Source organism: Corynebacterium minutissimum (assembly GCF_000805675.1).
Taxonomy (GTDB): domain Bacteria; phylum Actinomycetota; class Actinomycetes; order Mycobacteriales; family Mycobacteriaceae; genus Corynebacterium; species Corynebacterium minutissimum.
The window spans coordinates 56008-113678 of the sequence record NZ_JSEF01000005.1; the positions used below are offsets into that span (position 1 = coordinate 56008).

The following is a 57671-nucleotide window of genomic DNA, read 5'->3' on the forward strand; positions in this document are numbered from 1 at the left end:
TCACATTGGCGTGGCGGGAACAGAACGGGCACTCGAAGTCGGAGAACTCTGAAATCACCACGGGGGCATCCACCGCACCAATGGCGAAAGGATCATCCTCCTTCTTGCGGTGCACCGACGTGATATCCCCGGACTTGGTGTCACCGCCGGGGCCGAACGTCATCGGGTCGCCCATCCCGTCGGAGAATTTCGTGCCGGGGGTGGCCTTGGAGGCGTCGGCAGCCAGGTCTTCATTGGAGTCCGTAGGGGCGGCGCTGGTCTGTACCTGCTCAGCGCCCTGTGCTGCGTTATCCTTTCCTGCATTGCGCTCACCCAGCAGGAAGCCAATGACGACCACCAAGAGAAGGATGACCACCAGCATTCCCCACACGATGGGGCTGACCGTGGACAGGGCTGACTTGCGGGAGGATGAGGACTCGCGTGAATTCGGCATGCCGTTACCTTAACCGCTACGCGCCGCCGTGCCAGAGTAGGGGTGAAATTAATTAGTTGGGACGGCCCTCGTCGGCAGCTGTGAGAAGGTAGTGGCCGTAGCCAGACTTCAGGAGAGGCTGAGCCAGCGCGGTAAGCGCTGCGGCGTCGATGAAACCTTCTGCAAACGCGGCTACTTCTGGCGAGCCGATGACTGTTCCGGTGCGCTTTTGCATGACTTCCACGTACGCGGAAGCCTCGCTCATCGAGTCCACCGTTCCGGTATCCAGCCACACGTCACCGCGCTGCATGCGTTTGACTCGGAGCCGTCCGCGGCGCAAGTATTCCTCGTTGACTGCGGTGATCTCTAATTCCCCGCGCGCGCTGGGCTTAATGCCTTTCGCGATCTCCACCACCGAGTTGTCATAGAAGTACAACCCCACCACAGCGTGATTGGATTTTGGGGTGGCGGGCTTTTCTTCAATGGAGAGGGCTTGGCCGGTCTCGTCGAAATCGACGACGCCATAGCGCTGTGGGTCGGAGACCTCGTAGGCAAAGATGATGCCGCCTTCGGGGCGGCGGCACTCATTAAGTGCAGTGGAGAAGCCGTGGCCTTCGAAGATGTTGTCACCCAAGACGAGTGCCACGTCGTCATCAGCGATGAAGTCTTCCGCAATGAGGAAGGCCTGGGCCAAGCCTTCTGGGCGCGGCTGGACCGCATAGTGGAGCATGAGGCCCAGCTGGGAGCCATCACCCAACAGGCGCTTGAAGGCGTCCTGGTCCTCCGGGGTGGTGATGATGAGGATCTCCCGGATACCGGCCTGAATCAGGGTGGTCAGAGGATAGTAGACCATCGGCTTGTCGTAAATGGGCATGAGCTGCTTCGAGATGCCCTTGGTGATGGGGTAGAGGCGCGTGCCGGAACCGCCAGCGAGGATGATGCCCTTCATGAGGTTTAAGCTTAACGGAGGAGGGCCCAGCGCTGGGGTGCGGCGGCGCGGGCTGGGGGAACATAACACTTAACTTCCCACTTAACATAACACGTGGGAAGTTAAGTGTTATGTTGAGTGTTATGCTGGGTAAAGTCCCAGGTAGAGGGCCAAAGCGGCCCGCCAATTCATCGGTGTGAAGCCGGTGGCTTCAATCTTGGATAAATCGAAAGTAGACTCCTTCGGGCGGGGAGCCTCGGGTCCAGCAATCTCGCGGTATTGCTCGGTGCTCACCGGCGTGACATCGGCGGGGTCCTGGCCCACGCCGGTGAAGACGGCCATGGCAATCTCATCGCGGCCCACGACGTCACCGGAGTTGGAGATGTTGTAGACGCCGTACGCGGCTTCGGTCTTGAGCAGGTGAATGATGCCCTTGGCCAGGTCCTCGGCAAAGGTGGGGCGCCCGCGTTGATCGTGGATGACGGAGGGCTTTACTCCCTTATTTGCCAGCGAGCGCATCGTGGACATGAAGTTGGCGCCATCACCGAAGACCCACGATGTGCGGATGACATAGTGGCGCGGAGCGGTTTGCGCGGCGGTATCGCCCGCGGCTTTCGATGCCCCGTAGGCCGAGAGAGGCGAGGGCAGCTCATCTTCGGAGTGCACCTCTTGAGCACCATCAAAGATGTAGTCGCTGGAGACGTGCACCAAGGTGAGATTGTTTTCCGCGGCAATGCGCGCGAGCTTCGCTGGCGCATCGGCGTTGACTGCCCAGGCCGCGGCGCGATCCTCTTCCGCGCCGTTGACGTCGTTATAAGCCGCGCAGTTGATGATGGCGGAATACTGCTTCCACGCGCGGGCAGGTGGGGTGGTGATGTCGAAGTCCTCGTGCCCGCAGAACTCCACCTGGCCCAGACCAGCGGAGGGCAGGAACTTCTGCAGTGCGCGGCCCAGCTGCCCGTTGGCGCCGGTGACGAGGATGCGGCGAGGGGGCATGGGGGAGACGTCGCCAAGCGCGGCGTGGTCCCTGTCCTTATCGGAAATCTCCGTCGGTTCCAGCGGCCAGTCCACCATGTCGAGGTTGACGCAGGTGTACTCCGCATCCGGGGACCAGTGGTCATTGACCAGGTAGGAGTAGGCGCAGGCCTCCAGCGCCTGGAATCCGTTGGCCACCCCACGCGGGACGAACACGGCCGTGTCGGGGCCAATCTCGTGGGTCACCAGCTGGCCAAAGGTGGCCGAGCCCTCGCGCAGATCGCACCATGCGCCGAACACCCGGCCAGACGCCACGGAGACGAACTTATCCCAGGGCTCCGCATGTAGGCCGCGCGTGACACCTTTCTCCGCATTGAAGGAGACGTTATTTTGCACCGGCTGGAAATCCGGCAGACCCGCTGCCACCATCTTTTCGCGCTGCCAGTTCTCCTTGAACCAGCCACGGTTATCGCCGTGGACGTCGAGTTGAACAATGAGCAGGCCCTCAATGGCCGTTGTCTGCACCTTCATGATTGTTCTTTACTGTCCTTGCTTGGCGTAGTTGGCTTCGACTTCTTCCTTGCCCGCGCGCCACCAGTCCTCGTTAGCGCGGTACCACTCGATGGTGGCGGCGAGGCCCTCCCGCAGGTCCGTATAGCGCGGGGTCCAGCCCAGTTCGCGGCGCAGCTTACTGGCGTCCATGGCGTAGCGCTGGTCATGGCCCGGGCGGTCCGCCACGTGGATGTAGTTCGCTCGGTCGCCGTCAGTAGCCCCCATGAGCTCACAAATCATCTCGATGACCTGGCGGTTATTGGTATCCTCCTGGTCGGCGCCGATGTTATACGTCTCACCAATCTGCCCGCGGTCCAAGATGGCGAGTACGGCCTCGTTGTGGTCATCCACGTGAATCCAATCCCGCACCTGCTCGCCGGTGCCATAAAGCTTGGCCGGCTGGCCCAGGAGCAGATTAGTGATCTGCCGCGGGATGAATTTCTCAATGTGCTGGTAAGGGCCGTAATTATTGGAGCAATTCGAAATAGTTGCCCGCAGCCCAAAGCTGCGTACCCATGCGCGCACCAAGTGATCCGAGCCGGCCTTCGTGGCCGAATAGGGCGAGGAAGGGTTATAGGGAGTTTCCTCGGTGAAGTAGGTATCCGCGCCAATCTCTAGGTCCCCGAAGACCTCATCGGTAGAGACGTGGTGGAAGCGCACATCGTGGCGGCGGCAAGCCTCCAGCAGCACGAAGGTGCCCATCACGTTGGTGTGGAGGAAGGGCGAAGGATCCCGCAATGAGTTGTCATTGTGAGACTCGGCGGCGAAATGGACCACGACATCAGCGTGGGCCACGAGCTTGTCGACGACCCCCTCATCCGCCACATCGCCCACCACAAGCGTGGCATCCACGCCGGCGAGGTTGGCGCGGTTGCCCGCGTAGGTGAGCTTATCGAGGACGGTAATCTTCACCTCTGGCCGCTGCTGGGCGACGAGTCTGACGAAGTTTGCCCCAATAAAACCGGCGCCGCCGGTCACAAGCATTCTGCGCATGGTGCTCAAGTGTAGGGCATGGCGGCGCAGTTTTAAGCCGGGAACTTAGGCAGCGCCTCGTGGTTGAGCCACTCATCCAGAAGAGCATCCACAGCAGCGGGATCAACAGCCACCGCACGCAGACGGCTGATGAGGTCCTCCGGGGTCACCGTCGAATGCTGTGCGGCGGAGAGGTACTCACGAACCGTGAGGAAGAAGATCTCATCACCCAACAGCCGACGCAGCGCATGGACGGTCAGCGCGCCGCGCTTATAGACGCGGTCATCAAACATGTCGCGCGTGCCCGGGTCACTCAGAACAATGTCTTGCCGCTTGCGGGCCAACACCTGGTAATGCGAACGTGCAGAGTCATGCGCCGGGCGGCCATGGGCATGCTCGCGCCACAGCCACTCGCTGTAGCAGGCAAAGCCCTCATTGAGCCAAATATCCTTCCACTCACGCAGACCTACGGAGTTGCCGAACCACTGGTGGGAAAGCTCATGAGCGATGAGGCGCTCGAAGACGTGATCACCTTTGACGTGGTTGGATCCGAAGATGGACAGGCCTTGGGCCTCCAGCGGGATTTCCAGCTCATCATCGGTGATGACAACCTGGTAGTCGGGGAAGGGATACTCGCCAAAGAGACCGGAGAAGAAGTCCAGCATCTCCTGCTGCTGAGCAAACTCATCCAGCACCAGCTGCTTCAGGCGGGCTGGGGCCCAAGCGCGGACGCTGCGGCCGAGGGTGATTTCCATGTACTCGCCTACCTGCACTGTGGCGAGGTAGGTCGCCATCGGGTGCGTCACGCGGTAGTGCCAGCGCGTCATGGAACCACCCGAACGGCGGCGGGAGACCAGCGTGCCGTTGGAGATCACGATGAAAGGATCATCCGCGGTGATGCGGATATCGAAGGTGGCCTTTTCACCAGGGGTGTCATCACACGGGAACCAGCTCGGCGCGCCGTTAGGCTGGCTTGCGACGAGCGAGCCGGAATCAGTCTCCTCCCACCCAATCTCGCCCCACGGCGTGCGCAGCGGGCGCGGCGAGCCGCCGTAGCGGATATGCAACTCGAATTCTTGGTCTTCCGTGATGGTGTCCGCAAAACTCAAGCGCAGCTTTCCGGCGGACAAGCGGTGGCGGGCCACGCGCGGGGCATTTTTCGCGGTAACGCGGCGAGCAACCATGGCTCCACCGAGATCCAACGTGAGCTTATCCAGCTCTTCCAATGCGCGGATATGCAGTACCGCGGTGCCTTGGAGCATGTTGGGCTCCACGCGGTAGGTCAGGTCCAAATCATAATGGGTAACCTCAAACCCGACGTTGAAGTCCACTCCCGTATAGCTATCCCGAGTGTGCGCGGCGGTTCCGTGAGCGGCGGTGATATGCGAAAGGGCGGTGGAGAGCAGCTTCATAATGCCGCTATCCTACCGTCCTTATCCCGCAAGACCGAAAAGCTTGGGGTTCTACGTGAAGGCCTCCACAGAAAGTTTAGGAGTTGAAGGCCGCCTCAAACGTAGGCCAGGACTTCTCCAGATCATCAGTCCAACCCGGCCAAGAGTGGGTACCAACATTGCGGAAGTTGTAGGTGGCCGGAATGTTCTGCTTATCCAGCTTCGCCTTGAGCATGTGGGTGCAGTGGTTGACGCCGGCCTCAATGACGCCACCCTCAACCTGCAGCTGGGCGGAGCCAACGAAGGCAGCTGCCGGGTTGTAGCCCTTGCTAATCCAGTAGGACGGGGTGTCCTTCTCACCGGCCAGGCCGCTGGCGGAGGAAATGTACAGGTCGGTTCCGCGCAGCTTCTCCGAGTTCATGAGGGCATCGTTGTAGCGGTTGTACGGCGAGCCCATCGGGCCCCACATCTGCTCCGGCTGTGCACCGCCACGGTTGACGGTCACGCGCAGGAACTCGTACTCCAGCGGGTAGGCAGTCGCGGCACACCCGGCGAAGGAACCCGCAGCATCATAGAAACCCGGGTTGTGCTGCGCCAGCAGCAGCGAGGACGTGGCGGACATGGACATGCCGGCGATGGCGCGCTTGTTGTTCGCGTTGAGGCGCTGCTCCAGCGGTCCCGGAAGTTCCTTGGTCAGGAAGGTTTCCCACTTCTGTGGGCCCTTGAGGTACTTGCCGTTCGGGTCTTCCTGCCAGTCGGTGTAGTAGGAGAACGCGCCTGACTGTGGGATAACCACATTGACGTCCTTGTCCGCGTAAAAGTCCACCACATTAGAGTTGGCCAGCCAGTCCGTGTCCTGCTCGGCAGAGCCAGCGCCGTTGAGCAGGTAGATGGTGGGGCGGTCCGGGTTCTTCGCTGGAATAACGGCCAGCGGAATAACGCGGCCGTTCATGGACGGCGACGTGGCCTGCAGCTTCAGCAGGCGCGGATCATCCTTGTAGCGGTCGTACCACTTCTGGCCCTCTACCTCGGGAGTAGGCTCCAGGTCCGACACGGTGGACAGTGCGGCATCACCTGCAACCTCCTGCGGCTTTAGGGTGGCAGCACCCGCAACGGGGCTGACCAGCGCGGCTGCGGTGAGCGCGCCGACGGCGAGAAGAGAGCTAAGACGCTTCATGGGGATCCTTATTCGACAATTGTTATGGCGAGTTGAGCTTACTGCTCAGTGGCTTCAGGGTCGACCTTCGGGGCTGTATCAGAGTCGACCGGCAAGGAGTCAGCGGGGGCAGCAGGGTCTGCCTCTGCCTTAGCCTTGTCCGTATTCTGCTTATCGGCATCATCCGCCTTGGCGTTAGCGTCCGACTCAACGTCAGCATTCTCGACGGCATCTGCCTCAGCCTCAGATTCAGTCGCAGCGTCCTTGTCAGCTGGTGCATTCAACGCGCTGTCCGACGTCCCGCCGCTTACCGGCTCCACCGGAAGATCGAAAGCACGGGCAAAGGTAGGCCACGAGGAGTTGATGTCATCGAGCCAGCCCGGCCACGAGTGCGTACCGGTCTCACGGAAGTTGAAGTCCGCGTCGACGCCTTCGCGGTTGAGCTTTGCCCGCAGGTCGTGGGTACACGCGTTCATAGCTGCCTCGATGACGCCACCTTCAATCACCAGAGTCGAGGAAGACTTGAAGGCCTGGGCGGAGCCCAAACGGTCAATCTTGGAAGAACCCATGTCGGTTGCGCCGGCGAGGCCAGAGTTAGCAGAGACATAGACCTGGGAATTGCCCATGTTGTTCTTCGTGGCGTTGATGAGGCCATCGTTGTAGCGGTTGTAATCCCCACCCTTCGGGCCCCACATCTGCGTGGTGCTTCCGCCACCGCGGTTCACGGTGAGCTGCGAGTAGAAATTGGGCAGCGGGGTCGAGGTTGCCGCACAGCCAGAGTAGGAGCCGATGGCGTCGTAGAAATTCGGGTTGTGCTGAGCCAGCACCAGCGAAGACGTAGCGGACATGGACATGCCGGCGATGCCACGCTTGCCGTTAGCGTTGATGTGCTCCTCCAGCGGTCCCGGAAGCTCCTTGGTCAGGAAGGTTTCCCACTTCTGCGGGCCTTTAAGGTAGCCGCGGTTTGGTGAGGTAATCCAGTCGGTGTAGTAGGAGAAGGCACCTGCCTGTGGGATAACGACGTTGACGTTGCGGTCACCGTAGTAGTCATCCAGATCCTGGATTCCATCCTTGTTCGGATCCAGGTCTTGGCCAGCCGTAGACACCAACCAGTCCATACCCTGTTCGGCGCCACCAGCACCGTTGAGCAAGTAGAGGGTAGGGCGGGAGGAATCGAACGTTCCGTCCGGAGTGACGACAGCCAGCGGCACCTGGCGGTCCATGGCAGGCGCAGTAGCGTTGAGCGCCTTGACGTTCTGGCGGTAATCGGCGTACTTCAAGATGAAGCCCAACCACTGCTTTTCGTCTGGAATTTTGTTGATGTTGACGTCCTCAAACTTCACATTCTTTCCGATGGAAGCTTCATACTCCTCGCGGGAAGGAACTGGCTGACCGGCGTCATTTTTGGGGAGGTACTCCTCAATTTCGCCGTAGACATCGAGTTCAGAAATGGTGGACGGCGTTGCCTCCCCACGAATCTGCTCCGGAGTGACGTCGGATGCGCTGGCGATAGGGGAGGACACGGCGCCGAGGGCAAGGGCTGAGGCCGCTGCCAGCGTCGTGAGAGAGCGCGCGAACTTCATAGGGTCTCGCTTTCTAAGTGATGAGCGGAATGTAGGGCAAGTCTAAAAGATGCTCTGGATATCCCCTTCAACAATCTGCAACTGCGCAGGCAGAAAGGTAAATCCGCACCCTCAAGATGAGGGTAACGAGTTTAAACTTACCAAGTTATTGAAGTTATTGGTGGTATTGAAGTTAAAACCGTGTCATAATCTTCACGCGCACTGTCACGCGTCATGTAACGCCGCGGGCGTCTCATTCGCTAGAGGTGCTAGATGCTGTGACTACGTCCGCGGTGCCGCCGCGCTGCGGAACCTAGCCGCATGAGACTCCCTTACGCCAATAGAAAGCAGAACAATGAACTTCTTTGACACCATCCTCGTCACCATCAACCAGGTGCTGGGCCAGTTTGTCCACTCCGGTTCTTCCACGTCCTCGAAGGCCGCACTGGACTGGGGCCTCTACTAAGGAGCGCCGCGCAGCGCCAGCCCTCACCCATATTTCACGTGGTGAGGGCTTTTCCGATCCGACTTTCCCCACGGGTGGGGTTAAAGCCGACGTAGGGGCTAGGCCCTGCGATACCTCTTGCCCTTCATGACCGCGTCGTCGTTCACGTCACCCCACACATCGTGGGGGTGGTGAGACATCAGGCACAAAGTTCCGTATTCTGTAGGGCGTGACTAATGAACATTTTGACGTTGTAGTACTCGGCGCGGGCCCCGGCGGCTACGTGTCCGCCATCCGCGCTGCCCAGCTGGGCAAGAAGGTTGCTGTTATTGAGAAGCAGTACTGGGGCGGTGTCTGCCTCAACGTGGGCTGCATCCCCTCCAAGGCGCTGCTCAAGAACGCAGAGGTTGCGCACACCTTTAATCACGAGGCCAAGGCCTTCGGTATCTCCGGCGATGTCTCCTTCGATTTCGGCGTAGCGCACAAGCGCTCCCGTAAGGTTTCTGAGGGCATCGTCAAGGGCGTGCACTACCTGATGAAGAAGAACAAGATTACGGAGATTAATGGCCTCGGCTCCTTCAAGGACGCTAAGACCATTGAGATCACCGAAGGTGATGACAAGGGTAAGACCGTTACCTTTGATAACTGCATCATCGCCACGGGTTCCGTCGTTCGCTCCCTCCCGGGCGTGGAAATTGGCGGCAACATCGTGTCCTTCGAGGAGCAGATTCTTAACGACGACGCTCCGGACTCCATGGTGATTGTCGGCGCTGGTGCCATTGGCATGGAGTTTGCCTACGTTCTGGCCAACTACGGCGTGGACGTGACCATCGTGGAGTTCATGGACCGCGTTCTACCGAACGAGGACAAGGATGTTTCCAAGGCCATTGCCAAGGAATACAAGAAGCTCGGCGTGAAGCTCCTGACGGGCTACAAGACCACCGCAATCAAGGACAACGGCGACAACGTCACCGTTGAGGTGGAGTCCAAGGACGGTTCCAAGACCGATACCCTCACCGTGGATCGCTGCATGGTCTCCATCGGCTTCGCTCCGCGCACCGAAGGTTTCGGCTTGGAGAACACCGGCGTTGAGCTCACTGAGCGCGGCGCTATTGCTATCGACGACTACATGCGCACCAACGTTGATGGCATCTACGCCATCGGTGACGTCACCGCGAAGCTGCAGCTCGCCCACGTGGCTGAGGCGCAGGGCGTTGTCGCTGCCGAAGTTATCGCCGGCGCTGAGACGCAGCTGCTTGGTGATTACATGAACATGCCGCGCGCTACCTTCTGCAACCCGCAGGTTGCCTCCTTCGGCTACACCGAAGAGCAGGCGCGTGAGAAGTTCGCTGACCGTGACATCAAGGTTGCCACCTTCCCGTTCTCCGCTAACGGTAAGGCAGCGGGCCTCAACGAGACTGCTGGATTTGTGAAGCTCATTGCCGATGGTGAGTTTGGTGAACTCATTGGCGGCCACATGGTTGGCTCCAACGTGTCTGAGCTGCTTCCGGAGCTGACCCTGGCGCAGCGCTTCGACCTCACCGCTGAGGAAATCGGACGCAACGTCCACACCCACCCGACTCTCTCTGAGGCCATGAAGGAAGCTGCCGAGGGCATCGGCGGCCATATGATCAACCTCTAAAAGAGCGGTCAATCTTCCGGTCAGCGCGTCTAGCCTGGGCTGAGCCACCCGGCTCAGACGAGGCGGCGCTGGCGGGGGTCAGGCAACGCACAAACTCCCCCTCATCCCGATAGGAATCGGAGGTGAGAGGGAGTTTGTTGTTATGTCGCTGTGGTGCCGAAGCACCTCAGCGTGTCCTTCTTACTTGAAGAGGTTTGCGGACAGGGCAAACGGTGCGCTCACAACGGTGATGACGAGTCCGTAAAGCTGCTTGAACAAGCTGTTTCCAACGCTGCTCATAATAAAAATCCTTTCTGGAAGTGTTTAACGGTTCGCAGACCACTATAGACGCTTTACGGTGTCAAGATCGGCGAGGTTTTACTGTGAAAAGCTTTAAAAACATGTGATCTAGCTGAAATGGGACGAATAGTGATAACGATGTGTGCAGGTCACGCGGATAAGTTGTAGGGATCGCCTGCCGTTCAGTGTGCGCCATCCAAAAACGGTCAGGTGGAGAGTCCTCCCCAGCCCTTTTTATTCTTCCTGGTTTACGGTGTAAAGTATGACCATTTTAATTCGGGGTTGGCGCATGGGGATATGCGGAATTACCGCTTCCTAGCTAATAGGGGGCAACAGCGGAACGGTGAGCGTCGATAACCAGATCCTTATTGATTGCCGGGAAGGCGCGCTGGGCACAATTCTGTCGGGGGCAGGTGCGGCAGCCGGCGCCAATCGGGGTGGCAGCGGATAGATCCTCGAGATTGAGCCCCTCGGCATAGACGGTGCGATCGGCATGACGGGCTTCGCAGCCCAGGCCAATGGCAAACAGCTTGTTGGTATCGCCAAAGCGGCCTTGCGGGTAACTCACCGTCCGGGAAATCCATAGATAGTTACGGCCATCCGGCATCTGTGCCAGCTGACGGGAAATGGTGTTGGGGCGCGAGAAAGACTCATAGACGTTCCACAGGGGGCACGTGCCGCCGGAGTTGGAAAAGTGTACGCCCGTGGCGGACTGCCGCTTGGACATGTTGCCTGCGCGGTCCACTCGCACGAAGGTAAACGGAATTCCACGCTCGTTGGGGCGCTGGAGAGTAGAGAGGCGTGAGGCAACAGTTTCGTAACCCACGCCGAATACATTGCACAGGTACTCCACGTCGTAGCCGGACTGCTCCGCTTCAGTATGGATAAGGCCATATGGCAATAGTGTTGCGGCGGCGAAGTAGTTGGCGATACCGCGCTTGGCTAGGTTGATTGAAGCATCTGAAGTAAACGGTTCTTCATCTACGAGGCTGTCAATGAGAGAACTGGCTTCGAGAAAGCCAAGCTCGGCGGCCATGCGGAAAGCGCGTTGGCCCACACTAAGGCGACTAGCCAGACGGAATGTGCCGGTTTCGCTATCGAAGCGGTGCAGGGTGCCATCCATGCGGTCAGTAGTGATGATCTCTACGCCGTGCTGGGAGGCGAGCCTATCCCCGAGAGCCTTCTCAATATCGCGAATGTGGAAAGGCGCTACGCCAAGCTCGCTGGCCACACCTTCGGCATGGATGTCCAGCTCGTCCAGGTAATTCTGACGGGCGTAGAAGAAGTCACGCACTTCGTCGTGAGGCATTGACAGGGCTTGGCTGCCATCTGAGCGGCGTGAATCTGTTGCGAGCGAGAGCTTGTCACGGATATTGCGGTAGCGCCGGTGGATATCGACGAGCGTGCGAGCAACAGTGGGGTGGTTGTACACCAGCTCGGAGAGTTCCTGAAGTTCGACGGGGGAGGGGCAAATCTCCTGATCTTGAACGACATCCTGAATCTCTGCGAGTAGCCGCGAGTCATCATCACGAGAGAAGAAGGTGGCGTCGACGCCAAATACTTCAGTGATGCGGAGAAGAACCGGCACGGTAAGGGGGCGTACATCGTGCTCGATCTGGTTTACATAGCTTGCGGAAAGCCCCAGCGTAGCGGCGAGGGAGGCTTGGCTGAGATCGCGTTCGCGGCGCAGCTGGCGAAGGCGTGAACCTACGTATGTCTTACTCATGTGAGCTAGGTTACCTATTGCCTTTCAGTCATAACAATAGTTTTGCAAATAATGTGTGAAGTATTTTAACTCCGCTGCGAAGCGGGGGTATTCACGGGGAGTAAGAGCTTTAGTGCAGGTATGCATCTCATGCGAAAGTTTGACACCTAAAGGGGTGAGTTCGTCACTCACATCACACGCTGTGAGCAAAGTCTCACGGGCGAAATATTTACGCAATGGCAATATTGCGTAAAAGGGAGTGATCAAGGTAAAGCGGCATAACCACATGCGTAACTTAGGTGATCCATACCTCAAGTATTTTCTGCGGGTGGAGCGAGTGTGGGTAGGCGGCGCCATCTGGCGGGGATTTAACTAGTGGCCAGCGCGAAGTCCTGCGTAAGGTAAGGACGACTATGGAGGTGTCATGTCTGTAAAAAATCCTGACCGTGAAGCCCTCGCTCACGGCCGCATTACTAATGAAACGATTCGTCCTAAGCCGGGAATTCCGTCCTGGGCTTTGAAACTGACGATGGCTATTACCGGCCTGTTCTTTGCCCTCTTCGTAGTGGGCCACATGGCTGGAAACCTGAAGCTGTACCTGCCGGCTCATGACGGCGAGGAAGCTCTCGATGCCTACGGTGCATTCCTGCGCAGTATGGGTGATCCGCTTATTCCGAGCGGCCACCTTCTGTGGATTATCCGCATCGTGCTGCTGGCCTGCGTTATCGCCCACATCTACGGCGCCTTCGCCCTGACGGCTCGCTCCAAGGCAGCTCGTGGCAAGTTCAAGCGCACCAACCTCATGGGTGGCCTGGACTCCTTCGCCACCAAGACCATGCTGGTTACTGGCGTTGTGCTGCTTCTCTTCATCGTCTTCCACATCCTGGATCTGACTATGGGTGTGCAGCCGGTGGCCCCGGAGGCTTTCGTCCACGGCGCGGTCAAGGCCAACATGATTGCTACCTTCTCGCGCTGGCCGGTGACCATCATCTATGTCGTTGCTATGCTCTGCCTCTTCCTGCACCTCACCCACGGTATTCGCCTTGCTGCGTCTGACCTGGGCATCACTGGCGCTAAGTGGCGCGAGGTCTTTGTCATCCTGGCGTACGTCGTTCCGGCCGTTGTGTGCCTGGCGAACATCGTTATGCCGTTGTCCGTCGCCCTGGGCTGGGTCAGCTAAAGGAGTTTTGAACCCATGACTAACGCGAATCCCGTGTCTGCCGCGAACGCAAACGAGAATGCGAACGCGAACACTGATCTGAAGCGCGAGCACCCTAACTTCTCGCACCCGCAGTCCGTCGTCCCGGGCGTCAAGCCGGGCCGCATCCTGGAGTCCCACGAGCCGCACGGCGTCCCGATGAAGGACATGTGGAGCTACCAAAAGGACCACATGGAGCTCGTCTCCCCGCTGAACCGCCGCAAGTTCGAAATCATCGTTGTGGGTACCGGCCTGGCTGCTGGTTCCGCTGCGGCTGCGCTGGGCGAGCTGGGCTACAAGGTAAAGGTCTTCACCTACCACGATTCCCCACGTCGTGCGCACTCCATTGCTGCGCAGGGTGGTGTGAACTCGTCCCGCCACAAGAAGGTGGATAACGACTCCGCTTACCGCCACACCAAGGACACCGTGAAGGGCGGCGACTACCGCTGCCGTGAGTCCGACTGCTGGCGCTTGGCCACCGAGTCCATCCGCGTCATCGACCACATGAACGCCATCGGCGCTCCGTTCGCTCGCGAGTACGGCGGCACCCTGGCTACCCGTTCCTTCGGTGGTGTTCAGGTCTCCCGTACCTACTACACCCGTGGCCAAACAGGCCAGCAGCTGCAGCTGTCCACCACTTCTGCGCTCTACCGCCAGATTGGTCTGGGCAACGTGGAGCTTTTTGCTCACCACGACCTGCAGGACATCATTACCTACAACGACGGCGGCAAGAAGCGTGCCGGCGGTATCGTGACCCGCAACCTCATTACTGGCGAGCTCAAGGCCTTCACCGGCCACGCAGTTATCCTCGGTACCGGTGGTTACGGCAACGTGTACCACATGTCCACGCTGGCCAAGAACTCCAACGCTGGCGCCATGATGCGCGCCTACGAGAACGGTGCATACCTGGCCTCCCCGGCGTTCATCCAGTTCCACCCGACTGGCCTGCCGGTCAACTCCGAGTGGCAGTCCAAAACCATCCTCATGTCCGAGTCCCTGCGTAACGACGGCCGTATCTGGTCTCCGATTAAGGAGAAGGATGACCGTCCGGCTAATGAGATTCCGGAAGAGGAGCGCGACTACTTCCTGGAGCGCCGCTACCCGGCCTTCGGTAACCTCGTCCCGCGTGACGTGGCATCCCGTGCTATCTCCCAGCAGATCAACAAGGGCCTGGGTGTTGGGCCGCTGCACAACTCGGTGTACCTGGACTTCCGCGACGCTATTGAGCGTTTGGGCAAGGACAAGATTCGTGAGCGCTACTCCAACCTCATCGAAATGTACGAAGAGGCCATTGGTGAGTCTGCGTACGAGACGCCGATGCGTATTGCTCCGACCTGCCACTTCACCATGGGTGGTCTGTGGACCGACTTCAACGAGATGACCACCATCGACGGCCTCTTCGCCGCCGGTGAGTGTTCCTGGACCTACCACGGCGCCAACCGTCTGGGTGCTAACTCGCTGCTGTCTGCTTCCGTCGACGGCTGGTTCACCCTGCCGTTCACCATCCCGAACTACCTGGCTGACCACCTCGGTGAGGAGAAGCTGGCCGAGGACTCCGCGGAAGCAGCAGAGACTGTCGCTCGTGCACAGGCTCGCATTGAGCGTCTCACGACGGTCAGTGGTGACAACCCGCATGGTCCGGCTTACTACCACCGCCAGCTCGGTGACATCCTGTACTGGGGATGCGGCGTTTCCCGCAACGTCGAGGACCTCAAGGTCGCCATCGAGAAGATCCGCGCTCTGCGCGAGGACTTCTGGGCCAACGTCCGTATCCCGGGTGACGTTAACGACATGAACCAGGTCCTCGAGTACGGCCTTCGTGTGGCTGACTACATCGACCTGGGTGAGCTCATGTGTGTTGACGCCCTCGACCGCGATGAGTCCTGTGGTGCTCACTACCGCGAGGACCACCTCACCGAGGATGGCGAGGCTGAACGTGACGACGAGAACTGGTGCTTCGTTTCCGCATGGGAGCCGGGCGCTGCTGAGGGCGAGTTCATCCGCCACGCTGAGCCGCTGTACTTTGATTCGATCCCGCTGATGACAAGGAACTACAAGTAATGAAACTGACACTTGAGATCTGGCGTCAAGCCGGACCGACGCAAGAAGGTAAGTTCGAGACCGTACAGGTTGACGACGCCGCCGAGCAGATGTCCGTCCTGGAGCTGCTCGACCACGTCAATGAAGGCCTCATTGAGGCTGGCAAGGAGCCGTTCGCATTCGCATCTGACTGCCGTGAGGGCATCTGTGGTACCTGTGGCCTTCTGGTCAATGGTCGCCCGCACGGCCCGGGCCAGAACACCCCGGCCTGCCAGCAGCGCATGTTCCAATTCAAGGATGGCGACACCATCAAGCTGGAGCCTTTCCGCTCCGCTGCCTACCCGGTAATCAAGGACATGATCGTGGACCGCTCCAAGCTGGACCACGTCATGGAGCAGGGCGGCTACGTGTCCATGGATGCGGGTACCGCTCCGGACGCTGACACCCTGCACATCAACCACGAGACCTCTGAGTACGCGCTGGATCACGCTGCCTGCATCGGCTGTGGTGCCTGCGTGGCATCCTGCCCGAACGGTGCTGCCCACCTGTTTACCGGCGCCAAGCTGGTTCACCTCTCCCTCATGCCGCTGGGCAAGGAAGAGCGTGGCCGCCGTGCACGCAACATGGTGGACGATCTGGAGCAGAACTTCGGCCACTGCTCGCTCTACGGTGAGTGTGCCGACGTGTGCCCGGCTGGCGTCCCGCTGACCGCTGTGTCCGCAGTTACCCGCGAACGTGCACGGGCTGCTTTCCGCGGCAAGGACGACTAAGCTATAGTCATTCACAGGATTAACAGGAACGAGAGAAAGTTTCAGCCATGAGCGACCTCAACCCGGCAGTAGCTGATCACCACAGCGAGACCTACCCGGAGTTCTCCGGTAAGATTCAGGACTCCTACATCGAGGGTTACGACCCCGTGTCCTACGGTGCACCGCACTCTTCTCTGCTGCGTACCTCCACGTGGGTAGGCATGGGCCTGATTCTCTCGCTCCTGCCGGCAGCTGGCATCCTCATCTGGGGCCTCGGCACCTGGCAGTACCCGCAGGGCATCGCCGGCGCTGACTACCAGATCAACATCATCGTGGGTGCTATCTCCCTCGTCGTCATCGCAGTCCTCGCAGTTGGCGCCGTCCACTTCGGTCGCCGCTACTACCGCGAGTACCGCAAGGAAACCGGCCGCATCAACTAGGCACCTCCTAGGACGTTGAGCGCCTAAGTTTCTGTACTGCCGCCACAACCCCCACCTCCACACAAACACATGGGAGACCATGTGAGGAGGTGGGGGTTGCTGGCGTTTCGGGCTAGGTGTGCGGGAGGGGATTTACAAAGAAGAAGGCAGGGAGCTGGGCGCTTGGCGACGTCAAAAGTTGCAATAAGCTTCGATCGATCACACCGTGCTGTTAACCGTACGCACTAAAGAGAAGTATCTTCGTGCTGCTTCCTCTTATCATTTTTGGATCCTACTAATGCAACCATGAAAAGAATGGCAGATGCCGCCACCTGGGTTCCCGTTACCCATAGAAAATTCGTTAGGTTGATAACACCGAACGCGAGGAACCCTGCTGCAACTACTACGATTCCGAGGGGAATTAGGGATCGAGACATTGGGACGTGCATTTTATTTGCTCCTACACTGGCCCCGGCAAGCTTTGTGGTTGATCTTGAACAGGCATAACATTCTCTTTATGGGCTTTGCATTGAAGTCTATTGGCCCTTTCCGCGCACGTCAAGGGATAAGAAGAAATGTACAAAAGTCGGCATCGCTTATTTCTAGAATGATTTCGAAAATGTGTACCGAGCAAGATCAACGCGTACTTCGCGACTTGTTGTATGGCAGGCTAGATGATTTAACTTCCCTAATTCAGTGCGCCCTTATTACCCACTAATGTTGACCAATGGAATCGAAGCTAGCCTTCGCCCCATTCCTCTTTACTGCTAAGACCCCAAGGAGACCACCCATGACGCACCGCGCAGACGCCGGGCTTGAGCCGGCGCAGGAAACGTCGGCGTCGCAGACGTCGTTTGTGCCGCAGCCAGGAAACCAGGAGGCGCGCCGGGCGGACCTGCGCCGCTGGAAGGCGATTGCGCTGTCCTTCCTAATTGGTGCGGCGGTGATCTTTTTGGGGTGCTCGTGGTGGCAGGCGTCGGCAAGCGGGGCTCCCGTCTGGGTGGGGTACGTGCGCGCGGCGGCGGAGGCCGGCATGGTCGGTGGACTGGCGGACTGGTTTGCCGTGACCGCGCTGTTCCGCCGGCCGATGGGCCTACCCATCCCGCACACCGCGCTCATCCCCAACAATAAAGACCGCGTGGGTGATGCGCTCAAGGACTTCGTGGAGGAGAACTTCCTCACCGCGGACGCGCTCAGCGCCAAGGTGCGGGAGGCAGAGATACCGCTGTGGCTGGCGCGCCAGGGCGTGGAGCCCGGCAAGGCCGAAGAGGTTTCCGCATGGATTGGGCAACGTGCGGCCAGTGTCGTATCGGATTTGGATGCGGCGGAGGCGGAGCACTTCATTAAGACCCAAGTGATGGACCGTCTGGCAGAACCCGAGTGGGGCCCGCCGCTGGGTAGGCTGCTGGAAGGCTACATTGCGGACGGCAAGGCGCGGCCGCTGGAGGATGACCTCATCGAGTGGGCACACGGCAAGATTCTTGGCATGGAGTCCACAGTGGTCACGGCCATTGATGAGCGCATGCCCGGCTGGGCGCCGCGCTTTGCCCGCGAGATGGTGGGGGAGAAGGTCTATGCCGAGCTCGTGGAGTTCGCTGATGAGGTCCGCCGCAACGGCAACCACGAAGCCCGCCTAGCCATTCGCCGCAATCTGTCTAAGCTGGCTTCGGACCTGCAGTGGGATGAGGACATGCGCGCACGCGTGGAAGGCATTAAGCAGGAGATGCTGGCCTCCGAGCAGGCGCAAAAGGCACCGGCGGCGATGTGGGCGACGGTCTCCTCCACGCTCATTGAGCAACTCACCGACCCGGAGTCCTTCCTGCGCCAGAAGATCACCGCCAAGGTGAAGGAGTTGGCGCACCGCCTGTTGGAGGATTCCGAGTTCCTGGCCCAAGCCAACGAGCTTGTGGACAAGGCCGCGCGCTATGCCGTGGAGAAATTTGCGCCGGAGATTATCGCGATTATTCCGGAAACCATCAAGCGCTGGGACGCAGAAGAGGCCTCCCAGAATATTGAGCTCATGGTGGGCAAGGACCTGCAGTTCATCCGCCTCAACGGCACGGTTGTGGGTGCACTAGCCGGACTGGTTATCTACACTGTTAATCACCTGCTTTTTGGTATCTAACAAGGAGTTATGACCATGTCCGTATTTGACTCAATCAAGAACGCCGGCAGCTCTGCTTTTGATGTGGCCAAAGACTTCGGCGGCCGCTTTAAGGAAGAACGCCAGCGCCAAGCACAAAGTGCGCAGGCAGACCGTATTGCCCGCGCGGCTGATGCCTCAGGCATGGGTGATGGCACTGCGAAGGAAGAATCTTTTATTGACCGCGTAACCTCCACTGCGAAGGACTTGGGCGAATCGGTCTCCTCCGCCGCACGGGAGACCCGTAAGTCGGAGTCTTTTGAAAAAGCCCGTGAGGATTTCAACACCGCCTTCAACGAGACCCGTGACGGCGTGCAGGGAGCCATCAACAACGCCAAGGATCAGCGCGCTGAGCGCCCTGGGACGCAGGAGCCGCAGGGCCCGCGTAATCCGTACGCCCCGAAGCAGAACGACAACATTATTGACGGCGAAATCGTCGACGAGAACTAATTAATGCACACTTTTCTTGACATCATTGCGTGGATACCGCACTACATTTTCATGGCGGTGTCCCTCTTTGCCCTCATCGGTGCCGTCTTGGCGGCCTTGACGCGGGAGGATGCCTTCCGCGCCGGTGACCGCCAGAACAAGTGGGTATGGGTAGCCCTTTTGGGAGGATCGGCGCTGCTCATGAACTTGCCGTTGCCCTTTGTTAGCTGGATTGGCGCGATCATCACCGGCGTGTACTGGTTCGATGTGCGCCCACAGCTTAAGGCCATCATCAACGGCGATTACTCCTACTAATGCGCAGCCTTCTTCAGGCCTCCTTTGAGGAGGTACGTGCACAGTCGCCCGGCCAGCGCGTGGTTGTCTCGCCGCATCATGTCATGGCGGCCGCGGAGGCCGAGCACATCATTTCAGTTGCCGGCTATCCCAGTGGGCGCCATCACTCCTTGGTCAAGGCCGCAGAGGCGCGGTTGGCCGTGCAATCAGGTGCCGCGGAGGTGTGGGTTGCGGTGGATGCACTGCTTGGTGATACCACCGCGCTCCTCTCCGAGCTCGTCACCCTCCGCGAGGCTTGCCCGCTGCCGGTGCGCCTAGGCCTGATTCTTCCCGCGGATCCAGCCCTGTCCTTTAAGGACCTTGCGCGAACCGCTGAGCAGGCGGGGTATCAGTGCCTCGTCGTGTCAGACGACGACACCTTGCCGGAACTCGACACCCAGCTGCCCATCGAGCGCTTCTGATTCGGGCTTGGGCTAGTTGGCCGGCTCAGGCGCTGGTGCCGGTGCCGTGGCGGCATCGAGCTCGCTCATCGGCACGTCGTGTCCAATCATCGTGAGAGTGACCTCGCCAGCGCCAACGTCGACGGATTCGAAGGTCAGCTGCTGGCCGGCGAGCTGTTCTTCCATGCCTTCTGCCAGGGCATTGGAGATAGCGTCCGTGGCTTGTTCAGGGAGATCGAAGCCGAAAAGCGATGCATTTTCTGCATTGATGGCAAGCTTGCCATCGCGGACCTCCGGCTTAAGTGCGAGCGTGGCCAAGCCGCCGGCGAATTCGACGTTGAGGTCATCCTCGGCGTCGTTGGCGGTGATGGCGGTGACGACGAGGTTACCCAGGGTGTCATAGCCGGACTGGTCTGCAATGGCCTTCTGGAAGCTTGCGAGCAGGAATTGATCCGGCACCGTGGTCGAAGCACGCAGCGTGCCCGCCACCGGTTCCTTGGACAGAGTCATGTCTTCGACGTGGACATCGGCCGCCGGCTGGCCAGTGATGGTGGTGCCTTCAATCTTCAACGTGGACGGGGTCTTCATGTCCATCTGCGGGATCTTGCCGTTGAGCATGCCGAAGACCATGGGGCTAGCGCCAAAGCTCACCTCCGGTTCTTCCGTGGCCTCCACGCCCTGCTCCTTGGCGGATTGCACGAACTGGTCTTTCATCTGGGTGCCCAGGAACCAGCGCAGGCCGAGCTCTGTCACCAAGATGATGAGCAGGAGTGCCACGAGCACGCCGATGAAGATTTTCCAGGCCGTTGCGGCGGGAGATTTAGAAGAAGCCATGACTACTAGTGTGGCGCACTGGCTTAAAGTCCGCCAACTACAACGTCCCAATCTACTGTGAGCACGTTATCCCGCAGGCGGCGATGGACCGGGTGGAGAGGAATGGTGCCCTGGAGCTGCTCGCGAGCCATGCGCCAGCGAACTCGTGGGCCGTAGGGAGCCCAGCCAGCGGCGCGATCCCAGGCGTCATCAGCCGCCTGCAAAAGCTCATGGATCGGCTCGCCGGGCACATTCTTGTGGATGAGGATTTTGGGCAGGCGCTCCGCGATATCGCTGGGGCGCTCCACGTCGAAAGGATCCCAGGCGAGGGTCAGGGAGCGCGGGCCGGAGACGTCGAGAAGCACCCAGGCAGCCCTGCGCCCCAACTCATCGCAGGTTCCCTCCACGAAGAAGCCACCAGGTGCTAGGCGCGAGGTCACTGTGTCCCAGGCTTTTTCCACCTGGTCCACGTCATACTGGCGCAGCACATTGAAGGCGCGCACGAGTTGCGGGCGGTAGCCAGCTAGCTCGAAGCCGCCGAGCTCGAAGGTCACGCCATCGCGCGGCGGCAGCACGCGTTCCGGGGAAATCTCGAGTCCCGTGACACGTGTGCGGGGGTTCACGCTGCGCAGCCAGCCAGCCCACTCCACCGTGGTGGTATGTGAGGCACCGTAGCCCACGTCGAGCGCCAGCGGCTTACTCGTGGAGCGCAGCAGGGAAGAAATCTCCGGGTGCGCCACCATCCAGCGGTCACAGCGGCGCAGACGATTGGGGTTGGTGGTACCCCGGGTAACCACGCCAAAAGGCCGACCAGCGCTTTCCTGTGCTCGCAGGTTATGCGCGTGATCGGCCATGACAGTAACGGAGGGTGTTACACGTTTAGAGGTTGTTGGAGATCCACTCTTCGGTGAGCTTGCCCTCGTTGGTGTAGAGCTCCTGCAGAGCCTCAGCGACCTTCGGCTCGATGGCAGCGCCCATCATCGGGATGTTGACGGAGACCTCAGAGACGTAATCCAGAGCGGTGGACTCGCCCTGACCCTTGTAGGTGATGTCGCCCTTGAAGTCGACCGGGGTGCCCTTGACGTCAGCGGTGAAAGACACAGACATCTGATCATCGACAACCTCGCCGATGGTTACGGTGCGCTTTTCCTTCAGATCCTGGGAGACCATAGCGCGGACAGCTTCCGGCAGGAGGGACGTCGGCAGGATTTCAAAGAGCACGGCGGTGTTGCCGGTGAACTCGTGCACGGTACCCGGTTCCGGGGACAGCTTGGCCACGATGAAGTCCCAGTACTCCTGAGTGGTCAGTGCCTTGTGCACCTTATCGATGGGCTGGTTGATGATAACGGTGTTTTCGCTACGGGTTGACATGAGTTACAGACTACCTTGGTAGACGTGCTAGATAAATTCATGACTCTCGCTGAACTAGACGGTGTCACTCTCGATTCCGAGACCACCTTCGCCGATCTCACCACCCTGCGCATTGGCGGCGCCCCGCTGGTGACGGTGCGGTGTGCCAGCGCTGAGGCGGCGATTGCGGCCTTGGCCGCGCTTGACGACGCCTCCCAGGACTACCTCGTTGTCGGCGGCGGCTCCAACCTCGTCGTTGCGGAAGGTCAGCTCGACGTCGTGGTGGTCATCCTCGACTTTGAGGACATCGATGCCTCCGTGGCGGATGGAATTGTCCGTGCCGATGCCGGCGCGGTGTGGGATGACGTCGTGGCCCTATCCGTCGAGTGTGGCCTGGGCGGTATTGAGTGTCTCTCCGGCATCCCGGGCAATGCCGGCGCCGTGCCGGTGCAGAACGTGGGCGCATACGGCGCTGAGACCTCCGATGTCCTCACGCAGGTCTACCTTTATGAGCGCGCTACCCGCACCGCATCGTGGGTGCCCGCCGCGGACTTGGAGCTGGCCTATCGCTACTCCAACCTCAAGTTCACCGGACGCGGCGTGGTGCTGGCTATCGAGCTCCAGTTGACTACCGACGGCCTATCGAAGCCCCTGCGCTTTGGCCAGCTCACCCAGAACCCCGGTGAGCGCCGTCCCGTCGCCGAAGTCCGCGAAGAGGTACTGAAGCTGCGCCGCAGCAAGGGCATGGTGCTCGACCCAGGAGACCACGACACCTGGTCAGCCGGCTCCTTCTTCACCAACCCCATCGTGGAGCCCCAACTTGCCGATTCCATCCAAGCCTCCGTCCGCACCGCCCGCGGCGACGAGGATGCGGACCGCATGCCGCGCCACGTGGTGGGTGGGACCACCACGTCGGGAGAAGGAGGAGAAAGAAAAGAAAAGCTTTCCGCTGCCTGGCTCATCGAACGCGCCGGCTTTGCCAAGGGCTACCCAGGTGCCGAGACCGGTGCGAAGGCAACGCTATCCACCAAGCACACCCTGGCCCTGACCAACCGCGGTGAGGCCACCGCAGATGACATTGTCGCCCTTGCGCGTGAGATCCGCGCCGGGGTTAAGAAAGCCTTCGGAGTAACGCTGGAGCCGGAACCCATCTGGCTTGGGGTAGAAATATAAGTACGAAATATTTAAAATAGCGTTGAATTGCTAACTCGCCGCCGCAAACACTAGGCGCCCGGAAAGGACCTCGCATGTACATCCCCAAAGACGTACTCCTTGCCATCCTCCTCTTTGTTTCGGCCCTTCTCAGTGCGGTGGCGATCCTGTTAGTCCCAGGCCTGTTTGCGGAGTTCAGCGCAGCGCGCTGCACTTTGATGGCGAGTGTCTTGGGGCTCGGCGTCGCAGGGCTGTTCTTCGCCCGTACCCAGATCCGACGCCTTGAGCACTAGCGCTTAGGCCATGACGGTGAGCCACTCATCCTTCGCCGCGAGGAAATCGCGCGCAGCCTCCTGAGCGCCCTCGAGGGAGTGGTGAGCGCCCCAGCCGCACTGCACCTCGTTGGCGGCGGGAACCTCGGTGGCGTTAAGGACGTCATTGAGTGCGCCTTCGACGGCGCGGAGCAGCTCATCCTGCTCCATGCCATTGGTGATGGCATAGAAACCGGTACGGCAGCCCATCGGGGCAAAGCCAATGAGCTTGTCGGTGTAGTTGCGCATGAAGTTGGCCATCATATGCTCCACCGAGTGAAGAGCCTCGGTGCCAAGATGCGCCTTGTTGGGCTGGCAGAAGCGCAGGTCATACTTGATAATCTCCACCCCGCCGCCCAGGTCGGTGCGGTCGGCAACGCGGATATAGGGGGCGTCGACAAGCCGGTGGTCGAGCTCGAAGGACTTCACATTGATCTTGTTCTCAGTCATGCCTCCCCAGTGTAACCACGTCTCTGCCTGTGCCCCGAGTGTCCTTCCCCTGAATGCGGGCTGTGCCGCATACGCTGGACAGATATGAGCGACGAGGAGATCGGCAGCAACGCCATTCCGGTCGAGAGACCAGAGACCATCGTGCCGTGGAAGAGCTCGAGCATCCTCGAGGTTGAGGGGCACGATGATGCCCGCGATCCTTTTGCCAAAGGCAACCGCCTACGCCGGGAGAGCTGGGGACTAGTTGTGCGTCGCACGTGGAATGACTTCTTCCACGATGCCTTCATGGACCGCGCCGCCGGAATGACGTACTTCACGCTCATGGCCTTTGCACCCACGGTGCTGGCGGCCTACTCCATCGCCACTCTTATCTTTTCCTCCCGCAGGGAGGAAGTGGAGCAGTTGACATCGCAGTTCATTGAACAGTACATTCCTAGCTCCTTCTCGGAGGAGGCGAATGTTGTCGTCAGCGCGATTATTGGTTCGAGCGCCCAAGGTACTTTCGCCTTGATTGTGTCTTTGGCTATCTCCCTGTTTTCAGCTTCGGCGTATGTGCGGGCTTTCGCGCGCACAGCGAATACCGTGTACGGGCGCGTGGAAGGCCGCGGCATCATTCGCACGTGGTCGCTGATGTGGGGGCTGACCGCCATCATTGTCATTGGCGCGGTCATCGTGCTCTTTGCCAACTTGCTGCGAGATACCGTCATTAGTGAGGCCATCTACCCTTTAGCCCGCCAGGTCGGCCTTGAAGATGCCGCTACCTACCTGGTGCAGGCCTTCCTCCCCGTGTGGAATTGGCTGCGTTTCCCCGTCACGGTGGTCGTGGTCCTCACGCTGATTGCGGTGCTCTATCACTTCAGCCCTAATGTGCGGCCGAGTCGTTTTCGCTGGATCACCTACGGTTCCGTGGTAGCACTCGTGGGCACCGTTGGGGTCTGGGGCTTGTTCGGCCTCTACATCACGTATCTTGCCGCAGCCAGTGCTTATGGTGCGTTGAGTACCATCCTGGCTCTTTTCATGGCCATTTGGTTGATGAACACTGCCCTCATTGTGGGCATCAAGATTGATGCCGAGGTGCTGCGTGCAAAGGAGCTGCAACTAGGGATGCACTCGGAACGCTTCATCCAAGCCCCGCCACGCTCAGATGCGTCCTCACGCGCCCAGGCCCGCGCGCAGAAACGCCTTGAGTACAAGGCGCGGGAGATTTCCGATAGCGCGCGGCAGGAACAGCCCGAGTAGTCGAGCGCTACTTCAGCGAGTAGTAGATAGAGCTTTTCGTGGTGGGATCAGAGACCACGATGTTGCCGCTCTCGGCATTCTTAGAGGGGGCACTAAAAATGAGTGTCTTACTTCGGGTCTTTGCCTGCGAAAGGGGGTTATACAGCTCGTTGTCGGAGTTGACTGATGACCCATCTAATTTTCGGTTCTTCAAAGCCCAATGGTCGCTATAGCTAAGCAGTGGCACATTGAGGTAGTCGGGATTATCGCTTAAGTACGTGATGGTGACGTCGACCGAGATATACTCTCGTCCTTTTCTGGGCCGGGGAAGTAGGGGATGGGCGGCAACGAGAGAGTCGGAGTTATTGACCACAAGATTGCTCACTGTCAGCTGCCATTCTGGGCTAGACAGCATGGTGTTCAGCGGCAACGGGTCACTTCTCGAGCCTTCGTCGCCATCGAGAATGTAGTGCTCGCCGTCAGTATTCGGAGTCAGTTGAAAGGTGCTCGTAGGGCTCGGTGCAGCGGGAACTTCCTGGGCAGTAACCGGAGTGGCGTCCGTGGACTCTGGAAGCACGACAAAGGCGGCGGCAGCCACGACGCTTCCAATGACGCTGACGGCGATGGCGACAACACCAACCGGGGTGGATTGCCGGGCAGATAAGGTCGCGGCAAGCCCCGTGGCCCCAGCCGCAGCGAGCATGACCCAGCCAGCGATGTACACAACGGGAAGGCACGCCAGCAGCGTGCCCACCAGAGCGAGCACCACAGCAATTAGACCGAGGCGGTCCTTCTTGGGCTGGGATTCCTTTTCAGAGGCATCGGTCATGTGAGGAACTCTTTCAGATGTGGAGAAGTTTCGTGCGCGAAGAAAGGTGCCTAACTGACTATGTGTGCTCGACCTGTTCCGTCGCGTAGCTTGTGAACGTGTCTTCCCACGAGGACCCTTCGTCAAACATGACAAACAGTCCGATGGACAGTGCAATCTTAATGATGAAACCGAGGACTGCTCCCACCGTTGCGGTGCACAGCGCGATGATGGGCCAAAGGTTCCTCTGGTCTTTCATGAACAAACCAATAAATCCCAAGATGACGGCAGTGCAGAGCACAGCCCCGTCCACGAGGAAGGTGAAGGGCAGGCAGGTGAGCACGAATCCGAGCAGCGCCGTGATGAAGGCGATGAGCCCCAGAACATTGGATTGCGGCTGCGGCGGCTGGGGCGGCTGCTGCGGGGCGCCGTAGTAGTTCTGCTGGCCATACGGCCCATTCTGTGGAGGCGGGGTATGTGAAGGCTGGAAACCGGAGGTGCCATAAGGAGGTTGCGTCATGGTGTCCTATTTCAATGCGAGGCGGAAGGGAATCTCAGTGCCAGGCGCGATAATCCCGAAGGTACCGTCTTCAGCGCCGTTCTCAGGCACGCTGACAGCAACTCTGCCGGTGCGCTTCTCCTGCGGCTGGAAAGGCGTGTCCACGTCCATAAACCCGTTGACGTCCCACTTGATGGGCTGCCCGTTCTCCTCCTCGCCAGGGTCGAAGTAGAGGAACGCCATCTGAGAGCTAGCGTCAGTCTCATTGCCGGTGTACGTCAGCGTCAAGTCAAAAACTAAGTACTTTCGACCATCTTCTGGCTTCTCATAGGACGGGTCCGCCGCCATGACCTCGTCAGTGCCGTCAAAGTTGAGGTTGGCTACGTCCACTGCCCACTCAGGTCCGTTCAACGTGGTGTTGAGTGGTAGGGGGTTTGAGCGCGAACCAGGGGTGCCGTCCTCAAGGATCTGGTTGCCGTTTTCGTCGGGAACGCTGTTGAAGTACTCCGTCGAGATGGGGGTAGGGGAGCTTGTGCTTTCCGACGTCTCCTCCTCGCCCGACGGCTGCACCGTCGTCCCCACGACGGAGCTCCCTGCATTTGGAGTTTGTGTCGTATCCGGCAGTGAATTGAGGAACTTTGCGGTGATGAAAAAGAGAAAGACTATCGAGGCAATGAAGCTACCCACCACGGAGATGAGCAGCGCGGCCACACCCCAGAACTTGGATTGGTTGTTGAGGAACAGTGCGACGATGGCAGTAATGAACCCCGCGACGAGCATGATCCAGCCCACGACGTAGATGCCGGGAACGCAGGCGATAATGGTGCCCAAGACAGCGAACACCGTGGCGATGATTCCGACGACGGAGCTTTTCTTTGGCGGTTCTGGCTGGGGTGGCGGTGCCCCATATCCGCCGCCCGGGTTGCCGTAGGGAGCCCCAGGCGGCGGGAAGGACTGGTGGGCGTAGGGATTGTGCTGCGGGGCGCCGTGCTGCGGGGCTCCCTGCGGCCTGGGGCCCGGCGGCGGGTTGTGCGGCGGATACGGCGGTTGAGTCATCACGAGGCTCTTTCGGGGGTGGTGGGAGAGGTGAGTGGAACCTCATAATAACCGCAGCATAACCGCCGCGCGTGGGAACAAGGGGTAGGTGGGGAGTGCTCCTAGTTCTCTGGGTAGGTGCCGTCCTCGCTGAGGCGCGCGGAGTCGTCGAGAAGCATCGCGATTTCCGCAGCCTTGGCGTTGTGAGCCGGCAGGCGGCGGCCTTCGATGACCTCAAACAGCGGGGCACGACCCAGCATGCCAGCCTCAAAATGGGCGCGGCCGGCGCGCAGGCGGCTCTCGGCACGCTCGCGCCACGAGGCGGCGGCATCCGCCCCACGCTGCTGGGCCACTGCCTGCTCGAACACGCCTGGGTGGGCGTAGACAATGAGCGCGCTGACGTGGCCGAAGCCGAGCGAGGTCAGTGCCGCTGCCTTCACATTGTGGCCTGCCGCAGCAAGGTCGAGCGGGGAGCGCAGCCACACCAGGTTTGGTGCCTTCGGGGCGATGAGCGGGTCAACGCAGTCAAGGGACACGTTCGCCGGGATGCGGTGCGTGCGGAAGACATCGATGATGCCACCCGTCTGGAAAAGCGCAGCACCCGCCTTGGAGTGGCCGGTGAGAGTCTTTTGGGAAATGACGAACATCGGCTGGTCCTTATCGCGGCCAATCGCCGGCCACAGCAGGGAGTGCAGCTCCGACTCGTTGGGGTCATTGGCGTTGGTGGAAGTGTCGTGCTTGGACAAGACTCTGACATCGTTGGGTGTCAGGCCCAGCCCGCGCAGCGAGCGCGCCAGGCGGGAGTTTTCCCGGCCGCGGCCAGCACCCAGCGCACCCAGGCCCGGGGCCGGGATGGAGGTGTGGGCGCCGTCGCCATAGGAGGCCGCGTGCGCGACCACCGCGAGCACCGGCAGTCCTAAGTCGGCTGCTAGTGAGGCACGAACGAGCAGGACCGTGCCGCCGCCTTCGCCTTCGAGGAAGCCGCCGCGACGGCGGTCGTTGGCGCGGGAGATGAAACGATCATCGATGCCCTTGGCGGTCATTGTCGCGGTCTCCGCGGTGGCGTTCATATCGCCGAAGCCCTGGAGGGATTCCACCTGGACATCGTCGATACCGCCGGCCACGACCACATCAGCCTTGCCCAGCGCAATCTTGTCCACGGCCTCCTCAATGGATACCGCTGCGGTAGCGCAGGCGCCGATGGGATGAATCATGGAACCATAGCCGCCCACCAGGGACTGCATGGTATGCGCCGCGATGACGTTGGGCAGGGCCTCCTGCAGGATGTCCGATGGGCGCTCCTCACCGAGGAAGCGGGAAACGAAGACCTTGTGCAGGGATTCCATGCCGCCGATACCGGTGCCCTGCGTGGTGGCCACCTGGCCTGGGTGAATGGAGCGCAGCAGCTCCGCAGGGGAGAAGCCGGCCTGGGTGAAAGCATCCACCGCCGTGACCAGGTTCCACACCGCCATGCGGTCGAGGGAATCGAGCATGTGCTCCGGAATGCCCCACTTGGCGGCGTCGAAGTCATCCGGCATCTGAGCAGCGACGGTGCGGGTCAGCGTGGCCTTGCGCGGAACCTTGACCGTGGCGCCCTTTCGGCGGGTGACCTGCCATTCGTCGTCTACCTCTACGATGCTGACGAACTCCGGATCCGCTTCCTGGATATCGCGAGCAGTGGCTTCCGAATCCACGGTGAAGGTGACGTCGCGGTCGAGGAAGACGGTGGTCAGGTCGATGGAGCCACGATCGGTGAGATGGTACTTATCCGTGAGCGTGCGGATGCCACAGCGCGCGACGACTTCATCGCGGAAGCGCTCGAAGATCTCCTCTTCGGCGATCTCTTCGTCGTCGTTCACGACGAACCAGCCTGGGTGCGGGTCCTCGCGCCATTCCACTAGCCCGGTCATCCAGGCCAACTCCAGCACGCCGGCAGCGGTGAGCTCCGCAGAACCGTCGCGCTGCAGGCCGTACTCGGCCTCGAAGCGCGTGCGGCCCGAACCCCACGAGGAGACTTCGCCGATGCCGGCGATGACCACCATGTCCTCCAGATCCGTGGTGACCTGGCCAACTTTTTCCTCCAGCCCAGGCTGTACTGCCTGCACCTGGTTGGGCAGCGCGGTGATGGTGGCGGGGGCGTCCTTCTTCTCCTGCGCAACGTCGCCGACAGGTTCCACATCGGCAGCAAGCTCCTTGAGGGAGAAGCCCTCCAGGCCGCCGGTGAGGTCCTTCTCCACCGGGGCATATGCTGCCTGCTCGCGGACATCCGTGCTGGCCAGGTCCATGAGCTCGGAAGAAATCTCCTCCGGGCTCCATACCTTGATGCCGGCCTTCTCGGCGGCAGGCACCAGCGCGTCATTGCCACCCATGAGGTGCGTGCCGGCCACCCAGCCAATCTTGGCTTGCGCCAGGGTAACTCCCTGCGGCCAGCCGGCTTCGACCTTCCACTTGTTGAGGATGGCATCGAGTGCTGCCTTGACCTCGCCGTAGGCGCCGTCGCCGCCGAAGGTGCCGCGATTGGGCGAGCCCGGCAGGACAACATGGCAGCGCTTGTCGACGTCCCCCTGACTCAACCTCGCCAGCCCCGCAATGGTGCGCTCGACGGACCACAGCAGTAGCCGGGCCTGGGCCTCGGTGCTGCCGGAGGCATCCGCCAGCGAGCCGGACACACTCGGCGCGGCGAAGGGGAAGGCCAGCGACGGGGTCAGCGCAGGTTTGAGGATCTTGACCTCGTTGCCCACGGACTCACGCTGCTCAGTACCGATCCAGTCGATGAGCGCATCGATATCGCGGAAGCTGGACAGGTTCGCCGGGACCAACCAGAGAGCGGAACTGGCAGCGCCGTGCTCGGCATACAGCGTGCGCGCGAACTCCTTGCGGGCCTGGCTGACACGGGACGCCGTCATGATGACCGTGGCACCGCCCTCCAGCAGGCGCTCCACCAGCGCGGTGGCGATGGAACCGGGGGCAGCACCCGTGACTAGGGCGACCTCGCCATTGAACGCGCCGGGTGTGGTGTCCACGGCAGCCTTCGCGATGTCTTCTCGCTTCCACCAGCGAGCCTGACGTGCCAGGCCCTCGCCGGTACCGCGGAAGCTCTCAACTGAATACTCGGCCTGGCCTAGAGCGACGCGGGCAAGGCGCTCGCGGGCGATGGCCCAGGAGTCGTCGAAAAGCACGGCCTTCGTCGAGTCAAACGACGGAGCTACGGACTTGAGCCACCCAGAACCGAGTTCTGCCTCGACGGCATCGATGACGGTGGTATCAGGCGCTTCGATGAGCTCCGGCTCGGAGTCCAGGCCCAGCTGGGAGAGCACCTGACGGGCTGCGGTGGCCAGCACGCCGTTTTCACCGGTAACGGTCTCGGCGAAAGCATCCAATGCCGCGGAATCCACCACCGCACCGCCGCCGGCGCCACCTGCGGCAGCGCCCTTACTTACGCTAGCGCCGTGAGCAGCGGCGACGGCCTGGACGGCGGTGTCGATAAGCTCGTGTGCTGCGGATTTGGAGGTGGCACTCGCCGGAACCGTGCTTAGCGAACCACCACGCACCGAGTCTTCCTCGCGGGAGCCGAGCAGGATCTCCGCCTCGACGTGGGCAATCCAGGATTCGGGCAGACCCCAGGTTCCGGTGACGTACTCAGCCACGGCGGTGGGCTTGAGGCCCGCTGCACCAAAGAGCTGGCGCAGGCGCGCGCCGACGGCCTCACCGAGCACCGGTCCGAAGGCAACATAGCCCGGTGCCGCAGTGGAAACCTTCTCGCGCAGCGTGGCCACATCGGCATCAGCGGCACCATCGATAGCGGGCACGCCCAGTTCCGCCGACATGTCCATGAGCAGCTGGTTGCGGCGCGAGGATACGCCGTTGGTGAGCTCCTCCACGGTATCGGAGTCCATGATCTGGTCCACGCGGATTTTGTTCTGGAAGGCGAAGAGCACCATGATGGCCTCCGCCGCGCCGAAGCGCAGTTCGGGGGCGTCGCTGGGCACAGCTGCAGGAGCTGGTGCAGTTGGTGCAGCCGGAGCCGGAACGTCGTCTGCCTGCGGTGCTTCCTCGGCGACGGATTCCGCAACGGGTTCTGGGGCGGGGGCCTCGAAGACGTCGGCAAGCATGACCTGCTCCTGGTCGCGCTCCACGTTGAGCACGCGGATGGTGCCCTCCGGGATGCCGGCAACCTTAAGCGAACGCTCAGCCAGATTGGTGAGCGTCGGCGAGGAGGCCAAGCCGACCTCAATGATCTGCTCGACCTGAGCAAAGAGGAATTCCTGGGTCTCAATCCAACGCACGGGCGAAGCGAACTGCCAGGACAGCAGCTCAATGAGCAGCAGGCGGGCCAGTTCGTTGTCGTCCACGTCCGCAACGTTGAGGCCATCCAGCTTTCCGGACGGCGCCAGCGGTGCCACGGCATCGACGAAATCCTGGGTGAGCTCGAAGGGGCGGGCCACCAGATTCGGGATGTAGCGGCCCACCAGAGCATCGAGGTCCAGCTGTGCCGGAAGCAGCTCGTCGAGCTTCTCTGCAAAGGCCGGCACGCCTTCGCGCAACACGCGGGAGTGGAAAGGCACGTCGATGCCCGGGACCATGACGGCCGCGCGCGGGGCGATGGCATTGGCCTTGTCTACCAGGGCCTTGAGCGCCTTCTTTGTGCCGGCGATGGAGTATTGCTGGCCGCGGATGTTGTAGTTGACAATCTCCAAGAACTCGCCGGTGGCCTCGGCGACCTCAGCCACCCAGGCGTCGACGTTGTCGGCATCAATACCCGCCATGTTCGGGCGCAGTGCGGCCATGGCGTACTCGGAGTTGCCCTCCGCATCGCGCGGTACCAGGCTGCCCATGGCGGAGCCGCGGGAATAGACGATGTCAATAACACCCTCAAGGTCGAAGATATTCGCCAGCGAGGCAAGGGCGGTGTATTCGCCCAGGGAATGGCCGGCGAAGTATGACGTCGGTGCCAGGGCGTCCTCGGCGCGCAGGCGCTCAGTTTGGGCATAAGCCACCACGGCCAGGGCTACTTGCGTGAACTGGGTCAGATGCAGCACGCCCTGCGGGTGACGGAAGGTGGTGCCGCGCACGGAGAGTTCCGTGGGGTTCTCATCGATGATCTTCTGGATGCTAAAGCCCAGGTTCGCGCGGGTATGCGCATCGGCGCGGCGCCAAGCCTCGCGCGCTGCCGGGGAAGCCTGGCGGTCGCCCTTGCCCATGCCCACTGCCTGGATACCTTGGCCGGGGTAGACATAAGCCGTCCTTGGTGCGGCGAGCAGGGCTTGGCCGCGGGAGACTACGTCGCCGTCGATGCGGCAGGTGACTTCGAGGGCCTGGTGGATGCCCTTGCGGCCGACGCGCTCGACGGTGATCTCGATGTCATCACCCAGCTGCACCATGCCATACATGGAATAGGTCCAGCCCACCACGCGGCCGTGGCGCCCGGCCACTTGCTGCGCTGCAGCGGAGAGCCACATGCCGTGCACGAGAGGTGCTTCCAGGTTGACGAGCTGGGCTGCGTTATACGAGGTATGAATCGGGTTATAGTCACCAGAGACCAGCGCGAATGGAGTCATATCCTGCGGGGCGGTGACGGTGGCGCGGTCGATAAAGGAGCGTGGCGTCGGCACCACCTTGGTGGCGGACTTGCCGCCGCCCCACTCGGGCGCGGGGCTTGGTGCGGCAGTGCCGGTAGCGCGGCCGCGGATGGCAAAGCGGTGCATCTGCGTGGCCACGACGTCCCCAGAGGCGTGGTCCTTGAGCTCCAGCTCCACCGTCACGATGCGCCCGGAAGCAGATTCCTCCACGGCAGTGCAGGAGGAGGTGACGTTGATCTGGCGGCCGTCGGCAAGCTGCTCTAGCGGCACCCGCACATCGATGACGTGGTCTAGGTGCACCGCGTTGAGCAGGCCCTCGATGACCGGGTAGCCATCTTCGAGGCGGCCGGAGCCGAGCGCTGCATAGATGGCCGGCCAGCAGGGGCCAACAAGCACGTCCGGGGTACCGGCCTTCTCTGCCGAAGCATTGCCGCAGGTCACCGCGCTGTGTGCGGAGAGCAGCGAGGCGGGGAAGTGGAAGGAGTAGCCAGACTCCACCGTCGGCATCTCCGTGATTTCATCGCCCTGCTCGGCCGTGGAGCTGACACCGGCTAGGCCCTCCAGCAGGGTGAAGACGGAGTTGGGCAGGCGCTCCTCGGAGACTACCGGGGAGCTGCCCGTGGCTACGTCCTCCGGCAGGTCCACGGGAACGGTGACCTCGCGGACGTAGAAAGGGCGCTGCTCCTCCGGCAGGTCATCCCAGTAAGAATCCGCGGTGATGACGATCTCCCAGTTGCCGTCCGCATCCTGGCGCAGGTCGAAGGCATTCTCATCCATCTCATGTGCCGGGTTCGCCATCAGGTGGCCATGCCACAGCAGGGTAGGAGCGGTGCGCAGGAACGCGGCCTCATCGGCAGCGGAGTTCAGACGCGAGAAGGCCTTGTGCGGTGTCGAACCCTGCTCCAGCAGCGTATCCGTGGTGGCCTGCTCGAAGCGGGCAAGCAGGTCTGCCACCGGCTCGTTCTTCGTGGTAATACCTGCCACGGCCACTGGACCCGGGATGATGCGCACTTGGTCGGCGGTGTAGCGCTCATCCTGGGCCTGCCACAGGGTATCTTTGCCAAACCAGGACTTCAGGTCACCATCGATGGCAGGTACCCACGGCATGGGCTTGACGTGCTTGTAGTGCAGCGAAATCCACCAGGCGGCATCGCGCGCGGAGACCTCCGTAGTGCGCGCGGCGGGGTATTCAGCCAGCAGCTTTGCGACGGCCTGCGGTGCATCGTGCACAGCTTCCACAGTGGGGAAGAGGGTTTCAATCTGGCCGTGGTCGGCCGGGTTCAGGCGGGCCTCAACACGGTGGAGGAGATCGATGAAACGGTCATCCCAGCTCGGATCCACAAAGGGATGAGCCAGCTCCACAAAACGCTCGAGCCAATCGGCGTAGGTCATGGACTCTACGTCGCCGAAGTAGGGCTTACAGGTCTTGGCTAGAGCACCGATGATCTCCTGGCGGTGTGCCGGGTACTCCTCGATACTGAGGGAGGTAATCAGGCGCGAGGCCGCAGCGAAGGAATTGTCCAGGTCGTGGATGTCTGCCAGCAGGTGGGACTGCGATGACGCCACGCCGTGCGCGCCGCGGCCACGGCCTACCCATCCGCCGTTGTCCTCTGGGCCGATACCCGGAGTGTTGACCAGTAGTTCCTTGACGGAGTCGGTAGCTTTGGCCTCCTTGGTGGCCATGGCGACGGTGCCGAGGAAGACGGCGTCGACAGGCATAGCAGGCAGTCCATGCGCTTGTGCCCACGCGCCGGTGAGGTACTCCGTGGCGCGCTCTGGTGTGGCGATGCCGCCGCCCACGGCGAGGTAGACATTGCTGTGAGCGCGGATCTCAGCGTAGGTCTCCAGCAGCATGTCATCGAGGTTTACCCACGAGTGGTGGCCGCCGGCATGCCCGTCCTCGATCTGCACGATGATCTGATCCTCCGGGTAGGCAGCGGCGATGGCCAGCACGTCCCGGATTTGCTTGGCGGTGCCGGGCTTGAAGGAGATGTAGGGGAAGCCATCCTCATGGAGTCGGGCGAGGAGCTCGCCGGCTTCTTCCACCTCGGGGATACCGGCGGAGATGCACACACCATTGAAAGGCGCACCGGCCGCACGGGCCTTGGGCACGATGCGCGCCTGACCAAACTGCAGGTTCCACAGAAAGCGATCGAAGAACATGGTGTTGAACTGGGCGGTTCGGCCCGGGTGCAAGTGCTTTTCCATGACCGCGAGGTGGGCACGGAAGACCTCTTCGGAGTACATACCGCCGCCGGCCATCTCCGTCCAGTGTCCGGCGTTTGCCGCCGCGGCCACGATCTCACCGTCAGCGGAGGTCGGAGTCATGCCGCCCAGCATGACGGGGGAGAGGCCCGTGAGATCCGAAAAGCGCGTCTGCGTAACGGTGCGCCCGCCGGGAAGCTCAAGGATGCGTGGTGCAAAGTCGGCGTAGTTCAGTGCAGTGGACAGTTCGGTGCCGGGCGTGGTGAGAGAGTCGATGGCCTGCGGGGAAGCTGCCTCCACGACGACAACCCCGGTGCCCTCCACCGCGCGGCGCGTGATAGAAGTCAGAGCGCGGTCGAGAACGATGAGATGAGTAGCGTCCAGAGCATCTAGCGTCTGCGGCCAATTGTGCTCAGCCACGAGGATGGCCTCTGCGTGCTGGCGAGCGGCATGTTCATCCAAGCCGCACTTCTGAGCCAACGCCACGGTGCGCTCAGCGGCCATAGCGAGCACCGGGTTATGGAAAGGCAGAGCTACGGGCAGCTCGTCGAAACGCGCTTCGAGCTCATCACCGCCGATAGTGCGCTCCTCTAGAGCGGCATTGTGCTGCGCAGCGGCGCCTTCAATTGCCGCGCGCGTTGCCGCAAGGTCTTCTGGACTTCCGGATAACACGAGGTGGCGCCGCCCATTCACCACAGCGATGTCTGCTGTGCCGTGCAGGCGCTCGACAATGAAGTCGCGCTCGAGACCTCGCACTGACAGCATCTGCGAGCGGGGATCAGTACCGTTGACCGCCGTCGCGGCCGTGCCCATGAGAAGGGCTAGGGCTAGGGCTTCCGCTGGCTTATCGACGGCCATCTCTCCCAAACTTCCCTGCGAATGACCCGCGGTCACGTCGAGTGAGACGCCCAGGTCACGAAGTTGCTCGATGGCCGCAATCTGTCCCAGCACGATGCCCGGGATGGAGACGGCTGGGAGTACATCGCCTGGCTCGCGTTCTGCTTCTCCACCGATGAGTTGCTCCAAGCGTTCCACCGCACCGGGGCACGTGGAGGCTACCGAGCGGGCTGCCGGAGCAATGAGCATGCGCGCCTGGGCAAGTACTTCCTGCAGGCGCTGGGCAGTGGCTGGGGTGTGCGTGGCGACGGCGATGAAGCTTTGCCATTCAGAGCCCTGACCCGCGAAAAGGACGGCTGGGCGGGGCATAGAATGCAGCGGAGTTACAGGCATTTTTCCTCTTTGTGCTGGTCGGGGATAAGTCTCTGACTAGGTGCCAAGCAATAGTTTGCCGAACATAACTAATCATGATGACGCCACCGTAGTCGAAGCCTGTTGGAAAAAGGGCCTCCCGCGCGCAAAATGTGAGGTTTTTCTCACGTTTGATTCGTGGGTGGGGGTAGTCTTGCGCTTCTCGACGAGCGAAGGTGCCCAACCTTTTGTATTCTTGGCGGCACTGCAGCAGCTCGGGGGAGGGTGATGTGTGTGGGGACCTCACGACCAGCTCGCTCAGTAAGTACGTAACACACAAAATTTAGGGGGGACAATGTCTCAAACCGCATCTCGCAATTCAGTTAAAACCCCAGCAGCACTCAGCACTAGGCGCGTAAAGAAGGCCATGGAGAGGCTGGCCGGCTCGCTAGAAAAGGACTCCATAGGCCTGCCTACCATCCGGATCCCGGGTGGCCGCATGAGTATTGGTGTCAACGACGAGTTGGGAGGCCTCTCCATTCTTGGCTATTGGGGTGGCTCGGTGTGCTTCGATCCAGACCGGCAGCCCTTGCGTATGGACGTCAACGACTTTAACGGTGGAGGTATCTCCGGCAATCTCGTCGCCGAGCCCTGTGGAAGCTCCATAGCTCACTCACATCTGCGCGTTTATGCACCGCCTTACCTGCCGTCGACAGCAACGAATTCGCAGCTCAAGAGCATCATTTCTGGATACGCGAAGTCCCTCTCGGCGGTCTTTGCGCGCTTCGATGAGCATTTTCCGGAGGAACCCTCCGAACCCATGCACGGTGCAGGGCTCAAACCCGTGTCTCCACACTATTTCAGTGAGGTGTACGAGGTATCAGCAGTCGGCATGTGGCGCGTGCACCAACGCGCAACGCGCCTCGTCTCGATGGAGCACCCAGTTCACGTTGTGAACCACGGCAACGGCACGGTGGGCATCACGATTGAAGACCACACGATTACGGTGCAGGCGGCATGCGACGGCTCTGACGATATCGAACTAAGCCTCGTGACCCCGTCAGGCAGGTGCCTCTGTGACCTTGATGCCCTCGTGCGCTGGGCGGAATTCAAGAATGATGTCCAGTATGCGTACTCCGCGCGCATTGAGACTGTGCGTCGGGGTACCGACGAGGATTTGTTCCTCGTCACCACGGCCCGCATCCCCACTGGCTGGGGCTACACGGACGCGCAGCTGGATCACCAGTTGAGCACTCTGGTGAGCCAGCTGATCTGGGCCGGGGAGGAATTCTACTCAACGTTCAACCCTAGCCGCTTCATGAGCTATGCCGAACGTGCTGCCTAAGCCTAGGCGTGCTCTTTGATGAGCTCTAAGAGTTCCTTCTGTACCTCGCGGCGGCGGACCTTGCCCAGCTGGTCCGACGCGAGGTGCTCGAAGTGGTAGAACCTGCGCGGAACCTTGTAGCGGGTAAGGCGCTCGCGGCAGTAGTCCTTGAGGCCTTCGGGGTCGAGCACGGCGCCGTCGTTAAGCACAATGCATCCCACGACGTCCTCAGAACCGTCGTCACGGGGTAGGCCCACGACGGCCACGTTGGTTACGTCTGGGTGCTGGCGAATGACGTCTTCGACCTCCGCCGGGTAGATGTTGAAGCCGCCGGTAATGATCATCTCCTTGATGCGGGAAACAATCTTGATGAAGCCATCTGACTCCATAATTGCCATGTCACCCGTGCGGTACCAGCCATTGTGGAAGGCGTTCTCGGTGGCCTCCGGCATGTTGAAATAGCCCTTGAATACCTGGGGGCCGCGCACGAGGAGCTCGCCCGCGGTGCCGTCCGGCTGGGTCTCGTCGAGGTTATCTGGGTTGCCGATGCGCACCTCGGTATCCGGGAAAGGAATGCCGATGTACCCGGGGCGGCGGTTCTTGTTCAGTGGGTTCACCGTGACGATGGGGGAGGTCTCCGTCAGGCCATAGCCCTCTACCAGAAGTCCACCGGTAAGGGCCTCCCATTCCTCGACGATTTCCGGCGGCAAGGCGGCTGCTCCGGAAAGGCTGTTTTCAATTCCGTGCAGGTCAATGCCTTGTTCCTTGGCTGCTTCCATGACCTTGGCGTAGATCGTGGGCACGCCCGGCATCCAGGTGGGGCGGCGCTTCTTCATGATGTCCAGCAGGAGCGGAATCTTGGGAGCCGGCGTCAGGACGAGCTCGCCACCGATGTGCACGCCGAGCGCCGCGATAAGGGTAAGGCCGTACACGTGGAAGAGGGGCAGGGCCGCGAGCATTCGTTCGGCTTTATCTCCCAGTTCCGGAACCCAGGACTCCGCCATCTTCATGTTGCAGTACAGGTTGGAGTGGGTCAGCTCCGCGCCCTTCGGGGTTCCCGTGGTTCCGGAGGTGTAGAGAATGAGTGCAGTGTCGTTATGGTCGACCTTCGCGTCTTTCAGCTTATGACCGTGTCCGCCGATGGCACGGCCAGTGAGGACACTCCACGGCACGGTATTGGGGGCCGGGACGGAGAGTTCTTCGCGCTTGTCCTTAATGAAGGGGATAGGCAGGCGTAGGAGCGCTTGCTTGCGGCGCGGCATCGCTTCAATCATGTTGACCGTGACGATGGTCTCCAGCGGGGTAGAGTCACGCAGTTTCTCGAACGTTGGGCTCGCCTTGTCCCAGACCACCGCCACGCGCGCGGCATGGTCGTTGAAGAGTGGCTCCAGCTCTGGGGTGGTGTAGAGCGGGTTGTGCTCCACGACGGTCGCTCCCAGCTTCAGGATGGCGTAGAACACCGCCACGTGCTGAGGGCAATTGGGAAGGGCGACTGCTACGCGGTCACCGGGGCGGATTCCGAAGGCCTTTAATCCTGCGGCGGCGGCGCGCACGTGGGTATCGAGCTCGCGGTACGTCATCTGGCTGCCAAAGAACCAGGTGGCTGGCCTATCGCCGTAGGCCTCGACGGTTTCTTGGTAGGAGTCCAAGAGGGTCTTGTCGCCGTAGTCCAAGTGGGGTTTGGTCCATTCGGGGTAGTACTGCAGCCATGCCTTGGTCTCGTAGGCAGAGGGCGCTTTCGCAGGGGCTTCGGTCATGAGCGAGAACTCCTTAGGTGGTCAAATATGTTATGTGTGGAACAGTATAACTAATTTGTGACCGACGTCTCGCAAAACTTTGCAAAGTTACTACTCGTAACGAAAGGAGCTGCGCCGAGAGCCGTTGACACGGTTGAATAGTCGCTCAAGCTGTGGGGCCTTCTTGCCCGTCGTGCGGGGAGGAATAGAGGCTGGACGGTGGCAAGGCGCCTAATCCAGCGAGATGAAGGGGAAAGCTTAGGGGCTCATCCAAGAGGAGCTGGGCCGCAGTGAGTCCGTCTGCCCGCGCACGACACGTTGGTTCATACTTATCCCCCCGGAATGTGTGAACTTCAATGTAGCACCGATGAGTCCCAGGTGCGCGACAACCGCCGTAACTCTAAAAAGTTTGGAAGATTCGAGCCTTTTCGGCGCGACTTTTCAGAGTTAGGGCGGTCTTAGGAGTTAGGGCGGTTGAAACCAGTTACTTCTCAGCCTTGAGCCGCTTGAGCAGATCCTCCTGCACCTCGCGGCGGCGAATCTTGCCCAGCTGATCCGTGGCGAGCTGCTCGAAGTGATAGAAGGTGCGCGGAACCTTGTAGCGCGTCAGACGCTCGCGGCAGTAGTCCTTCAGGCCCTCCGGATCCATGGCGGCGCCGTCGGCCAAAATGACACAAGCCACGACGTCTTCCGAGCCATCCGAGCGCGGGCGACCCACGACCGCTGCTTCGTCGACGTCTGGGTGGGAGGTCAGAACCTCTTCGACCTCGCCAGGGTAGACGTTGAAGCCGCCGGTAATGATGATTTCCTTGATGCGGCTGACCAAGCGAATGAAGCCGTCTTCTTCCATGACACCCATATCGCCGGTGCGGAACCAGTCACCGTGGAAAGCATTCTGGGTGGCTTCCTCATCGTCGAAGTAGCGTTTGAATACCTGTGGGCCGCGGGCGAGTACCTCGCCTTCTTCGCCATCCGGCATGGTCTCATCGAGGTTGTCCGGGTTGGCGATGCGAATTTCGGTATCAGGGAAGGGGATACCCACGTAGCCGGGGCGGCGGTCGGAGCTCATGGGGTTACCCACGATGATGGGCGAGCACTCAGTGAGGCCATAACCTTCGACCAGCATGCCGCCGGTGTACTTCTCCCACTTCTCCACGGTGTTGACCGGCAGGGTGGATGCGCCGGAGAACGCCGCGCGGACGCCATCGAGGGACACGCCGTCTTCTTCTGCCTTGGCCACGATGCGCTCGTAGAGAGTCGGCACGCCCGGAATCCAGGTGGGGGTGTGCTTCTTCATGAGATCCATGATGAGCGGCATCTGCGGGCTGGGCAGGAGAACCAATTCACTAGCGATGAGGGGTGCCAAGGTGGCATTCATGGTGAGGCCATAGGCGTGGAAGAACGGCAGGGCAGCCAACATGCGCTCCGGGGAATCGCCCAAGCCAGGTACCCAGTGCTTACCCATGAGCAGGTTGGAGAAAAGGTTGCCGTGTGTAAGCTCCGCGCCCTTAGGTTTACCCGTCGTACCTGAGGTGTAGAGGATAATGGCGGTGGTGTCCTTGGTGACTTCCTCCGGCGAGAGGACATCGGAACCATCGCCGCCGATGGCATTGCCCACGAGGGACTCCCACGGCACCGTATTAGGTGCAGGGGCGGTGAGCTGATCGCGCTTGGACTTCAGCGGTGGAATCGGCAGGCGCAGGGCTAGGCGCTGCGGAGTGGGCATGGCGTTCACCATGTTGATGGACACGACAGTTTCCAGGTTCGTCGTGGCGCGCAGCTTTTCCAAGGTGGAGGCCGTCTTATCCCACGCGATGGCGATACGTGCGCCGTGGTTCTGGAACAGGCCCTCGAGCTCGTGGGCGGTGTACAGCGGGTTGTGGAGAACCGCGATAGCGCCCAACTTCAGCACGGCCCAGAAGGACGCGATGAACTGCGGGCAATTCGGAGCCACGATGGCGACGCGGTCGCCCGGGCGAACGCCGAAGGCGCGCAGACCAGCAGCTGCGCGGCGCACCTGCTTGTCCAGCTCGGCATACGTTTGCGTGCGGCCGAAGAAATAGGTTGCGGACTTGTCGGGGTGCAGGGCGAGGTTGTTGTCGTAGACGTCGAGAAGCGTGGTGTCCCCATATTCCAAGCTGTGCGGGGTCCATTCTGGATAGTGCTGGAGCCACGCCTTGGACTCGAATGCCGACATCTCTACACCTTTCGGTCACGTCTCTGAAGTTGGGAGCCAGTATAACGTGGCTCCTTTCCAGATACACTGGGTGACTATGCGCATCGCGATGATCTCCATGCATACTTCACCCCTTGAGCAGCCCGGTTCCGGTGATGCCGGAGGCATGAATGTGTACGTGCTCAATACCGCCCGCCAGCTTGCGCGCCTAGGCGTCACCGTGGATGTTTTTACTCGCGCCACGCGTCCGAGTCAGGGGGAAGTGGTGGACGTCGAGGAGCGCCTGCGCGTCATCAATATCGTTGCCGGCCCGTACGAGGGCTTGAGCAAGGAGGAGCTGCCTACGCAGCTCGCGGCGTTTACCGGCGGCATTTTTAACTTTGCGCGGTGCTTCGATGTGGATTATGACGTTATCCATTCCCATTATTGGCTGTCTGGGCAGGTGGGCTGGCTGCTGCGAGACTTGTGGGACGTACCTTTGGTGCACACGGCACACACCTTGGCCGCGGTTAAGAACGTGCACCGCACGCTTGATGACACTCCAGAGACCGAAGCACGCCGCATCTGTGAGCAGCAGCTGGTGGACAACGCCGACATCCTCGTGGTCAACACTGCGCAGGAGACGCGCGACTTGGTGGAGCACTACGATGCGTCACCAGAAAATATCGTTGTTGTCTCACCCGGCGCAGATACGGAACTCTTCACCCCGGGCACTGACCGCATGACGGAGCGCGCTCGCCGCCAGCTGGGTATTCCGCTGCACACGAAGGTCGTGGCCTTTGTTGGCCGACTGCAGAAGTTCAAGGGTCCTGAGGTCCTTATTCGCGCAACGGCGGAGCTGATGAAGCGCGATCCGGATCGCCGCCTGCGCGTGGTCATCTGTGGCGGTGCCTCCGGTGCGAATTCCTCCCCAGACACCTATCACAACTTGGCCCGTGAGCTGGGCGTGGAACGCGTTGTGCGCTTCCTCAGCCCGCGCCCGTCTCAAGAGCTGGTGGCTATTTATCAGGCGGCGGATATTGTGGCGGTGCCGAGCTATAACGAGTCGTTCGGCCTTGTGGCCATGGAGGCGCAAGCATCGGGCACGCCCGTTGTCGCCGCGGCCGTCGGCGGTCTGCCCATTGCCGTGGCGGACGGGGATACGGGATTGCTCGTGCACTCTCACGGGGCGGAGGACTGGGCGGATGCCTTGGAGCAGTTGCTTGACGACGACCCCCGCCGCATCGCCATGGGCGAAGCCGCCGTCGATCACGCCCAGCAGTTCAGTTGGGCAGCCGCAGCAACGCAGCTCGAAAACATCTACGCCGACGCCATGAGTATCGAAATTCCGGATTGTCATGCGCGCCGGGCAATCGGATATTAAAACCACCTGACGCGCTGCCGAAAAACGTGGCATGCTGGTGTTTATGAGTAACGGAAAGCTGATTCTTCTTCGACACGGACAGTCCGAATGGAACGAGTCCAACCAATTTACCGGTTGGGTAGACGTCAACCTCACCGCCAAGGGTGAGGGCGAGGCCAAGCGCGGCGGCGAGCTACTCAAGGAGCAGGGCATCCTGCCGGAGGTTGTGTACACCTCCCTTTTGCGCCGTGCTATCCGCACCGCCAACATTGCCCTCAACGCGGCTGACCGCCACTGGATCCCAGTCGTGCGTGACTGGCGCCTCAACGAGCGTCACTACGGCGCGCTGCAGGGCCTCAACAAGGCTGAGACCAAGGACAAGTACGGCGAGGAGCAGTTCATGGCATGGCGCCGCTCCTACGGCACCCCGCCGCCGGAGCTCGAGGATGGCGCTGAGTACTCCCAGGCTGGAGACCCACGCTACGCCAACCTGGATCAGGTTCCGCGTACCGAGTGCCTGAAGGACGTTGTCGAGCGCTTCGTTCCTTACTTCGAGGAGGAGATCCTCCCGCGCGCCAAGAAGGGCGAGACCGTTCTCATTGCTGCACACGGTAACTCTCTGCGTGCGCTGGTCAAGCACCTGGATCAGATTTCCGATGAGGAGATTGCTGGCCTCAACATTCCGACGGGCATCCCGCTGGTTTACGAAATCACCGAGGATGGCTCCGTGGTGAACCCGGGTGGCACCTACCTCGACCCGGAGGCAGCCGCTGCTGGCGCCGCTGCCGTTGCTGCACAGGGCGCCAAGAAGTAACTCCGCCCTCGCGCACTGCGCACAATCCCCAGGGAGTCTATACTCCTTGGGGATTTCTTTTGAGGTGTGAATCATCGTGGAACTTGTACTCGCTTTCCTGGCTGGTGTGGTGGCCTGCGGCCTTGCCATACCGGTGCTCACGCGTGTCCGCGAACGATTGGAGCGCCGCCGCGACCGCGACGCTGACTCCAACCACGTCACCAGCATGAGCCAGGTTCTCCACTTGGCGGTGGGCGGATCGCCGTCCGGTATGACGGTGCTCTCGCGCACTAAAGAAGTCATCTTTTCCAACCCGGCAGCACACGAGATGTCGATGGTCCACGATCGCGCCGTGAACCCGGATATTTGGTCCGTGGCGCAGGAGGTCTTCGAGGATAAGGAGACCCGCACCCTGGATTTGTCCATCCCCAAGCGCCGCACCGGCAACCGCGTCACCCAGGTGCGTGCGGTGGTCAAACCGCTGACGCTTAACGACGATCGCTTCATCATCGTCTACGGCACCGATGAATCCGAATCTGTCCGTATGGAATCCGCTCGCCGCGACTTTGTGGCTAACGTGTCCCACGAGCTCAAGACGCCCGTCGGCGGCATCGCATTGCTGGCAGAGGCCCTCCTGCAAGACACCGGGGACCCCGAACACGTGGAGTACTTCGGTAGCAAGGTTCAGAAGGAAGCTGCCCGAATGGCGGACATGGTCAACGAGCTCCTCTCTTTGTCCAAGCTGCAGGGCGCGGAAGCCCTCCCAGAGATGGAGCCGGTTGATCTTGATGAGATCGTCGACGAGGCCATGACGCGCAACCAGCTGGCTGCCGACGCACACAATAACCAGCTCACCCGCGGCGAATCCGTCGGTGTGCAGGTGATGGGCGATAAATCCCTGTTGGTTACCGCTATCTCAAACCTCATTTCCAATGCTATCCACTACTCACCAGATGAGATGCCGGTGTCAGTTACTCAAAAGGTGGTCAGTGGAAACGTTGTCCTTGTCCGCGTCACCGATCGTGGCATCGGTATCGCCCCGGAAGACCAAGAGCGCGTGTTTGAGCGCTTCTTCCGCGTGGATAAGGCGCGCTCCCGCCAAACCGGTGGAACCGGACTGGGCCTGGCCATTGTCAAACACGTCGTGGCCAACCACGGCGGCAATATCAAGCTGTGGTCCCGGCCGGGAACTGGCTCGACGTTCACAATCGAGCTCCCTATCTACACCGAAGAAAAGCCAGCGGATACTGTAGATAATAAGGATAATAAAGAAGACGGGGCCGTCAGCTCCGCCGCTCCTGGCCTGCAGCGTGCAGTCGCGCGCGTAGCCGCTCGTCGAAAGGATAAATCGCAATGACCACCATCCTCATCGTCGAAGATGAAGAGTCGCTTGCAGATCCCCTTGCATTCCTCCTTCGCAAAGAAGGTTTCGATGTTCTCTTAGCCCCCGACGGGCCCAGCGCCTTGGAACAGTTCGCGGCCAACACCGTAGACATCGTCTTGCTGGATCTGATGCTGCCAGGCATGTCTGGCACGGACGTCTGCAAGCAGCTGCGCGCTACCTCCTCTGTGCCGGTCATTATGGTCACCGCGCGTGACTCGGAAATCGATAAGGTGGTTGGCCTTGAGCTCGGTGCCGACGATTACGTGACCAAGCCGTATTCCTCCCGCGAGCTCATTGCCCGCATCCGCGCGGTGCTGCGCCGTGGCCACGAGGTGTCCTCGGAGGGCGGCGAAGAGGAGCCGCACAACCAGATTCTGGAAGGCGGCCGCGTGCGCATGGACGTGGAACGCCACACCGTGCTAGTTGCCGGACAACCGGTCTCGATGCCTCTCAAAGAGTTCGATCTCCTCGAGTACCTCCTGCGCAACGCTGGCCGCGTGCTTACTCGCGGCCAGCTCATTGACCGCATTTGGGGCGCAGATTACGTCGGTGACACCAAGACGCTCGACGTCCACGTCAAGCGCCTCCGCTCCAAGATCGAGTCGGAACCTTCCCACCCGAAGCACCTTGTCACCGTGCGCGGCTTGGGCTACAAGTTCGAGGCCTAAGCGCGAGGATCCGCCGGGTGGCGCGGAAACTCCACCCCAGAGCGTGCCCGCGCTTCGCAGTGGCGGGCCAGGATCTCATAGCAGTCTTCGCCTAACAGTGCGATGAGCTCAGTTTTTTGAGACTTCCACAGCGGTTCCTGTGCCGTGTGGCAGGACGGGGATGCTGAGCACCACCAATCGAAATCTTCGCCACCATTGCCCCATCCACGGCGGTCATACTCACCGATAGTGGTGCGCAGAATCTCCTCGCCATCAGGACGCTCCTCATAATCCTCGTGGCGGCGAATTGGCACCTGCCAGCACACCTCAGGTTTGACTACGGTGAGCTCCTCACCCGCGTCGAGCGCCCACTGATGGATGGCGCAGCCAGGGCCCGTGGGCCAGCCTTCGCGGTTGGCGAAGATGCAGGCGCCGTCGACAAGCGGCGTCTTCAACGCTGGCTCCGGCTCGCCATCGTCACCGTCGAGCTCATCCCATTCCAACCACGGCTCCAGTTCTTCGGGCTGACCGTTCTTGAGATATTCGTCGACGTCTGCGGGGCGGTGCTGCCAGAAACGTGCGGGCATGCGCGCCACGGCGTCGGCAAGCTGGTCGCGGTCGATTTCATCGGCCATGTAGGCGCCATGTACACAGCACCCAACGTCGCGCTGTTGCTTATCGATGCCAAGGCACCTCTCGGTCCCAAATTGACACTCATAATGCGACTCGAGCCACGTGAGATCGATCGAGTAGACATGCAAGGGGTCCTCGGGATCGGTGAACTCAAACCACTCTCGTGGGAAGTCAGGGGCCTTTTCGCGGCCTGCAAGGATGGACGTGGCGGCGGAGGAGGAGGTGGGAAAACCCAGGTAAACCTCGTTTGATTTCGGGCGATTCACACCTACCCACGGTAGACCTACTACTGTGGGGGTGTGCGATTAGGTGTATTAGACGTCGGAAGTAATACCGTCCACCTTGTTGCGGTCGATGCCGCAACTGGTGGCCGGCCCACCCCGATGAGCGATTGGAAGACGCCCCTGCGTCTAGTGGAACAGCTCGACAAAAAGGGCAACATCCACGAGAAGGGCTTGAAAAAGCTCATCTCTGCCGTGGGTGAAGCCAAGGAGCTGAGCCAGAAGCTGGGGTGCGATGAGCTCATGGCTTTTGCCACCTCTGCGGTGCGTTCAGCCGCGAACTCGGCTGAGGTTCTCGATGAAGTGGAAAAGAACACCGGCGTCCGCCTAGAAATCCTGTCTGGTGAAGAAGAAGCCCGCCTAACCTTCTTGGCAGTGCGCCGCTGGTATGGCTGGTCCGCGGGTCGCATTACCAACCTTGACATTGGCGGTGGCTCCCTCGAGCTGTCCACCGGTACCGACGAGCACCCAGAGCTGGCTTTCTCCCTCGACCTTGGTGCTGGCCGTCTGACTCACAATTGGTTCGACACCGATCCGCCGGAAAAATCCAAGGTGAATCTCCTCCGTGACTATATTGATGCGGAGTTGGTCAGCGTTGCTGATCAGATGCGCGCCCTAGGCCCCTCCGGCTTGGGTGTCGGAACCTCAAAAACCTTCCGTACGCTGGCCCGACTTACCGGTGCTGCACCGTCCTCGGCGGGTCCATACGTGAAGCGCACCCTCACCGCACCGGGTCTGCGTCAGCTCATTTCTTTCATCTCTCGCATGACTGCAGCTGACAGGGCAGACCTTGAGGGTGTAAGTTCTACCCGATCGCACCAAATCGTCGCGGGTGCTCTTGTAGCCGAGGCGAGCATGCGTGCCCTGGGAATCGAGAAGCTGGAGATCTGCCCCTGGGCTCTCCGTGAAGGTGTCATTTTGCGCCGTACCGATAAGGGACTGGAATAGGAAAGAAACGTGGCTGACGAGAAACAGTTGACAGTTGCGGAGCTGCTGGCCCGCAACCAGAAGGATCGCTCCGGTGGAGAGAAGAGTTCGCGCCGCCGTCGCCGCAGCCTTGAGGAAGGCGGCATCTCCGTTGCGGAGCTGACCGGCAACCTCGAGAAGGTGAAGGCAACCCCGGCCGAAGCGAAGCACTCCAACGTCTCCATCGATGAGACTGCGCCAGTCATTCCCGCTCCGCAGAAGGACGCTGAGAAGACTGAATCCAAGCAGCAGACTGAGTCCGAGCCGAAGACTGAACCCGAGCCACAGGCAGATGCCGTACGCGTGGAGCGGCCGGACAAGACCGATTCTGAGCCCAAGCGTTCCCAGCCCTCCAACGAGGACACCCGCGTCATTCAGCGCGTCAAGGACACGCCTGAGAAGAAGTCTGAGGACAAGGTCGAAGAAAAGGTTGAGGACGAAACCACGACCACGGGCGAACTCGAAGCCGTCGACCATGACGTCGAAGAATACGACGAGTATGACGAGGACTACGAGGAGGAGAAGCTCAACCCCTTCGCCGTCGTCTTGCTCGCCCTCGTGGGCATCGTGCTGGGCGCCATCGTATTCAAGGGCTTTGAAATCCTCTGGGACCGATTCGACCGCCTCGTTGTCGTGGTGCTCGGCGTTGTTGTCACCGGCGTCATCGTCGGTATCGTTCACGCTCTGCGCACCAGCCGCGATGGCTTGTCCATGTTCCTCGCGGCCGTGGCGGGCCTCGTGCTTACCTTCGGCCCGCTTCTCGTTGTGATGTAGCCGTGACCCAGGGTTTCTGGCACCCTGGGATCATGACTAAAATTGCAGTACTTGGTGGAGGACAAATCGGCGAAGCCTTGGTTTCCGGGCTGGTGAGCGCAGGCTACGACGCTGAGGACATCGTGGTGACCAACCGTCGTTCAGAGCGCGGCGAGGAACTGCACGGCGCCTATGGAGTGACCGTCACCAGTGATAACGCGCAAGCCATCGAAGGTGCCGAGTACATCTTCGCGTGCGTGAAACCCTATGCCATCGTCGAGTTGCTCGACGGTCTCGATATTTCCCAGGACGCCGTCGTGGTGTCCATGGCTGCGGGTTTGACCCTCGACACTCTCGAGAAGGCCGCTGGCGACGGCGTGTCGGTCGTCCGCGTGATGCCCAACACCCCCATGCTCGTCGGCAAGGGCATGTGCACGTGTGCGGGCGGTCAGCACGTGAGTGAAGAGCAGCTCGGGGGCGTCGTCAAGCTGCTGGAAGCTGTCGGTGAGGTCGCTGTCATCGACGAGAAGCACATCGATGCCGCGACTGCCTTGGCTGGCTCCGCGCCTGCCTACTATTTCCTTGTCACAGAGGCGCTTATCGACGCCGGCGTACAGCTCGGCCTTACCCGTGACGTCGCCGAAAAGCTGGCCACCCGCACCGCCCAGGGCGCAGGCACCATGATGACGGAATCTGGCAAGGATCCCGTTGCCCTTCGAGCGGGGGTGACCTCTCCGGGGGGAACCACTGCGGCGGCCCTCCGAGAGCTTGAGGAGTCCGGTATTCGGGGTGCTTTCTTCCGTGCGGCGGAGGCATGTGCCCAGCGTGCGCAGGAGCTAGGCTAGATTTCTCCTCCTTCCATGAGAATGGTGTGACGATTGTTGTGCGGCGAGTTTCTGGGGAACAACGGTGCGAATGTGGAAAAAATTGGCACTTGGGTCGCATTAGTCACAGGTTTCACGCTAAGCTTGCAGGAGCGCGTGCGTGATAGTCCTGTGGGAGGGGAAGCCTACAGCGCGTCACGTGCTGAAGGGTTAAATAAACTATGACGAATGAAGATAAGGGAACTTTCCTGACCATCGCCGAAGTTGCGGAGATCATGCGTGTCTCCAAGATGACGGTGTACAGGTTGGTTCACGCAGGTGACATGCCGGCAGTGCGCGTGGGACGTTCGTTCCGCGTTCATGAATCCGCCGTCAAGGAATACCTTGAGGCATCCGTGTACGGAGCCTAGCGTTCATCTCTCTCTGACAGCGCCCACCCCTGTGGATTCCTACGGTCCATGGCGGTGGGCGCTGCCCTTAGTTTTGGTGCTGGGAACGGCGCTAGGTAAGATGGTGGGCATTCGTGTCGGCATTGGTACGCCTGTGTCTCCCCGTTTGCGGGGCCGCATCGAGTGCACCGTGCGGTTTCATTCCAGGCGTCGCCGGCCGGTTTACGTACGTACTGATACCGAAAGTGAGGAAACCTGTTATGGGTTCTGTCATCAAGAAGCGCCGCAAGCGCATGTCCAAGAAGAAGCACCGCAAGATGCTGCGCCGCACCCGCGTTCAGCGTCGCAAGCTGGGCAAGTAAAGCGTGGCCTACAGCTCCCCGCATAATCCTTTGTGATTGTGACGGGGAGTTTCTGCTATCTGGGCTTCTCGTCGTCTCAGACGACGGAGAGGTCATAGTATGAGATCCTTTCTGTAGTGGCTCCCGTGTGGTGGGTATCGTCGAGTCAGACGACGGCGAGGTTTAGAACGGGATATCCTCTGGGGGAGTGCTGGGCGCCTGGGCTTCCGCAGCAGCCTTGGCGGCTGCCTCGGCGTCTAGTTCCTTCTTCAGTGCCTGGGCCTGCTCGTGGGCGCGCTGACGGATGGCAGTGATCTTCTGGGCTACGGTTTGGGCCCAGCGCTTGGTCTTCTTCGCCAGTGGGCCGGTGGGCTCCGTCATGGCCCAGGTACCATCCTCGAAGAGCCATACGATATCCCCGGTGATGGGGTCCATGATGTAATGCGCGCGACCATCGGTCTTCATGTTGTGATGGTGCTGGCAGAGCGAGGCGAGATTGCTCGGGTGGGTCGGGCCGCCGTCGGCGTAGTTGACGCGGTGGTCCATCTGGCACAGGTGGGCCGGCCGATTGCAGCCAAGAGCGCGGCACGTGCCGTCGCGCCCCTCGACGTATTTTCGGATGAGCTCCGAGGCAACATAGCTATCCGAGGCTTCCGGCTCCGCGGACAGGTCACGAGTGCGGGTCGTAGGCATCTCTTGAGACGTCCAGCCATAGCCCTGTACGAGCGTCGGTGCGTTCTCGATATCGGTGGCCTGATACGTGTGCAAAATGACGGTCGACGGTGGTGTGATGCTGCCGGCGATGAGCTTCTTTAGGGCATCAGCTGTGGAGACCCCGTTCTCTTTCGCGGCTTCCTTGATGTATTTGTCCAGGATGATGCCCGTGGTGCTATCCGTGTTGAGCTCCAGGTTGGCGCGCTCACCATTGTCAGTCATGGTGTAGGAATCCTTCTTCCGTGTATCGCGGAAAGAAATCGTTTTATCGATGCTTTTGCAAATATCGCGCACTTTGCGGCCAATCTGTGGAGGCGTAGGAAAAGTCTGGTTGGGGGCGGTGGGGATGAAGTAGTCGGCCAAGGAGGCGTCGATAAGCGCGAGCGTCTCCGGGGGTATTTCACCCAGCTTGGTCAAGGTGCAGTCGATGGCGATGAGGGCTCGCATATCGAGCAAGAAGAGGTCTTCTTGCATCGCTTTGACCTGCGGAAGCCCATTAAGCCGGTGCACGGCGAGGCAACATTCGGTGATGGTGTGTGGGCCGAGCCCGAGCTTGGCGACGAGCCTCTGACACGCCACATCGAAATCCTCATCGAGCGGAGGCATGGCAGCTTTCCAGGAGCGATAATCGGCGCGGCGCGCAGCACTGCGCTCCATAGCGAGGGCGCAGTCAGGGTTCATGTGGGAAAAGTAGGCGGTAGGAGTAGTGGTTGTCACGGTGAATTCTCCGGATTCTTGAGGGTAGAGGCTTTAAAGTTGTTAAGAACTAACGTTCTAACTGCAGCCTATAAGATGTCCCGGACACCTACGTCTACCTGCAATTATGGCCGTTTTAGGGGGCGGCATTAGGGTTATATATTCGGAAATATGGGGAGTGCTATCCGTGAGTGCCCAGCACCTTCCGTGCATGCGTATGATGGCGAACTATGTTGCCTCGAATTTTGACGCTCGACACCCTCGTTATCTCGCAGACGAAGTCTTTCCTGCAGGATGAGTTCCTCATTGCGGATGAGCAGGGCGTGCCCGTCGGCACGATTGTGCAATCCGGAAGCCTGAAGGACATGTTCTTCAATTCCTCCCGCAGCCTAGAGGTGGCCTTCACGGACGATCAGGGCAACCCGCAGCAGCCGCTCATGCTGATTAAGGATCCGCCGAACTTCGTGCGGGACACGTATGAGGTGTACTTGCCGGGCATCGAGAAGCCTATGGCGGTGGTGACCAAGCGATTCGCCATGTTCAAGACGCGCCTGACCATGGAGATGGAGGGCTTCCCGGAGATCGAGATTACGGGTGATATTTGGGATTGGAATATCACCATTAGCAGCCAGGGACAGCCACTCGCGCAGGTGACCAACGAGTGGGCGGGCGTAGGCAAGTTCCTTTCGGGGAAGAATACCTACCGTCTCAGTATCGCGGGAGGGCTTGACCCACAGCAGCATGCAGGTCTTATCGGTGCGGTGATGTGCATGGATATGCTGCGCACGAAGGCACAGCAGAGCAGCTAGCGGCGATGGGCAATGCGCCAGCCGCCATAGGAGAACAGCGCAGTGGCGAGTGCTGGGATTCCGTAGGTGCGCACGGCTTTGCGGACGGAACGGTAATCGCGGATGAGCCATCCTTTTTCTTCCGCAATATCGCGCAGCTTTGAATCGGGGTTGATAGCCACCGGCGTGCCCACCATGGAGAGCATGGGGACGTCGTTGGCGCTGTCGGAGTAGGCCGTACAGCGTTCCAAGTCGAGATTCTCTAGCGTGGCCAAGGCGGCTACCGCATGCATCTTGCCGGGACCGTGGAGGATATCGCCCACGAGGCGTCCGGTGAAGCGGCCGTCTTCGACTTCCGCCACGGTTCCGAGGGCGCCCGTAAATCCGAAACGCTGCGCCAAGATTTGCGCCAGCTGGACTGGGGTGGCGGTGACGAGCCAGACCTGTTGGCCGGCGTCGAGATGCATCTGTGCCAGTTGCTTTGTCCCGGGATAGGCCTTTCCAGCCATCGACTGGTCGACGATTTCCTCACACAGCGCAACCATCTCCGCGACCGAGCGGCCCTTAACAAACTCGAGGGCCTGCACGCGCCCGGCCGCGACGTCCTCGGTGTTTTCTGAGCCGGAGATCCTAAATTTCAGCTGTTTCCATGCGATAGGCAGGATTTCGGAGAGCGAAAAGTAGCGCCGCCGTGCCAGGCCTAAGGCGAAGGAGACCAATGAGGAGCCCTGCACCAGCGTGTTGTCCACGTCGAAGAAGGCTGCGGTGCCGAGGTCCTGGGGGATGTCGGGGTCCGGCTGCGTGATGGAACGTGAACCCGCAGACTCGAAGGAGCCTTGGACGGAATCCACGCCGGAGGAGAAGGAGTCTAGGTCGATGCCGAAGAGCTGTTCCACCGCCGCGGCTGCCGACGCCTCACCTGCCGCACGCTGGTGCTCCTCACCCAGTGGGGCAAAAGCCTGCTGCTCCAAGAAATTGCGGAGGTTTCCCCTGCTCGCGGTCCAGTTGGCAAGGAACTCGCGGGGGGAGTCGGGCATACCGGGTGGAAGGGGGAGGGGCACGCGTTCAGCTTTCAACGGGTGGGCAGGCTAACGTGTCCATAGTAAACCGCGAAAAGTTTTGAGTCTCACTAAGGAGCCCCTTTTTATGTCCCACACTGTTGAGCTCATGGTGCGCACCACGTGCGGGTCGTGTGAGCGTGTGCGCGAGCAGATCACGCCTGTGGTTCAGCAGGCGGGGGACGAGCTTATCGTGCGTGTGGTGGATGAAGACCCCGAGCTGGCCATGGAATATGGTGATCGCGTGCCCGTCGTTGTCATCGACGGCGAGGAGTTTGCCTGCTGGGAAGTGGATAATGAGGAGCTTGCGCAGGCGCTGGCGGATTAATGTCCGGCAGTTCTGGTGAGTTTCAGAAAAGAGCCCTAGGCTAGTAGTCTTTTGGTTGATTTGTGTCATCCAAAGGGATGATGAAGAACTGGAGGGTAGTGCATGAGTGTGCTCGTCGTGGGCATGTCGCATCAGTCGGCGCCGGTAGCGCTGCTGGAAAAGCTGAGCATGGACGACGCCGTGCAGAATAGTGCCTGCCAGACCCTGGTTCAGGCGGATTCGCTCTCCGAGGCGATGATCATCTCCACATGTAACCGCATGGAGGTCTATACGGTTACTAATTCCTTCCATACGGGCGTCCAGGACGTCGTTCGCACTGTGGCCGAGGTGTCCGGGGTGGACGAGGAAGAACTGCGTACTTACCTGTACGTTCGCTATGCCGATGCCGCTGCTGAGCACCTCATGACGGTGACCTCCGGGCTGGATTCGATGGTGGTGGGCGAGCAGCAGATCATCGGACAGGTTCGTACCGCCTACCAATCCGCCACGGATCAGGGCACTGCTGGTCCACGTATCCATGCGTTGGCGCAGTCGGCACTGCGCACCGGCAAGCGTGTGCATTCGGAGACGGATATCGATGAGGCGGGTGCGTCCATGGTGTCCTTCGCTTTTGACCAAGCTTTGAGCCGCATGGGTCGGGAGCGGCTGGACGGGGCTCGTGTACTCATCCTGGGGGCGGGCGCGATGGCGTCGCTCGCGGCTACGCATGCGGGTCGACTTGGTGCGCAGCTGGTCATTGCGAATCGTACGTTTGCGCGCGCGCAGCGCGTCGCCCAGCATGCACACGAAGCGGGTGTGTATGCGGATGTCATCGAGTTTGCCGACCGTGCTCAAGAACTCCGCAGCGTGGACATGGCCATTTCCGCCACCGGTGCACAAGATTTCACCATTACGGCTGCCGACGTCGAGCGCTACCACGTTGCCAACCGTGAATTGATGCTCGTCGACTTGTCCCTGCCGCGCGATATCGATGATGCGACGGCTGAGGTTGAAGGGGTTGACCTGGTCAATATTGAGCGCCTGAGCAAATCCCTCGACGCTGCCGATACCGACATCGCTGCTGGAACCAGCCCGCACGTCCAGGCGCGGCGCATCGTTACCGAGGAGCTGGAGGCCTATGCCTCCGCCCAACGCGTGCGCGATGTCGTACCGGCAGTGTCGGCATTGCGGCAGCGAGCCGCCAACCTCGTGCAGTGCGAAATCGCACGTTTAGAGCAGAAACACCCAGAGCTGGATGAGCGCCAAATGGGGGACGTGAACCGGGCGCTTAAGCGCGTGGCCGACAAACTCCTCCATGAGCCCACGGTTCGCGCGAAGCAGCTGGCCGCGAATTCCGGTACGGTCAGCCACGAAACCGCACTTCAGGAACTCTTCGGGTTGCACCTCGAAGGCAGCGGCGTGGCCGTGGATATGACGGAGCTACCGGATGCCACACAGATGAAAGCCGCGGAAAAGAACAAAGAAGAGGACGCATAAATGTTGAAGATCGGTACCCGAGGTTCCCTGCTCGCTACCACGCAGGCGGGTCACGTACGGGACTGGCTCAAAGAAGCTGGCTACGAGGCCGAACTGCACATTGTGACGACGCCGGGTGATGTCAACATGGCACCCGTCGAGCGCATTGGCGTGGGCGTGTTTACGCAGGCCCTTCGCGAGGCCGTGGAACGCGGTGAGTGTGAGATTGCCGTGCATTCTTTCAAAGACCTGCCCACGGCTGCCGACGACCGCTTTGACCTCGTCGTCCCGCAGCGTCAGGACACGCGCGAGGCGCTCATCGCCCGCGATGGCCTTACGCTCAAGGAGCTGCCGGAAGGTGCGCGCGTGGGAACTTCTGCTCCGCGCCGTATCAGCCAGCTCAGGGCGCTGCGCCCGGACCTAGACATTCGTCCGTTGCGCGGCAACATTGATACCCGCATGGGCAAGGTGACTAGTGGTGAGCTCGACGCCGTGCTGTTGGCCTACGCCGGTCTCGTGCGTGCAGGCTACGCCGAGCGTGCCACCGAAGTTTTCGACCCGGAGTTCTTCATGCCCGCCCCGGCGCAGGGAGCGCTCGCAATTGAGGCAGTGAAGAGAACGGAGGCTGCTCAGGCCATTGCGCTGCTTGCCGACGTCCCCGCTACCGCCGCCACCCGCGCCGAGCGCACCGTGCTTTCCGAGCTTGAGGCTGGCTGCACCGCCCCAGTCGCGGCGACGTCTCATTGGGAAGGCGAAGAACTCGTCGTACGCGGTGGTGTGTTCGCCCTCGACGGTTCCCGCCAGCTCATTTCCCAGGCGCACGGCAAGGCTGAGGATGCGCAGGCACTGGGCCGCGCGGTGTCTGAGGACCTCTTCGCGCAGGGAGCAGCGGAGCTGCTTGCTAACTAATTTTTGGTTTCGGACCTTTTCCTTTAGTGTGTATCTAGCACACAATCATTGACGCCAATGATTCAGCCCCCCTTAAACCACGCGTGAAGGGTGGGCTTTACTCTCCCGCCGTGGTGAGCGGCGCAGGAATCCCCCGGAATCCACAAACTAGAAAAGAACCTTATGAGCAATGCCGTGCCGGATACCCAGGCTGAAGTGGGCAAAGTTGTTTTCGTCGGCGCCGGCCCTGGCAACCCTGATCTGCTAACTGTCCGTGCCCGCGAGGTTCTGGAAACGTCTGCCATCGCTGTGACGGACGCTGAAGTTTCCTCCGGCGTGCGTGAGATGGTCGCCCTGCAGGTACCGGTGCCGCAAGAGCTTATCGACGCCGCCGAGGAAGAATACGAGCGCATCTGCGCCGCCGCCAAGGAGGCAGGAGCTCGTCGTAAGCCGCTACGTCCGGCACCGCCAACGGCGGCGGTGTTTGAGGAACCTGAGGGGGACGTCGTCAAGCAACTGCGTGGCGCGCTTGAACGCGCTGAGGGCCGCGACGTGATTCGTCTCGTCACGGGTAATCCGCTCAACCGTGAGTCCATTAAGGCGGAGATTTCTGCCGTGGCGAATGCCGGAATGGAGTTTCAGGTGGTACCGGGCATGTCCCTGCCGTCGACGGTGCCGTCCTTTGCGGGCATTGCTCTGGGAGCGACGTATACCGAGGCAGATATTACGGAAGGCGCTGACTGGGACGAGCTGGCATCCGCGACGCAGCCGCTCGTTCTGCAGGCCACTGCTGATGACTTGCCGGTGATTTCTCGCGAGCTGGTGGAGCGCGGTATGCCCGCCGAGACCGAGGCGTATGTCACCGTGCATGGCACGACGCGTCTGCAGCGTACCCATGAGACGACTCTGGGTACTTTGGGCAAGCTCGATGCGGAGTTGCCGGGCGTGCTCGTGGTGACCTTGGGCCGCAGCTTTGATGACCGTTCGAAGTATTCGTGGTGGGAAAACCGTTCCCTGTACGGCTGGCGCGTGCTGGTGCCGCGCACGAAGGAGCAGGCGGCGGCGATGAGTGCTCGCCTGGCAGGTCACGGTGCTATTCCGCAGTCGGTGCCCACCATCTCTGTGGAGCCGCCGCGCAACCCGGCGCAGATGGATCGCGCCATCAAGGGCATTGTGGAGGGCCGCTACAAGTGGATTGTCTTCACCTCCGTCAACGCGGTAAGCGCGGTGTGGGACAAGATTGCTGAGCTCGGCCTCGATGCTCGTGACTTCGCCGGTGTGCACCTTGCTGCGGTGGGGCAGAAGACTGCCGATGCCATTCGTGCGAAAGGCATGATCCCGGAGGTCATGCCGAAGCCCACGAAGCAGAACGCGGAGGGCCTCGTGGAGGTCTTCCCCACCTACGTTGAGGACATCGATGCGGTGGGTCGCGTGCTGCTGCCGCGTGCCGATATCGCTGGTGATGTGCTGGTTGATGGCCTGTTGGACTTGGGCTGGGAAGTTGATGACGTCGTGGCTTATCGCACCGTACGTGCGGCCCCGCCGGCGGCGGAAATCCGTGACATGATCAAGTCTGGTGGCTTTGACGCCGTGGCCTTTACTTCGCCGTCCACGGTGCGCAACCTCGTGGGCATCGCGGGCAAGCCGCATGCGCGTACCATCATCGCCTGCATCGGGCCCTCCACCAAGGCTGCGGCCGAGGAGGTGGGCCTGCGCGTGGACGTCGTCCCGGAGATCGCCGATGTGCCGATGCTTGTCGACGCCCTCGCAGACCACGTCGCCGCCCTCCGCGCCGCCGGCAATTTGCCTGCTCCCC

General features: G+C 60.9%; 48 protein-coding genes (2 of these 48 only partly in view). 27 read left to right on the top strand and 21 right to left on the bottom strand.

The window, feature by feature from the left end; genetic code table 11:
- The 7 genes from NX84_RS02480 to NX84_RS02510 all read right to left on the bottom strand — a co-directional run.
- Positions 1-433 carry the start of a DsbA family protein gene (locus NX84_RS02480; RefSeq protein ID WP_082013886.1) on the bottom strand. 440 nt of this gene lie to the left of the window's left edge, so 433 of the gene's 873 nt are visible here — the first part of the coding sequence; its start codon is at positions 431-433; its stop codon lies beyond the left edge, outside the window.
- Positions 434-485: 52 nt separating this feature from the next.
- Complete coding sequence (rfbA, locus tag NX84_RS02485; RefSeq protein WP_039673417.1) at positions 486-1361, bottom strand: glucose-1-phosphate thymidylyltransferase RfbA; 876 nt, start codon at positions 1359-1361, stop codon at positions 486-488.
- 120 nt (positions 1362-1481) lie between these two features.
- Entirely contained in the window at positions 1482-2846 is a 1365-nt protein-coding gene (locus NX84_RS02490) for a sugar nucleotide-binding protein (RefSeq protein WP_039673419.1), read from the bottom strand.
- Between the two features lie 9 nt (positions 2847-2855).
- The gene (gene rfbB / locus NX84_RS02495) at positions 2856-3851 is read right to left on the bottom strand and encodes a dTDP-glucose 4,6-dehydratase (RefSeq protein ID WP_174519881.1); all 996 of its coding nucleotides are present in this window, start codon (positions 3849-3851) and stop codon (positions 2856-2858) included.
- A 41-nt stretch (positions 3852-3892) separates the two neighbouring features.
- Entirely contained in the window at positions 3893-5251 is a 1359-nt protein-coding gene (locus NX84_RS02500; RefSeq protein ID WP_039673422.1) for a M1 family metallopeptidase, read from the bottom strand.
- 76 nt (positions 5252-5327) lie between these two features.
- Positions 5328-6407: an alpha/beta hydrolase gene (locus NX84_RS02505; RefSeq protein WP_039673424.1), complete on the bottom strand. Its 1080-nt coding sequence runs from the start codon at positions 6405-6407 to the stop codon at positions 5328-5330.
- 38 nt (positions 6408-6445) lie between these two features.
- Positions 6446-7969, bottom strand: a complete 1524-nt coding sequence (locus NX84_RS02510; protein WP_052319631.1) for an alpha/beta hydrolase — start codon at positions 7967-7969, stop codon at positions 6446-6448.
- A gap of 653 nt (positions 7970-8622) precedes the next feature.
- Here NX84_RS02510 and lpdA point away from each other — a divergent pair.
- Complete coding sequence (gene lpdA / locus NX84_RS02515) at positions 8623-10035, top strand: dihydrolipoyl dehydrogenase (RefSeq protein ID WP_039673426.1); 1413 nt, start codon at positions 8623-8625, stop codon at positions 10033-10035.
- A 598-nt stretch (positions 10036-10633) separates the two neighbouring features.
- On the opposite strand, the gene ramB is transcribed toward lpdA, so the two are convergent.
- Positions 10634-12040 carry an acetate metabolism transcriptional regulator RamB gene (gene ramB / locus NX84_RS02520; RefSeq protein ID WP_039673428.1) on the bottom strand — a complete coding sequence of 469 codons (1407 nt, stop codon included), beginning with the start codon at positions 12038-12040 and terminating at the stop codon, positions 10634-10636.
- A 403-nt stretch (positions 12041-12443) separates the two neighbouring features.
- Between ramB and NX84_RS02525 the strand changes: the two genes are divergently transcribed.
- From NX84_RS02525 to NX84_RS02565, 8 genes are all read left to right on the top strand, one after another.
- A complete protein-coding gene (locus tag NX84_RS02525) occupies positions 12444-13199 on the top strand; it encodes a succinate dehydrogenase cytochrome b subunit (RefSeq protein WP_039673430.1) in 756 nt (251 codons plus the stop codon).
- A gap of 15 nt (positions 13200-13214) precedes the next feature.
- Complete coding sequence (locus NX84_RS02530) at positions 13215-15278, top strand: fumarate reductase/succinate dehydrogenase flavoprotein subunit (protein ID WP_052319632.1); 2064 nt, start codon at positions 13215-13217, stop codon at positions 15276-15278.
- A complete protein-coding gene (locus NX84_RS02535; protein ID WP_039673432.1) occupies positions 15278-16027 on the top strand; it encodes a succinate dehydrogenase/fumarate reductase iron-sulfur subunit in 750 nt (249 codons plus the stop codon). The genes NX84_RS02530 and NX84_RS02535 overlap by 1 nt, the downstream gene beginning before the upstream one ends.
- A gap of 47 nt (positions 16028-16074) precedes the next feature.
- Positions 16075-16446: a hypothetical protein gene (locus tag NX84_RS02540; RefSeq protein WP_039673433.1), complete on the top strand. Its 372-nt coding sequence runs from the start codon at positions 16075-16077 to the stop codon at positions 16444-16446.
- Positions 16447-17215: 769 nt separating this feature from the next.
- Complete coding sequence (locus NX84_RS02550) at positions 17216-18550, top strand: DUF445 domain-containing protein (RefSeq protein WP_039673438.1); 1335 nt, start codon at positions 17216-17218, stop codon at positions 18548-18550.
- Between the two features lie 15 nt (positions 18551-18565).
- On the top strand, positions 18566-19018 hold the full coding sequence (locus NX84_RS02555) for a CGLAU_01105 family protein (protein ID WP_039673627.1): 453 nt from the start codon (positions 18566-18568) through the stop codon (positions 19016-19018).
- A gap of 3 nt (positions 19019-19021) precedes the next feature.
- Positions 19022-19312, top strand: a complete 291-nt coding sequence (locus NX84_RS02560) for a DUF2516 family protein (RefSeq protein ID WP_039673440.1) — start codon at positions 19022-19024, stop codon at positions 19310-19312.
- Entirely contained in the window at positions 19312-19752 is a 441-nt protein-coding gene (locus tag NX84_RS02565) for a deoxyribose-phosphate aldolase (RefSeq protein ID WP_039673442.1), read from the top strand. Before NX84_RS02560 ends, NX84_RS02565 begins: the two co-directional genes overlap by 1 nt.
- Before the next feature lie 12 nt (positions 19753-19764).
- On the opposite strand, the gene NX84_RS02570 is transcribed toward NX84_RS02565, so the two are convergent.
- Genes NX84_RS02570 through NX84_RS02580 form a run of 3 tightly spaced genes read right to left on the bottom strand, consistent with a single transcriptional unit; the run spans position 19765 to position 21915 of the window.
- Positions 19765-20565: an LmeA family phospholipid-binding protein gene (locus NX84_RS02570; RefSeq protein WP_039673445.1), complete on the bottom strand. Its 801-nt coding sequence runs from the start codon at positions 20563-20565 to the stop codon at positions 19765-19767.
- A 23-nt stretch (positions 20566-20588) separates the two neighbouring features.
- A complete protein-coding gene (locus NX84_RS02575; protein ID WP_039673447.1) occupies positions 20589-21398 on the bottom strand; it encodes a class I SAM-dependent methyltransferase in 810 nt (269 codons plus the stop codon).
- A 25-nt stretch (positions 21399-21423) separates the two neighbouring features.
- A complete protein-coding gene (locus NX84_RS02580) occupies positions 21424-21915 on the bottom strand; it encodes a DUF2505 domain-containing protein (RefSeq protein ID WP_039673449.1) in 492 nt (163 codons plus the stop codon).
- Positions 21916-21939: 24 nt separating this feature from the next.
- Between NX84_RS02580 and NX84_RS02585 the strand changes: the two genes are divergently transcribed.
- Both NX84_RS02585 and NX84_RS02590 read left to right on the top strand, forming a co-directional pair.
- Complete coding sequence (locus NX84_RS02585) at positions 21940-23067, top strand: UDP-N-acetylmuramate dehydrogenase (protein WP_039673451.1); 1128 nt, start codon at positions 21940-21942, stop codon at positions 23065-23067.
- 74 nt (positions 23068-23141) lie between these two features.
- Complete coding sequence (locus NX84_RS02590; protein ID WP_039673453.1) at positions 23142-23339, top strand: hypothetical protein; 198 nt, start codon at positions 23142-23144, stop codon at positions 23337-23339.
- 3 nt (positions 23340-23342) lie between these two features.
- On the opposite strand, the gene NX84_RS02595 is transcribed toward NX84_RS02590, so the two are convergent.
- Positions 23343-23807, bottom strand: a complete 465-nt coding sequence (locus NX84_RS02595) for an S-ribosylhomocysteine lyase (RefSeq protein WP_039673455.1) — start codon at positions 23805-23807, stop codon at positions 23343-23345.
- A gap of 84 nt (positions 23808-23891) precedes the next feature.
- Here NX84_RS02595 and NX84_RS02600 point away from each other — a divergent pair, with 84 nt between their 5' ends.
- Complete coding sequence (locus tag NX84_RS02600; protein ID WP_039673457.1) at positions 23892-25046, top strand: YihY/virulence factor BrkB family protein; 1155 nt, start codon at positions 23892-23894, stop codon at positions 25044-25046.
- A gap of 7 nt (positions 25047-25053) precedes the next feature.
- Here NX84_RS02600 and NX84_RS02605 read toward each other — a convergent pair whose 3' ends face one another.
- The 4 genes from NX84_RS02605 to NX84_RS02620 all read right to left on the bottom strand — a co-directional run bounded on the left by NX84_RS02605 (position 25054) and on the right by NX84_RS02620 (position 36381).
- Positions 25054-25854: a hypothetical protein gene (locus NX84_RS02605; protein WP_039673460.1), complete on the bottom strand. Its 801-nt coding sequence runs from the start codon at positions 25852-25854 to the stop codon at positions 25054-25056.
- A gap of 58 nt (positions 25855-25912) precedes the next feature.
- The gene (locus NX84_RS02610; protein ID WP_039673462.1) at positions 25913-26353 is read right to left on the bottom strand and encodes a hypothetical protein; all 441 of its coding nucleotides are present in this window, start codon (positions 26351-26353) and stop codon (positions 25913-25915) included.
- 6 nt (positions 26354-26359) lie between these two features.
- Positions 26360-27388 (bottom strand): DUF308 domain-containing protein, encoded by a 1029-nt coding sequence (locus NX84_RS02615; RefSeq protein ID WP_039673464.1) that lies wholly within the window; start codon positions 27386-27388, stop codon positions 26360-26362.
- Positions 27389-27489: 101 nt separating this feature from the next.
- Positions 27490-36381 (bottom strand): type I polyketide synthase, encoded by an 8892-nt coding sequence (locus NX84_RS02620; RefSeq protein WP_039673467.1) that lies wholly within the window; start codon positions 36379-36381, stop codon positions 27490-27492.
- A 385-nt stretch (positions 36382-36766) separates the two neighbouring features.
- On the opposite strand from NX84_RS02620, the gene NX84_RS02625 reads away from it, so the two are divergent.
- Positions 36767-37684, top strand: coding sequence for a hypothetical protein (locus NX84_RS02625; protein ID WP_039673469.1), 918 nt, complete (start codon positions 36767-36769; stop codon positions 37682-37684).
- Between the two features lie 2 nt (positions 37685-37686).
- Here the strand turns inward: NX84_RS02625 and NX84_RS02630 are convergent, their stop codons facing one another.
- Positions 37687-39420 carry a long-chain-fatty-acid--CoA ligase gene (locus NX84_RS02630; RefSeq protein ID WP_039673471.1) on the bottom strand — a complete coding sequence of 578 codons (1734 nt, stop codon included), beginning with the start codon at positions 39418-39420 and terminating at the stop codon, positions 37687-37689.
- A 463-nt stretch (positions 39421-39883) separates the two neighbouring features.
- Entirely contained in the window at positions 39884-41596 is a 1713-nt protein-coding gene (locus tag NX84_RS02635) for a long-chain-fatty-acid--CoA ligase (protein ID WP_039673473.1), read from the bottom strand.
- Between the two features lie 76 nt (positions 41597-41672).
- Between NX84_RS02635 and mshA the strand changes: the two genes are divergently transcribed.
- From mshA to NX84_RS02655, 4 genes are all read left to right on the top strand, one after another.
- Complete coding sequence (mshA, locus tag NX84_RS02640; RefSeq protein ID WP_039673475.1) at positions 41673-42938, top strand: D-inositol-3-phosphate glycosyltransferase; 1266 nt, start codon at positions 41673-41675, stop codon at positions 42936-42938.
- A gap of 43 nt (positions 42939-42981) precedes the next feature.
- Positions 42982-43731, top strand: coding sequence for a phosphoglyceromutase (locus tag NX84_RS02645; RefSeq protein WP_039673629.1), 750 nt, complete (start codon positions 42982-42984; stop codon positions 43729-43731).
- A gap of 76 nt (positions 43732-43807) precedes the next feature.
- Complete coding sequence (locus NX84_RS02650) at positions 43808-45067, top strand: sensor histidine kinase (protein WP_174519879.1); 1260 nt, start codon at positions 43808-43810, stop codon at positions 45065-45067.
- A complete protein-coding gene (locus NX84_RS02655; protein ID WP_039673479.1) occupies positions 45064-45762 on the top strand; it encodes a response regulator transcription factor in 699 nt (232 codons plus the stop codon). Before NX84_RS02650 ends, NX84_RS02655 begins: the two co-directional genes overlap by 4 nt.
- Here NX84_RS02655 and NX84_RS02660 read toward each other — a convergent pair.
- Complete coding sequence (locus NX84_RS02660; RefSeq protein ID WP_039673481.1) at positions 45759-46640, bottom strand: DUF3109 family protein; 882 nt, start codon at positions 46638-46640, stop codon at positions 45759-45761. The two genes, NX84_RS02655 and NX84_RS02660, sit on opposite strands and share 4 nt — an antisense overlap.
- Before the next feature lie 33 nt (positions 46641-46673).
- Between NX84_RS02660 and NX84_RS02665 the strand changes: the two genes are divergently transcribed.
- The 5 genes from NX84_RS02665 to NX84_RS12470 all read left to right on the top strand — a co-directional run bounded on the left by NX84_RS02665 (position 46674) and on the right by NX84_RS12470 (position 49949).
- The gene (locus tag NX84_RS02665) at positions 46674-47603 is read left to right on the top strand and encodes a Ppx/GppA family phosphatase (protein ID WP_082013887.1); all 930 of its coding nucleotides are present in this window, start codon (positions 46674-46676) and stop codon (positions 47601-47603) included.
- 9 nt (positions 47604-47612) lie between these two features.
- Positions 47613-48395, top strand: a complete 783-nt coding sequence (locus tag NX84_RS02670) for a hypothetical protein (protein WP_039673485.1) — start codon at positions 47613-47615, stop codon at positions 48393-48395.
- A 32-nt stretch (positions 48396-48427) separates the two neighbouring features.
- The gene (gene proC / locus NX84_RS02675; RefSeq protein WP_039673630.1) at positions 48428-49219 is read left to right on the top strand and encodes a pyrroline-5-carboxylate reductase; all 792 of its coding nucleotides are present in this window, start codon (positions 48428-48430) and stop codon (positions 49217-49219) included.
- Between the two features lie 200 nt (positions 49220-49419).
- On the top strand, positions 49420-49608 hold the full coding sequence (locus tag NX84_RS02680; protein WP_010189818.1) for a helix-turn-helix domain-containing protein: 189 nt from the start codon (positions 49420-49422) through the stop codon (positions 49606-49608).
- 239 nt (positions 49609-49847) lie between these two features.
- Positions 49848-49949 carry a 30S ribosomal protein bS22 gene (locus NX84_RS12470; RefSeq protein WP_003855542.1) on the top strand — a complete coding sequence of 34 codons (102 nt, stop codon included), beginning with the start codon at positions 49848-49850 and terminating at the stop codon, positions 49947-49949.
- Positions 49950-50111: 162 nt separating this feature from the next.
- On the opposite strand, the gene NX84_RS02685 is transcribed toward NX84_RS12470, so the two are convergent.
- Entirely contained in the window at positions 50112-51359 is a 1248-nt protein-coding gene (locus tag NX84_RS02685) for an HNH endonuclease signature motif containing protein (protein WP_039673489.1), read from the bottom strand.
- A gap of 209 nt (positions 51360-51568) precedes the next feature.
- Here NX84_RS02685 and NX84_RS02690 point away from each other — a divergent pair, with 209 nt between their 5' ends.
- Positions 51569-52147 (top strand): LURP-one-related/scramblase family protein, encoded by a 579-nt coding sequence (locus NX84_RS02690; protein ID WP_039673491.1) that lies wholly within the window; start codon positions 51569-51571, stop codon positions 52145-52147.
- On the opposite strand, the gene NX84_RS02695 is transcribed toward NX84_RS02690, so the two are convergent.
- Complete coding sequence (locus NX84_RS02695) at positions 52144-53163, bottom strand: HAD-IB family hydrolase (RefSeq protein ID WP_039673493.1); 1020 nt, start codon at positions 53161-53163, stop codon at positions 52144-52146. The two genes, NX84_RS02690 and NX84_RS02695, sit on opposite strands and share 4 nt — an antisense overlap.
- 109 nt (positions 53164-53272) lie before the next feature.
- On the opposite strand from NX84_RS02695, the gene NX84_RS02700 reads away from it, so the two are divergent.
- From NX84_RS02700 to NX84_RS02715, 4 genes are all read left to right on the top strand, one after another.
- A complete protein-coding gene (locus NX84_RS02700) occupies positions 53273-53512 on the top strand; it encodes a glutaredoxin family protein (RefSeq protein WP_039673495.1) in 240 nt (79 codons plus the stop codon).
- Positions 53513-53614: 102 nt separating this feature from the next.
- Complete coding sequence (locus NX84_RS02705; RefSeq protein ID WP_039673496.1) at positions 53615-54988, top strand: glutamyl-tRNA reductase; 1374 nt, start codon at positions 53615-53617, stop codon at positions 54986-54988.
- Complete coding sequence (gene hemC, locus NX84_RS02710) at positions 54989-55876, top strand: hydroxymethylbilane synthase (protein ID WP_039673497.1); 888 nt, start codon at positions 54989-54991, stop codon at positions 55874-55876.
- A gap of 162 nt (positions 55877-56038) precedes the next feature.
- Positions 56039-57671: the 5' portion of a bifunctional uroporphyrinogen-III C-methyltransferase/uroporphyrinogen-III synthase gene (locus tag NX84_RS02715; protein ID WP_052319633.1), read on the top strand. Its footprint extends 56 nt past the window's final position; the window shows 1633 of its 1689 coding nt (coding positions 1-1633); it begins with the start codon at positions 56039-56041; its stop codon lies off the right edge, out of view.

Excerpts from the sequence above, each read along its gene's own strand:
- NX84_RS02530 (WP_052319632.1), top strand. The coding sequence starts at position 13,215 with ATGACTAACGCGAATCCCGTGTCTGCCGCGAACGCAAACGAGAATGCG.
- NX84_RS02570 (WP_039673445.1), bottom strand. The coding sequence starts at position 20,565 with ATGGCTTCTTCTAAATCTCCCGCCGCAACGGCCTGGAAAATCTTCATC.
- NX84_RS02690 (WP_039673491.1), top strand. The coding sequence starts at position 51,569 with ATGTTGCCTCGAATTTTGACGCTCGACACCCTCGTTATCTCGCAGACG.
- NX84_RS02605 (WP_039673460.1), bottom strand. The coding sequence starts at position 25,854 with ATGACCGATGCCTCTGAAAAGGAATCCCAGCCCAAGAAGGACCGCCTC.
- NX84_RS02615 (WP_039673464.1), bottom strand. The coding sequence starts at position 27,388 with ATGACTCAACCGCCGTATCCGCCGCACAACCCGCCGCCGGGCCCCAGG.
- NX84_RS02590 (WP_039673453.1), top strand. The coding sequence starts at position 23,142 with ATGTACATCCCCAAAGACGTACTCCTTGCCATCCTCCTCTTTGTTTCG.
- NX84_RS02705 (WP_039673496.1), top strand. The coding sequence starts at position 53,615 with ATGAGTGTGCTCGTCGTGGGCATGTCGCATCAGTCGGCGCCGGTAGCG.
- rfbA (WP_039673417.1), bottom strand. The coding sequence starts at position 1,361 with ATGAAGGGCATCATCCTCGCTGGCGGTTCCGGCACGCGCCTCTACCCC.
- NX84_RS02635 (WP_039673473.1), bottom strand. The coding sequence starts at position 41,596 with ATGTCGGCATTCGAGTCCAAGGCGTGGCTCCAGCACTATCCAGAATGG.
- NX84_RS02540 (WP_039673433.1), top strand. The coding sequence starts at position 16,075 with ATGAGCGACCTCAACCCGGCAGTAGCTGATCACCACAGCGAGACCTAC.
- NX84_RS02555 (WP_039673627.1), top strand. The coding sequence starts at position 18,566 with ATGTCCGTATTTGACTCAATCAAGAACGCCGGCAGCTCTGCTTTTGAT.
- NX84_RS02535 (WP_039673432.1), top strand. The coding sequence starts at position 15,278 with ATGAAACTGACACTTGAGATCTGGCGTCAAGCCGGACCGACGCAAGAA.
- NX84_RS12470 (WP_003855542.1), top strand. The coding sequence starts at position 49,848 with ATGGGTTCTGTCATCAAGAAGCGCCGCAAGCGCATGTCCAAGAAGAAG.
- mshA (WP_039673475.1), top strand. The coding sequence starts at position 41,673 with ATGCGCATCGCGATGATCTCCATGCATACTTCACCCCTTGAGCAGCCC.
- NX84_RS02600 (WP_039673457.1), top strand. The coding sequence starts at position 23,892 with ATGAGCGACGAGGAGATCGGCAGCAACGCCATTCCGGTCGAGAGACCA.
- ramB (WP_039673428.1), bottom strand. The coding sequence starts at position 12,040 with ATGAGTAAGACATACGTAGGTTCACGCCTTCGCCAGCTGCGCCGCGAA.
- NX84_RS02505 (WP_039673424.1), bottom strand. The coding sequence starts at position 6,407 with ATGAAGCGTCTTAGCTCTCTTCTCGCCGTCGGCGCGCTCACCGCAGCC.
- NX84_RS02565 (WP_039673442.1), top strand. The coding sequence starts at position 19,312 with ATGCGCAGCCTTCTTCAGGCCTCCTTTGAGGAGGTACGTGCACAGTCG.
- proC (WP_039673630.1), top strand. The coding sequence starts at position 48,428 with ATGACTAAAATTGCAGTACTTGGTGGAGGACAAATCGGCGAAGCCTTG.
- NX84_RS02575 (WP_039673447.1), bottom strand. The coding sequence starts at position 21,398 with ATGGCCGATCACGCGCATAACCTGCGAGCACAGGAAAGCGCTGGTCGG.
- NX84_RS02580 (WP_039673449.1), bottom strand. The coding sequence starts at position 21,915 with ATGTCAACCCGTAGCGAAAACACCGTTATCATCAACCAGCCCATCGAT.
- NX84_RS02630 (WP_039673471.1), bottom strand. The coding sequence starts at position 39,420 with ATGACCGAAGCCCCTGCGAAAGCGCCCTCTGCCTACGAGACCAAGGCA.
- NX84_RS02595 (WP_039673455.1), bottom strand. The coding sequence starts at position 23,807 with ATGACTGAGAACAAGATCAATGTGAAGTCCTTCGAGCTCGACCACCGG.
- NX84_RS02525 (WP_039673430.1), top strand. The coding sequence starts at position 12,444 with ATGTCTGTAAAAAATCCTGACCGTGAAGCCCTCGCTCACGGCCGCATT.
- NX84_RS02695 (WP_039673493.1), bottom strand. The coding sequence starts at position 53,163 with ATGCCCGACTCCCCCCGCGAGTTCCTTGCCAACTGGACCGCGAGCAGG.
- NX84_RS02610 (WP_039673462.1), bottom strand. The coding sequence starts at position 26,353 with ATGACGCAACCTCCTTATGGCACCTCCGGTTTCCAGCCTTCACATACC.
- NX84_RS02550 (WP_039673438.1), top strand. The coding sequence starts at position 17,216 with ATGACGCACCGCGCAGACGCCGGGCTTGAGCCGGCGCAGGAAACGTCG.
- NX84_RS02500 (WP_039673422.1), bottom strand. The coding sequence starts at position 5,251 with ATGAAGCTGCTCTCCACCGCCCTTTCGCATATCACCGCCGCTCACGGA.
- NX84_RS02510 (WP_052319631.1), bottom strand. The coding sequence starts at position 7,969 with ATGAAGTTCGCGCGCTCTCTCACGACGCTGGCAGCGGCCTCAGCCCTT.
- NX84_RS02625 (WP_039673469.1), top strand. The coding sequence starts at position 36,767 with ATGGAGAGGCTGGCCGGCTCGCTAGAAAAGGACTCCATAGGCCTGCCT.
- NX84_RS02620 (WP_039673467.1), bottom strand. The coding sequence starts at position 36,381 with ATGCCTGTAACTCCGCTGCATTCTATGCCCCGCCCAGCCGTCCTTTTC.
- NX84_RS02700 (WP_039673495.1), top strand. The coding sequence starts at position 53,273 with ATGTCCCACACTGTTGAGCTCATGGTGCGCACCACGTGCGGGTCGTGT.
- hemC (WP_039673497.1), top strand. The coding sequence starts at position 54,989 with ATGTTGAAGATCGGTACCCGAGGTTCCCTGCTCGCTACCACGCAGGCG.
- NX84_RS02655 (WP_039673479.1), top strand. The coding sequence starts at position 45,064 with ATGACCACCATCCTCATCGTCGAAGATGAAGAGTCGCTTGCAGATCCC.
- NX84_RS02560 (WP_039673440.1), top strand. The coding sequence starts at position 19,022 with ATGCACACTTTTCTTGACATCATTGCGTGGATACCGCACTACATTTTC.
- NX84_RS02645 (WP_039673629.1), top strand. The coding sequence starts at position 42,982 with ATGAGTAACGGAAAGCTGATTCTTCTTCGACACGGACAGTCCGAATGG.
- NX84_RS02680 (WP_010189818.1), top strand. The coding sequence starts at position 49,420 with ATGACGAATGAAGATAAGGGAACTTTCCTGACCATCGCCGAAGTTGCG.
- NX84_RS02490 (WP_039673419.1), bottom strand. The coding sequence starts at position 2,846 with ATGAAGGTGCAGACAACGGCCATTGAGGGCCTGCTCATTGTTCAACTC.
- rfbB (WP_174519881.1), bottom strand. The coding sequence starts at position 3,851 with ATGCTTGTGACCGGCGGCGCCGGTTTTATTGGGGCAAACTTCGTCAGA.